Source organism: Rathayibacter sp. AY1C2 (genome assembly GCF_002931195.1).
Taxonomy (GTDB): Bacteria; Actinomycetota; Actinomycetes; order Actinomycetales; family Microbacteriaceae; genus Rathayibacter.
This window is the reverse complement of the sequence record NZ_PSWG01000017.1, coordinates 1-57,671: the sequence shown is the minus strand read 5'-3', so window position 1 is coordinate 57,671 and position 57,671 is coordinate 1. Positions and strand designations below refer to the sequence as shown.

The window sequence follows — 57,671 nt, the reverse complement described above, 5'->3', positions numbered from 1 at the left end:
GGAACTCGCCCGCCCCGTCCATCCGCGCCGCTTCGAGCAGCTCGGTGGGCACCGACTCCACCGCGTAGACCCACACCAGGTACAGGCCGAACGGGCTGATCAGCGAGGGGATGATGATCGCCCACGGGGTGTTGGTCAGGCCGAGCTGGCTGAACATGAGGAACGTCGGGACGGCGAGGGCCGTGCCGGGGACCGCGATCGCTCCGAGCACCACGGCGAAGACCGCCTTGCGGCCCGTGAAGCGGAACTTCGCGAGGCCGTAGCCGGCGAGCGTGGCCAGGAGCGTCGCTCCTCCGGCGCCGACGACGACGTAGAGCAGGGTGTTGCCGAGCCAGCGGAGGAAGATCCCGTCGCGGTAGCTGAGGGTGTCGGCGATGTTCTGGAAGAAGACGAAGTCGCCGTCGAACCAGAGGCCGAAGCTCGAGAGCAGGCCGGCCTGCGTCTTCGTCGCGTTGATGACCAGCCAGGCCAGCGGCACGAGGCTGTAGAGGATGAAGACCGACATCAGCAGGGTGAAGGCGATCGACTTCTTGGGCTGCACCGAGGAGCCGCGGCGGGCGGCCGGGCGCTTCGGGGCGCGGGCGGGCGTCCGGGGAGCGGTCGCGAGGGCCATCAGTTCTCCTTCCGCGCGCCGCGGAGCTGCACGACGTAGGCGATCACCGCGGTGATCACGCCCATGACGATGGCGACCGTGGCCGACGCGTTGTACTGCTGACCGGCGAAGGACAGGTTGTAGGCGTACATGTTCGGGGTGAAGTAGGTGGTGATGATGTTCGGCGCCAGCGTCCGGAGGATGTTCGGCTCGTTGAACAGCTGGAAGCTGCCAATGATCGAGAAGATCGTGGCGATGACGATCGCGCCGCGCAGGGCGGGCAGCTTGATCGAGCGGATGACGCGCATCGGGCCGGCGCCGTCGATCTCGGCCGCCTCGTAGAGCTCGCCGGGGATCGTCTTCAGCGCGGAGTAGAAGATGAGCATGTTGTAGCCCACGAACTCCCACGTGACGATGTTGCCGATCGAGGCGAGGATCCAGTCGCGCGAGAAGGGCTGGACGACGTCGGAGCCGAGCAGGTCGTTGACGTTCGCGGCCAGGCCGAAGTTGTCGCCGTAGATGAAGCCCCACATCAGCACCGCGACGACCGCGGGGACGGCGTAGGGGAGGAAGACCACGATGCGGAAGAAGCCGGTGCCGTGGAGGCGCCCGCTGTCGATCGCGAGGGCCGCGACGAGGGCCAGCACGAGCATCACGGGGACCTGCACGACGAGGAACAGCAGGACGCGGCCGAAGCCCTCCCAGAAGTTCGGGTCGGTGAAGATCGCGGCGTAGTTCGCGAAGCCGACGAAGGAGTTGCCGCCCACCAGCTGCTCGCGGAAGAGGCTGAGGTAGATCGAGTAGACGACCGGGGCGATGAAGACCAGGAGGAAGACGACGAGGAAGGGGGCGACGAACGCCAGGCCCTTCCACTCGCTCTTCGCCCGCGACTTCGGGGCCGCGAGGGGGGACGCCGGAGGGGCGACCTCGCTCAGCGGGACGGGGGGAGACGTCGTCGTCATGGGATTCCGTTCGGGGAGTAGTGCGGGCCCGTCATGTTCACGTCAACATGGCAGAGCGTCACCGTAGCATGTCCACGTCGCCACCCGCGACTGTTCCTGCGTCACGGTTCGGCGCACGATGCACCACGGCTGACGGGCGGCGCGCTATAAAGGGAAGCCCATGTCACTCGAGACCGACCGCCCGTCCCCGTCCACCCGGCCGCGACGCGGCGTCTCGATGGCCGACGTGGCCCGGCGCGCGAACGTCTCGGGCCAGACGGTCTCGCGGGTGTCGAACGGCAAGCAGAACGTCGACGGCGAGACGCGCGAGCGGGTCCTCGAGGCGATGCGGGCCCTCGGCTACCGGCCCAACAGCGCGGCGCGGGCCCTGCGGACGGGCCGCTTCCACAGCATCGGCGTGATCATGTTCACGCTGTCCTCGTTCGGCAACATGCGCACCCTCGACGCCATCGCGATCGCGGCCGCCGACGCGGGCTACTCGATCACCCTCATCCCCGTCTCCCACCCCACCCAGGGCGAGGTGTCGGTCGCGTTCCACCGGCTGAGCGAGGAGGCGGTCGACGGCGTCATCATCATCGTCGAGGCGCACCTGCTCGACGAGGCCGACATCGTCCTCCCGCCGGACCTGCCCGTGGTGGTCGTCGACTCCGCCGGCGGCGAGAAGTACCCGGTGGTCGACACCGACCAGATGTCGGGCGCCCGCCAGGCCGTCGAGCACCTGCTCGGACTCGGACACCGCACCGTGCACCACATCGCCGGCCCCGACCGCTCCTACTCCGCCGAGCGCCGCCACGAGGCGTGGGAGTCGACCCTGATCGAGCGCGGCGCCCCGGTGCCGGAGGTGCTGGTCGGCGACTGGTCCACCGACTCCGGCTACCGCCTCGGCAAGCAGCTCGCCGCCGATCCGGAGGTCACCGCGATCTTCGCCGCCAACGACCAGATGGCGCTCGGCGTGCTGCGCGCCCTGCACGAGGCCGGACGCGCCGTGCCCGGCGAGGTGAGCGTCGCGGGCTTCGACGACATGCAGGAGTCGGCGAGCTTCTGGCCGCCGCTGACGACGGTGCGCCAGTTCTTCGGGGACACGGGCCGCCGCTCGGTCGACATCCTCCTGCGCGAGCTCGAGTCGGGCGAGCGCACCGGCGTCTCGCTCGTGCCGACCCGCCTCATCGTCCGCGAGAGCACCGGCCCGGCCCCCGCCGCCTGATGCTTCCGCGGAGCCGGCCCGCGGAGCCCGCCCGCCCTTCACGCTGATCGAGGAGCCGGCCCCGCCTCCGTATCGAGATCCCCTGCACCGGACCCCCTCTGCCGCACCCACGCCCCTCCCCGTGCCCGCTCGACCGCGGCGCTCGCGATACTGTGAGCCCTCTCACCCCGGACCTCCAAGGAGACGCACATGTCGGTCGGCCTGCTCGCGGTTGTCGATGACATCCTCACCGCCGCCCTGAAGGCGAGCGCCAAGACGGCGGGCGTCGTGATCGACGACGCGGCCGTCACCCCGCAGTACGTGCAGGGCCTCACGCCCGCGCGGGAGCTGCCGGTGGTCGGGCGGATCGCGCTGGGGAGCCTGTTCAACAAGTTCGTCATCATCATCCCGCTGGCGCTGCTGCTCTCGGCGTTCGCGCCGCAGGTGCTGCCGTACCTGCTCATCCTCGGCGGCGCGTTCCTCTGCTTCGAGGGGGCGGAGAAGGTGCTCGAGTGGTTCGGCGTCTCGCACGGCGGCCACGAGACGGAGGCGCGCGACGAGAAGAAGCTCGTCTTCGGCGCCATCCGCACCGACCTCATCCTGAGCACCGAGATCATGCTGATCGCGCTCGACGGCCTCGACCCCGACTTCGGGATCTGGCCCACGCTCGGCGCGCTCCTGGTCGTCGGGCTCGGGATGACCGTGCTCGTCTACGGCGCCGTCGCGCTGCTCGTGAAGATCGACGACGTGGGCCTGCGCCTGATGAAGAACGCGGCCCGCGGCGTGCGGCGCACCGGGGCGAGGATCGTCGCGTCGATGCCGGTCGTGTTCCGCGCGATCAGCATCATCGGGACGCTCGCCATGCTCTGGGTCGGCGGGCACCTCGTCGTCGCGAACCTCGCCGAGACGGTGTGGCACGGTCCGTACGACCTCGTGCACGTCGTCACCCACGCGGTCGAGGGCGCGGGCCCGGTCGTCGTGTGGCTGGCCGACACCTTCGTCTCGATGATCTTCGGCCTCGTGCTGGGTCTGGTCATCGCGGCCGTCGTGATGGGCGTCTCGCGCCTGCGCTCCCGCGACGAGACGGCCGCGGGGCACTGAGCGGGGTCTCGATACTCCGCGTGCCGCGGCTGGTCGACCGGCATGGGGGTGCGCGGTCGCTCCACCGGCGCGGAGGTGTGCGGCCGCCCGACCGGCACGGATCCATGCTGATCGAGTAGCCCGCGCCGCGGGCGCATCGGGATCCCGCGACGTGCCGCCCCCGCAGCGCCGCTCCCGATGAACGACGGACCGCCCCCGTCCCCGGAGGGGCGGAGGCGGTCCGTGTCAAAGGGGGCGTCAGCAGCTGCGGGCCGCGTACGCTCCCGTCGCCACCGAGGTGACCTGCTTGCCGTCGACCGTGCCCGTCGCGGTGACGGTGGCCTGGCCGGCCGGCACCGAGGCCGCGCGCGTGGTGAACGCGGCGCTGCCGCTCGCGCCGGGCGCGACTCCGGTGACCTGCTTCGACCCGGAGGGCGTCGCGATGGTCATCGAGACCGGCACGCCGGACTCGTTCTTCGCCGCGACGGTGAGCGTCACCTTGCCGGCGATGCAGCGGGTGGTCGCCGTGACCGCGACCGCGAGGGCGGCGGGCGCCTTCAGGGTCACCGTCACCGTCGTGGTCGAGGTGACGGAGCCGTCGGCCGCGCGGACCGCGATGGTCGCGACTCCGCCGTTCGCCGTCGTCGGCTGGGTGATCCGCACGGTGGCCGCCGAGTCGGTCGCCACTGCTCCGATCACCGGCATCGCCGTGCCCTCGACGGTGACCGCGTAGGAGGTGCGGGCCGGGTCGAACCCGGCGATGCCGGCTCCTCCGACGCGCAGGGCGCCCAGGGTGGCGACCGCGGCGGGCGAGGCGACCGACTCGTAGAGCTTGGTCTCGGCCACGATCAGGTGCGTGTTGTCGTAGGCGTTCATCACGACGCGGAAGGCCTTGGCCGTGACGGGCGCGAACGACGCGACCAGGGTCGGAGCCGTTCCGCCGGCCGGCGACGCGAGGGCCACGGCCGACTCGTAGCCGGGGACCGCGGTCCAGGTCGTGCTGTCGGCGGCCTGGTACTGCAGCTGGTAGGTCTGCGCCCAGCTGGTGCCGCCGTCGGCGAGGAACTGCACCGACACCTTCTCGACCTGGTGGGTCGAGGGGAAGGTGTAGGTCAGCGAGCTCTGCGCGGCCTTGGTGCCGTTGGTCCAGTTCGACCAGCCCTTGTCGCCGTCGACGCCGTTGCGGGTGCGCTCCGGTCCGTAGCCCGACTCCGACGACGACGCGGTCGCGACGATGCCGGCGTCCGGGTTGAAGTTGCGGAGCGTGCCCGTGGTGACGAGCACCGTGAGCGTGGCGGGGAGCGTCGCGCCGTCGGCGGTCGCCGTTCCCGAGACCGTCACCTGCCCGGCCCGGGCGAGGGAGGCGGTGGTGAGCGGCGTCCAGTCCCAGACGACCGGCACCGGGAAGGTGCTGGCCGAGGCGCCCACGCGGGCGGGGACCGTCGTCGGGGCCGAGGCCTTCACTCCGGCGACCGAGGCGCCCGCGGCGGCCGTGACCGACACGGGGTCGGTCGCGGTCAGTCCGCCGACGTCGACGAGCGCGGTGACCGTGATCGTCTGGCCGTAGAGGTCGGTCGCGGTGCCGGGCACCTCGACGCGGCCGGTCGCGCCGTACGCCGAGTCGGCGGGGCGCTGCCAGGTGACGGCGAGCGGTGCGCCGGCTCCCCAGGAGTACTGCGGGGTGATGCTCGCGGGCAGGGTCGGAGCGACGCCCGCGGTGGTGCGGACGGCGATCGTCTGGCCGGCGGTCGGCGCGAGGTCGCGGAGGGACCACGACTGGTTCGCTCCGCCGTTGGAGGTGTAGACGCCGACCGACGCGTTGTCGGCACTGGAGCCGCCGTTCACGTCGAGCGACTGGGCGATCGACTCGTTGACGAGCGAGAAGTTCACGCCGTCGGTGGTGTTGACGATCCAGCGGGTCGCGGCGGTCGTCTTCGCCGCGTCGACGGACAGCGAGCGCAGGTCGGTGCCGGCGGTCGTGGCTCCGAGCACGCGTCCGTCGCCGTTGACGAGGACGACGCGGCGGGTGGCCTCGCGCTCGCCGGCGGCGACCTCGCGGACCGTCCAGGTCTGCTTGGCGGCCGTGGCGGAATCGGTGGCGAGGCCGGTGATCGTGGTCGCGGCGCCCGAGGGGTTGCCGGTCAGGGCCTTGCCGCTCTGGGTGCCGACCAGCTGGTAGCGGTGGCCGTCGCGCAGGGCGGGGGCGGAGTCGGCGACTCCCGAGACTCCGTCGATCGAGAAGCTCGTGACCGACTTGGCGGGCACGGTGATCGTGGCGGTGCGCGAGATGCGGTCGACGCTCACCGGCGTCTTGGCGACCAGGGCGTTGCTCGTGGGAGCGGCGGCCGAGGAGGCCTTCGTGGTGACGTACGGGGTGACCGTCGCGGTGTCGGCGATGGTGCCGAAGCGGGAGAGGTCGAGCACGACGGTCTTCTCGGTCGCGGTGCTGTTGGTGTGCACGACGGTCGCGCCCGAGCCGTCGCCGCGGACGGCGGCAGTGGAGGAGCTGTCGTTGGAGGGCATCAGGTGGTCGCCCTCGTGGATGAACTTGGTGAAGTTCCGGATGGTGTTGAACTTCGAGTTCGTCTCGACGCCGCAGACCGGGGCCTTGGTGGAGTCGCCACCGGCGTCGGCGACGCGGCGGACCGACTTCCAGACCTCGGTTCCGTTCTCCTGGTACGGCTTGCAGTCCAGGTCGATGTAGACGGAGCCCCAGTTGAGGTTCTCGCCCTTGGGCTTGGGCTGCTGCATGTTGTAGTAGTCCTCGACGGGCTGCCAGAGCACCCACGCCTTGGGCTCGAGCTCGCGCAGGTCGTCGTTGATGCGGCCGGCGATGCCGAGGCCGTTCTCCATGTTGGTGGGGTCGAAGCCGGTGACCCAGTTGCCCTCGATCTCGCTCATCCACAGGTCGGTGTCGGCCTGCTTCGCGAGGTCGCGGACCTTGAGGCGGCCCGAGGTGCCGTAGGTGTGGACGTTCATCCGGTCGACCTCGGCGCGGATCGCGGCGGAGTAGGCGGCCCAGTTCGTCGCGAAGATGTCGGGGTTGGTCTCGTCCATCGCGGCGATGCCGGCGTCGGTGGTCGAGGCGTCCAGCACGGCGGCGACGTCGGGGATCAGACCCGCTTGGCGCGTCGGTCCGACGTGCATTCCCTCCTGGCGTCCGCCGGTCGGGACGCCGTTGGAGAGCTGCGTGCCCCAGTAGTTCGTGTTCGGCTCGTTGAAGGGGTCGAGCGTGTCGAACTCGATGCCGTACTCGTCCTCCATGTGCTCGGTGACCTTCACGAGGTACTTCGCGAACTGCTCCTCGGCGGCGGGCTTCAGCTGCTCGCTGTTCGCGTCGAAGCCGCCCGAGACGTAGCCGCTCTCGGTCATGAAGTACGGGGCGGAGTTGGAGAACGCCTCCCAGTGCGAGATCTGCTTCTCCTCGGCGAGCCTCTCGACCCACCAGCGCTGCGTCTCGTCGGCGGTCCAGTCGTAGGAGGCGGGGTCGTCCGCGTTCCACTTGGCCAGGAGCGCGTCGCGGTCGGCGAGCTTCGTGGAGGTGCCGCCGTAGGTCGACGCGTCGCCGGCCGGGTTCGGCTTCCACCAGCCCTCGACGGCGCCGCCCGGGCGGAGGTAGTCCTTCACATCGGAGGCGTTGCCGCCGCCGATGTTGTAGCGGGCGATGTTGAGGTCGAGGCCGCTGTCGCCGAAGACCTTCTGGTAGAGGTCCTCGCGGAGGGCCTCGGGATAGCCGCCGGTCGCGTTCGCGAACCAGACGAGGCTGGTGCCCCAGCCCTCGAACGCCTCACCGGCGGCGGCGGGGTTCGGCGTGATGCGGAACGCGTCCGCGGCCTGAGCGGGGGCCGCTGCGGCGGGGATCGCCAGCAGTGCTCCTGTGGCCAGGGCGGCGCTCGTGGCGAGCGCGGCGACCCTTCTGAAGGACATCGACATTGATGCGGTCTCTCTTTCGCCATCGAAATGCGGGCATGTTCACATGAACGCGCCCTGACGGCCGACTGTACATGTTCACGTCAACAATCGGAAGGTGCTCAGGGGTGGGCGAGGCCCGCAGCGTCGAGAAGCCGGGAGTCGTCGCAGTCGACGCCGAGTGCGACGACTCCTGGAGTGTCGTGGGCATGCGGCGGCGTGCGGCCGCGCGCCGCGACACCCCCGCGCTCAGACGCGGTGCGTCGTCTCCGGGAAGGCCTCGGGCTCGCACTGGATGGTCGCGTGGTCGATGCCGTGGCGCTCGCGGAGGACGGCGAGCACCCGCGAGAGCGCGGTGCGGTAGTCGGCGTCGGGGGCGACGACCACGTGGCCGGTGGCGCTCTCCATGCCCGAGGTGATCGTCCACACGTGCAGGTCGTGCAGCGCGAGCACGCCGGGGACGGCGCAGACGTCGCGCTCGAGCGCTGCGAGGTCGACGTGCGCGGGCGCCGACTCCATGAGGATCCCCAGCGCCTGCCGCGTCAGCGACCAGGTGCGGGGAAGGATCAGCAGCCCGATCAGCACGCCGACGATCGGATCCGCCCACGCCCAGCCGGTGGTGAGCAGCACGATCGCCGCGACGATCACGCCGATCGAGCCGAGTGCGTCGCCGAGCACCTCGAGGGAGGCTCCGCGGAGGGTGATGCTCTCCTTCGCCCCGGCCGACAGCAGGCGCAGGCTCACGAGGTTGACCGCCAGGCCCACGACGGCGGTGATCAGGAGGGGGCCGCCGGGCACCGCGGGCGGCTCGGCGAAGCGGCGGACGGCCTCGACGATCACGAACGCGGCGACCGCGAACAGGAGCAGTCCGTTGGCGAGGGCGGCCAGCACTTCGAGGCGGTAGGAGCCGTAGGTGCGGCCCTTCGCAGCGGGGCGGGCGGCGAGCGAGATCGCGGCGATCGACATCCCGAGCGCCAGCACATCGGTGCCCATGTGCGCGGCGTCCGAGAGCAGCGCGAGCGAGCCCGTCGCGACTCCGACCGCGAACTCGACGACCATGAACGCCGCGGTCAGGACGAAGGCGGCCACGAGCGGACGCCGGTGCCGCGCGGCGGCGGAGCCGGCCGGAACGCCGTGAGAGTGGCCCATCGGCTCCTCCGATCCCTGTTCGTATAAACAGTCTTGCATGCGTTTGGAGCCGAGCGCGAGCGTCCTCAGCCGACCAGCGGGTCCAGCGCCTCGCCGAGGTAGGGCGCCAGGGTCCGGGCGTACGACTCGGTGAGGTGCCCGAGGTCGCGGTACACCTTCACTCCGCCGATCACGAGGGGGCAGCCGCGGTCGTCGCAGAACCAGCGGGTGAGGTCGACGGCGGCGGCGCCCGGCCAGCCCTCGGCGGCGGCGGCCATCAGCTCGCGGTCGGCGAAGGCCTCGTCGAGCGGCACGCTGCAGTCGGCCGCGGAGCCCGGCTCCTCGGCGCAGGCCAGCAGGGAGAGCGAGGGCAGCACCGGATTGTCGCGGATCGCGACCACCGTGGATCCGCGGGCGATCAGCGGCGCCCACGACTCGTGGAACCCGTCGATGCCGGCCTGCTCGTCGGGGGTGCCGGACGCGTCGACGAACACGGACTTCTTCGCGGAGTAGGCGGTGACGACGAGCGCATACGGCTCCTGGCCGGCGAGCTCCTCCTGCAGCTTCCTGTTCCAGACGTCGCAGGAGCGGCGGGAGGAGGCGGAGTCGTCGCGCCGCTCCGCGGTCGAGAAGACGCAGCCCGTCTTGTAGTAGGTGTGCAGGTCCCAGCCGCGCTCCTCCGCGACGCCGCGCAGCGCCGGGAAGAAGGACGCCGCATGCGAGTTGCCGATGAGCAGCACACGGAGGCCGGCGGGATCGCCGAAGCGGCACTCCTTGAGCGCGGTGCCGGAGTTGCCCGTGCTGCACTCGTCGGTGTTCAGCGCGGAGCCGTCCTCCGAGGCGTCGACGGCGGGCAGGCTCGTGGTCCAGGAGTCGGGGCAGGCGTTCGCGAGCGCCGCGGCTCCGACGCAGCCCTCGGTCGAGACGGGGAGGGCGTGCGCGCGGGTGAGGTCGGCGGCGATCGCGGCGTTCGTTCCGGTGAGGCCCGTCGCTCCGACCAGGGCGGCGACGGCCAGCAGGGCCGCCGGGGCGAGCGCGCGGAGGCGGTGCGGGCGCTCGGCGGGGGCGCGGCGGTGGAGGGGGTCCTCGAGGAAGCGCTTCGAGGCGGCGGCCAGGAGGATCGCGGCGGCGATGACGCCCAGGCCCGCCGGAGCGGTCGGGTCCTCGCCGGTGCTCTCGCGCCAGAAGACCAGGAGCGGCCAGTGCCAGAGGTAGATCCCGTAGCTCAGGCCGCCGAGCCACACGAGCGGGCGCAGGGCCAGCAGTCGGCCGACTCCGCGCTCCGGGGCGGGGCCGGTCCCGGCGACGAGCACGAGCACCGCCGAGAGGGTCGGCCAGAGCGCGGCGGTGCCGGGGAACGCGCTCGAGACCTGGAGCACGAATCCGCAGGAGACGACTCCGATCAGCCCCAGCCACCCGGCGACCGTCCGCAGGGCCGCCGGGATCGCCAGTCCCGGGAGCACGAGGGCCGCGAGCGAGCCGAGCCCGAACTCCCATGAGCGGGCGAGGGTGCTGTAGTACGCGGTCGGCTGGTCGATCCCGACCAGCACGACGGAGAACGCGAACGAGAGGACGGTGAGCGCCGCGACGAGCGCCAGCAGCAACCGCGGCAGCTGCGCGCGTCGTCGCAGCAGCACGGCGGCGAGGGTCGCGACGAGCACCAGGGCGAGCCAGATCAGGTAGAACTGCCCCTGCACCGACATCGCCCAGAAGTTCTGCACCGGCGAGTGGAAGTCGTCCTGCGCGAGGTAGTCCACTCCGGCCCGCGCGAGCGCGACGTTCTCGACGTAGAAGGTCGAGGCGAGCACCTCGGTGAAGGTCTGCAGCAGCTGCGAGGGGCGCAGGAGGAGCGGAGCGAGCGCCGCGACGACGACCAGCACCACCGCGGCCGCCGGGAAGAGCCGCGAGGCGAGCCTCCGGAGGAAGGCGATCGGACGCACGCGCCCGAACCGGCGGATCTGGCCGAGGAGGGTGAGGGTCGTGAGGAACCCGGCGATCACGAAGAAGACGTCGACGCCTCCGGAGACGCGGCCCAGCCAGATGTGGAACGTCGCGACCAGGAGGGACGCGACGGCGCGCAGTCCCTCGATCTCGGGCCGGTAGCCGGACGCGTCGGCCTTGCGCACCAGCGCGGACCGGCCGGAGGGGGCGGTGCGGGCGGAGTGGCGGGGCAACGGGTTCCTTCCGTGACGGTCGGCGGGCGGTGGGGCGGGAGCCGTCGATCGTCGGTGTTCAGGATCGCGCTCTCCCGCCCCCAGGGGAACCGTGTCCGGGGTGCTGTCCACCTGGTTGGGGGCTGCGGAGGCGAGGTGCGCGACAGGTGTCCGCTTACTCGGCTGTTCCGGGCCTTCTGGGTGACATGAGAACTCGGAGGTCGCCGTCCGCGCGCGCGACCACGGCGACTTCTGCGGAGTCGCCGGCGGGCCGGGCCGAGGGCGCCGAGGGCTCGGTGGCGCGGATCGACTGGCGCGAATGGACGGGGCCAGATGAGGTAAGGCTATGCTTACCTGGGCTCCACGCCGAGACGCGGGTGCCGCCCGCCGACGGACCGGGCCGCCGAGCCCTGCCGGCGAACCGGGCCCATGAACCGGGCCCATGAACCGGGCCGACGACCGACGCCCACGAACCACGGGAGATCCATGTCCACGCACCGACGGCGCCCCGCCGCCCTCGCCCTCGCCGCCCTGACCCTGCTCGCCCTCACCGGCTGCGGCGCCTCCGAGCAGATCGAGCCCGAGAGCACGGCCGCCGCGGGGGAGGGCACGACTTCGTACCCGCTCATGCTGGACAACTGCGGCACCACGACTACCGTCACCGCCCCTCCGCAGCGGGTCGTCTCCCTCGACCAGAACTCGACCGAGATCCTGCTGTCCCTCGGCCTCGAGGACCGGATGGTCGGCACCGCCTCCTGGACCGACCCCGTGCTCGCGACCCTCGCCTCCGCGAACGAGAGCGTGCCGCGCCTGGCCGACAACGCGCCCACCTACGAGGTGCTGCTCGGCGCCGACCCCGACTTCGTCACCGCCTCCTTCGGCCGGCACTACGCGCCCGAGGGCGTCGCCTCGCGCGACCGCCTCGCCGAGACGGGGATCGGCTCCTACCTCGCCCCCTCCGACTGCGACAACGGAGCGAGCGTCAACGGCGGGAGCGGCACGCGCACCGTCCCGCTGACCGTCGACGTCCTCTACCAGGAGATCCACGAGCTGGCCGAGGTCTTCGACGTGCAGCAGCGCGGCGACGCCCTGGTCGCGCAGCTGCAGGAGCGCGCCGCCGCCGCCACCGAGGGGGTCGACCTCGGCGGCCGGAGCGTCGCCTTCTGGTTCGCCGACACCAAGACGCCCTACATGGCCGGCGGCTACAACTTCGCCTCGATGCTCGGCACCACGACCGGCATGACCAACGTCTTCGCCGACCGCACGGAGGACTGGCCCGCCGTCGGCTGGGAGAGCGTCGTCGCGGCCGACCCGGACGTCCTGGTCCTCGGCGACCTGCAGCGCGACCGCTTCCCCGGCGACCGCCTCGACGACAAGACCGCGTTCCTCCGCTCCGACCCGCTGACCAGCAGCCTGCCCGCGGTGCAGGACGGCCGCTTCATCGCGCTCCACGGCGCCGAGTTGAACCCGTCGATCCGCTTCGTCGACGGGCTCGAGAAGATCCGCGCCTGGTGGGACGAGAACGGGGCCTCGCTCTGAGCACGCACACGGGCACGAGCACGGTCCTCGTCCGCCGGGTGCCGCGGGGTCTGGCCGCCGCCGCGCTGGTCGTCGGCGGGCTGCTAGCGCTGGCGCTCTCGGTCGGCGTCGCGGTGACGCTCGGCCCGGCCGACGTCTCGCTCGTGAACGTCCGCGACATCCTCCTCAACCACCTCGGGCTCGCCTCCGTCCCGGTGCGTGCGGCCGAGGACGCGATCGTCTGGCAGGAGCGCCTCCCGCGCGCACTCGTGGCCGCGGCCTGCGGGGCGGGGCTCGGCGTGTGCGGAGTGATCCTGCAGTCGCTGCTGCGCAATCCGCTCGCCGACCCGTTCGTGCTGGGCGTCTCCTCCGGAGCGTCCACGGGCGCGGTGCTCGTCGGCGTGCTCGGGGTCGGCGGAGGAGTGGTCGGGCTCTCCGGAGGCGCCTTCGTCGGCGCGCTGGTCGCCTTCGGCTTCGTGCTGCTGCTCACGCGGTTCTCGGCGGGCGGCACCTCGGGCGTGATCCTGGCGGGGGTGGCGAGCACCCAGCTGTTCTCGGCGCTGACCTCGCTGATCGTGTTCGCTCTCGCCGACTCGGACGAGACGCGCGGCGTGATGTTCTGGCTGCTCGGCTCCCTCGAGGGCATGCGCTGGGACGACGTGGCGCTGAGCGGAGGAGTCGTGCTGCTCGGCTCCGTGGTCTGCCTCGCCGCGGCGCGCACGCTCGACGCGTTCGCCTTCGGGGAGGACGTGGCCGCGTCGCTCGGCGTGCACGTGGGCCGCACCCGCCTCCTCCTGCTGGTGGTGACGGCCCTGCTGACGGCGACCCTGGTGAGCATCGCCGGCGCGATCGGCTTCGTGGGGCTGGTGCTGCCGCACGCCGCGCGACTCGTGTTCGGCCAGCGGCACTCGCGGGTGATCCCCGCGACGATCCTGCTCGGCGCGGTGTTCCTGGTGTGGGTCGACGCCGGATCGCGGGTGGCGTTCGCGCCGACTCCGCTGCCGGTGGGGGTCGGCACGGCACTCGTCGGCGTGCCGGTGTTCATGCTGCTGCTCCTGCGGCGGAGGGGCCGCTCGTGACGCTCGAGGCCGACCGGGTCTCGTGGCGCCGGGGCGGCCGCCTGGTGGTGGACGGGGTCTCGCTCCTCCCCCATCCCGGCTCGACCGTCGGACTGCTCGGGCCCAACGGCTCGGGCAAGTCGTCACTGCTGCGGCTGCTGCAGGGCACCGCGGCTCCGGACGCCGGCGTCGTCACCCTCGACGGCGCGCCGCTCCGCTCGCTCCGCCGCCGCGAGGTCGCCCGGGCCGTGGCCACGGTGACGCAGCAGGCCGAGACGGAGGCGGACCTCCCCGTCCGCGACGTCGTCCGGCTGGGGCGGACACCGCACCGCTCCCTTCTGGGCGGAGACTCGGCCGAGGACCTGCGCGCGATCGAGCGCGCCCTCGAGCAGGTGGATCTCGAGGCGAAGGCCGACCACCTCTGGCACACCCTCTCGGGCGGCGAGCGGCAGCGCGCGCACATCGCCCGGGCGCTGGCGCAGGAGCCGCGCGAGCTGCTGCTGGACGAGCCGACCAACCACCTCGACATCCGCCATCAGCTGGAGCTGCTAGCCCTGGTGCGGGCGCTGCCGGTGACCACGGTCGTCGCGCTGCACGACCTCAACCTCGCGGCCCTGTTCTGCGACGCGCTGCTGGTGCTGCGCGAGGGGCGCGTGGTCGCGGGCGGCACCCCGGAGGAGGTGCTCACTCCGGCGCTGATCGCGGACGTCTACGGGGTGCGCGCCCGCGTGATCGTCGACGCCGGACGGCCGCACGTGCTGTTCGACTCCTGATTCCGCTGCCGCATCCTGACCCCACTGCCAGACGATCGTCGATCAGTCAACGGCCTCGTCCACTTCTGGCAGCGCGTTCTACCGTCGGTGAACCGGCTTCGAGACCTCACAGGAGAGGTCCTCCTCGCGCTGGGCGAGGTGAACTCCTGACGGAGGTCGATGGACGTGCCGGTGACGGCGAAGGGGAGTCGAGAGATGTCCAGAGACGACGTGGCACCGGGGCGGTTCGCGCGGTTCGTGAAGTGGGTCAACAAGGCCGACGGCTGGGAGCCGCAGTACCTGCGCGGGCGGGTCGTGGCCAAGAAGGACGGCGAGTGGATCGTCGCGGTCGACGGCGAGGAGCGCCGGATCGTGAAGAAGGAGTGGAGCGTCTACCGCTGACCCTCGGGGAGGACTCGTGATGCTGCCCGACCGGCGCACGCCCGAGATCAGAGAGGCGCGTCCCGGAGTCTTCGTGCTCGAGCTGCGCCGCACCCGCCGCCGGCCCGCCGAGGAGCTGGGCGTCCTGATCCGCACGGGCACGACCTGGACGGTGCTGGGCCCCGAGGGCGTGCTCTCCGACGTGCCGAGCTTCCACGACGCCGTGGCGGCCCTGCGCGAGTAGCGAGGCATCACCGAGGTACCCGCGGCCCCGCTGAGTCGCCCGAGACGGTCGCCCTCTCCGGCGTGTCGACGGCCGTCCCGGGCACCTCAGCGCGGAAGGGGGCGGCGCGGCGGTGGTGCCGCCGAGGCGTGGGCCCGCCGCGCCTACAGCTGGCGGCCCGGACGCTGCACGCCGAAGAAGGTGACGGTGAGGGTCGCCGAGGTGCTCTGCGCGGCGGACGGCGCGGACTCCGACAGGCGCACGGTCAGGCGGAGGTGGTCGGTCGCTCCGACGGCCAGAGCTGGGGAGCCGGGCAGGTCGAGGCGGGAGGCGGCGGGGCGGTCGGCCGACACGGTGGTGACGGTGCCGGGGCAGGTCGCGGCATCGGCCGACCAGGACTGCGAGCAGCGCTCGATCGCGAGCTGCAGGCCGTCCGAGAGGTCGGTGCCGGTGGCCGTCTGCAGCTGGAGGGCCGACATCGGCAGGGTCCCGGCGTTCGTCAGGTCGAGGAGGCGCCGGGCCGTGCCGCCGGGGACGAGTCCCGCGACGGGGACCGGCACGGTCGTCGCTCCGGTGCCGGTGAACGTCGCGATGACGGTGCCGGAGGCGATCCGTGCGCTCACGGAGCCCCGGTCCAGGAGCACGGCGGTGGCGGTGGCGGCGGCGCCGAGGACGAGCGCGCCGGCGACGAGTCCCGCCAGGCCGGCGCGGGAGACCACGCGGCGGCGGACCTCGGGGGAGTGGCGCGGGGCTCCGCGGTCGCGGGAGGACGGCCGGGCGCTGTGCCGTCCGTGCTCAGCGGGCGGACGCAGGGGCTCCGGGGGCGGCGTGCCGTCCGACGAGCGGTGCGCGCCGCTCACGGGGCAACCTCCGCGGGGTGGCGCCAGATGGCGATCAGGAGCGCGCCCACGATGACCGCGCCGCCCGCGGCGAAGAGCGCGAACCGCGCCTCCGGGTGGGCGAGGCCGATGCTCGGCCAGCCCAGCAGCGGCACCACCGAGCTCTCGCGCCAGATCCGCTCGTCCGCGATCGTCACGATCCACGGGTCGGCCGACTCGTTGTTGTCGCCCTTGGTGGTGAGCGCCAGCTGGCCGGGCTCGCGGCCGCGGAGTGCTGCCGCCTCCTCCTCGGAGTAGACGAGGGTGACGCGGTGGATGACGCGGCGGCCCGGATCGTCCGGGTCGGTGAAGACGATCACGTCACCGGCGCGGATCGCGGCCTGGTCGACGGGCAGGGTGACGGCGAGGGAGCCGACGGGCATCCCGGGCGCCATCGAGTTCGACAGCACCGGCACGAGCCGCACGAGACCGAGCGCGGAGAGGACGAAGACGGCGATGCCGGCGACGGCCACGATCGTGACCAGGCCGCCGAGGAGAGCGCGGAGGGCCTTCACGCCTGCTCCCTCCGGTGACGACGGCGCGCCGCCGCGGCGAGCAGGGCGCCCGAGCCGAGGGCGAGCATCCCGCCCAGGAGCGCAGCGCCCAGGTCGCGGCCGGTGACGGCCAGCCCGCCGCCCGCCGCTCCGGGGAAGGAGCCGGGGCCGGGCGTCGCGGAGGGATCCTCCTCCGTCGTGCCCACGAGCACCCGCAGCGACGCCGCCGCGAGCTCGGTCCCGTTGCCGGCCGACTCCGGGAACAGGACGCGGACGCGCACGCCCACGGTGGCCCCGCGCTCGAGCGGACGGACACCGTCGAGCCGGCCGAGCGTCGCCGCGGGCCCGGATCCGAGCGGCACAGCGTCGTCGGGGCAGAGGTAGCGCTCGACCGTGCGCCCCCCGTCGACGACCTCGGCGACGGTGAATGCCGAGCCGCAGAGCTCGACGGACAGCTGGAGGCCGTCGCGCGGGTCCTGCGCCAGCGTCCCTCCGTCGACCGCGAAGGCCACGGAGACCCCCTGCGGCGACAGGCCGGTGCTGGTCACCTCGACCGCCCACTCGGCGCGGTCGCCCGGAGCGAGGTCGGTGAGGGATCCGGGCGCCGAGAGCTCGCGCACGTCGAGCACGCCGACGGGCTCGGCGCTCGCCGCGGGCGCGAGGAGCACCGCCGCGAGGACGGCGACGAGCGCACGGGCGTGGGGCATGGGGACGACTCCGGGAGGAAAGGGGGATGCCTCCGCCCCGCGCCGGTGGCGGCCGGGCAGGACGGAGGCGGTGGGGGACGGTCTACTTCTGGATGCCGGCGCGCTGGATCGCGGCGGCGGTGAAGGTGACCGTGGCGGAGGCGTTCTCGTACGCGTTGTCGGCCGCGGTCGGCAGGACGAGCTCGATCAGCGTGTTCAGCGTCACATCACCGGCGTCCGAGGGGAAGGTCCCGGTCGTGGTGGGGGTGATGCCGAAGTTCGCCGGGGTGAAGTCGACCGCGCCGGCCTGGCCGCCGATGGACGACAGCTTGCCGGATCCGGTGACCGTGGTGGTCCCGCTGCAGGAGTACGGGCCCGCCGGAGTCGTGGTGGGGGCGGTCGTCCAGGCGGTGGAGCAGGTCAGCAGGCGGTAGTCGAGGCCGTTCGGGCCGGAGACGAGAGACTGGCCGACACGGTTCTGGTCGGTGGTGTCGGATCCCACGACGTCGTTGGTGACGGCCTGCGAGAAGCGCACCGACGAGACGAGGTCGCCGTCGTTGGTGGCGTTCGGCAGGACGATCGTCACCGGGCGCTGGATGGTGTCTCCGGGCGCGATGTCCGTCACGATGAAGGTGCCGTCGAGGTTGATGTCGAGCTGTCCGGCGTCCGCGGTGACGCTGGCGCTCCCGGAGTCGGTGAACACGGCGAAGGCGCCGGCGCCGGCGAGGGCTCCCGCGGCGAGGAGGACGCCGCCGGTGAGGGCGATCTTCTTCCAGGGGCTGCGACGGGTGGGTGCTGTGGTGGTCATGGCGACCGTTCCTTTCTGGTGGGTGGTGCCCGGTGCGGGCGTGGTCTCCCTCACGAGGACACGTGCAGGACGAGAGGGGTGTCGGCGGGGAGGCATCAGCAGCCTCCGGCGGTGGTGACGGCCGGCTGGGCGACGGCGGTCGAGGCGGCGGACGCGACTCCGAGCCAGCGCTGCAGGTCCGGGCGGACCCGCCACTGGTAGCTGCGGCCCTCACCGACCCGGTCGTCGGTGAAGCTCGTCGCGGAGGCGGCGGGTGCCGCGATCACGGTCCAGGGGCCGGGCGTCGTCCCCGCGAGGCGGCGCTCGAGGGTCCAGCCGGTCGCTCCAGCGGCGGCCGACCAGCTCACGAGGGTGCTCGGCCGACCGGCCGTGCAGCTCGCGACAGGCGTGGCGACCACGGAGGAGCTGGTCCAGGCGCCGAGCCCGACCGCTCCGCTCGTGCTGCCGGTGCCGGAGAAGCCGCGCCGGACGAGGGGAGCGGGATCGACCCACACCGTGATCGTGCCGCCCGCCGTGAGCGCGCCGTCCGTGACCGTGTACGCGATCGTCGCGCTCCCGGTCCAGCCGTCGGTCGCGGGCGTGTAGGTGCACGTGGATCCGGAGCAGGAGAAGGTGCCGCGCAGCCCGGCCGGGACGCTCGTGCCGGCCAGGGCGAGGGTCGTGCCCGGGTCCTCGTCGGTGTCGTTCGCGAGCGGAGCGACGGTGACGGCGGGGCCGCCGGTGGTCGCGACCACGCGGTCGGGTCGGGCGACCGGCGCGCGGTTCAGCGCGGTGACGGTGACCGTGACCCGCACGTTCCAGGTGCCGTACTGGCCCGAGAGGGAGTAGTCGAAGACGTCGGTGCCGACGAAGGCGGCGATCGGGCGGTAGGTGCACTGGCCGCGGGTCGCTCCGCTCGCGACGCAGGAGACGGACCCCTGCAGGGGAGTGGCGGGGGCTGGGGTCGCCGCGCCTCCGATCGCCTTCGGGGTCGCCGAGAGCTGCGCGCGCGAGAAGGTCGCTCCGGTCGCGGCGGGCCCGTCGTTCGCGAGCACGTCGATCACGACCGATCCGCCCTGCACGACCGTCGCGGCGTCGGCCGCCGGATCGGGGATCACTGAGATGCTCACCGAGGCCGTGCGGGTGAATGCCCCGCCGGTCGGGCCGGTCGCCGTCGCCGTGGCGGTGTTGGCGATCGTGCCGGCGGTGACGTCGGCGGCTGTGGTCGTGTAGGCGGCGGTCGCGGTGACGACCTGGCCGGGCAGCAGTCGTCCGGAAGTGCCCGGCCAGGAGTAGGTGAGAGCGGAGAGCCCGCTCTTGGGGTCGCTGATCGCGACCGCGGTGAGGGTGGTGGTGCCGGTGTTGGTCGCGCGGAAGGTGTAGGTCACCACGGTGCCGGCGGCGCTGATGAAGGCGGGGTTCGCGGTCTTGGCGAGCGCGAGGTCGTTCGTGCGGGTGATCGTCACCGTCCGCGAGGCGGTGGCCGTGACGGCGGCGCCCGTCGGAGGGGTGCCGGTCGCGGTCGCGGTGTTGAGGACCTGGCCCGCGTCGACGTCGGCCTGCGTGAGCGTGTACGACGCGGTCGCGGTGACCGACTGGCCGATCTCGAGGCGCCCGGCGGTCCCCGGCCAGGAGTAGGCGAGCGCGGAGAGCCCGCTCTTGGGGTCGGTGACCGCGACGGCGCTCAGCCCGGTGTTGCCGGTGTTGGTGGCGGAGAAGCTGTAGGAGACGGTCGAGCCCACGGCGGCCCCGGTCGGGATCGTGCCGTTCTTCGTCAGCGAGATCGAGGGCGCGTAGCGGATCGGCGTGGTGGCCGTGGAGGTCGCGGTGACCGTCACGGGCGAGGCGGCCAGGGTGCGGCCGGAGACGGTCGCCGTGTTGACGAGCGACGTGTTCTTGTCGATGTCGGTCTGAAGGACCGTGTACGGCGCCGACGTGAAGGTGGCGCTCGCTCCGGGGGCGAGCTGCGTCGAGGCGGGCGTGATGCCGGTGACCTTCGGGTCGGCGACGGCGACCGTCTGCAGTGTGACGTTGCCGGAGTTGAGGGCGAGGAAGGAGTAGCGGATCTGCTCTCCGGCGTCGGCCTGGGCGTTGCCGTTCGTGTCGGTGAGCAGGGCGGTCTTGGTGAGGGTCAGAGCGGGAGCCGGGGTGGCGATGGGGGCGGTGGCGGTGGCGGTCCTGCTCGTGACGGGGGTCGTCGTCACGACGTTCGAGATCGTCTCCGTCTTCGTCGCTGCAGCGGTCGCCGTGTTGACGAACGAGCCGGCCACCGCTTCGGCGGCCGTGACCGTATGGGATCCCGTGCAGATGGTGGAGGCGAGCGGGAGCAGGGTCGTCGTCGGACAGGAGATGCTCGCGGCCTTCGGGTCCGTGACGACGATGCCGGTGAGCGTGCCCCGGATGGACCCGTTCGTGACGACGAACTGGTAAGGGATGACGGATCCCTCGGCGTAGGCGACGGGCTGCGTGGTGGTGCGGTCGATCTGCTTGACCAGAGTGATGTCGTCGAGAGTGTTGATGGACGAGACGGAGACGTTGCGGACGAGGTGGGTGTCGTTCGATCCACCGGTGGACGCCGTGAAGCCGAGCTTGTAGGTCGAGGGCGCTGCGGTCGGCATCGTGAACTGCATCAGCTGATCGAGCTGCCCGGCGGGCAGACCCGCTGTCCCTCCCCAGTAGACCGTGACGACGGGAGTGGCGGCAGCCGAGACCATGATCCGTATCGTGCGCCCGTAGGACGCGGGCGGAGCGCCCGTCGATGTCGTGGCCGTCGTGCGGACCGACGTCAGCAGGGGAGGCGAGGCCGACTGGAGGAAGCAGTATCCGCTCTTGGCCTGCCCGGGTCCGCGCGCCACGATCTTGTTCGCCGTGAGGAGCGCCGACCCGGAGTTCGAGGGGCAGTCGGAGCCGAGGCCGAGGGTAGGCGCGGCGGGGGGCCTGGCCGAGAAGTTCCCGAAGGCGTCGATTCCGATCCCGAGGTAGCCGCCGTTCACCCCGTCGACGGTCGCCGACTGGCCGTAGCCGAGCGATCCGCCCGGAGCTCCCGCCGCGGTGAGGGACCTCGAGCCGTCGGTGAGGAAGAAGCCGATGCCGTCGGCCCCGGTCAGCGAGCTTCCGTACTGGTACTGGTCGAACTGGACGTCGATGCCGCCCGCGGCAGGAATCGGCCGGTTGAAGACCGCGCCGCCCTTGGCGTTGTTCCGGGCGTCGGTGAGCTGCAGGAAGCCCGGACTCGTCGCGGCGGCGGGGGCCTGAGTCCGGTTGGCGCAGACGCCGAGATTCGAGGAGCCGGTCGGCGGAGCAGTGGTCGCCGCCGTGATGCAGGCGCCGTCGAGCGCCTGCCACGCCGAGTCCGCGACGCTGGTGCCGCCGAAGCCCTCCTGGAGCAGGACCGTGGCCGCCGCAGCTCTCGTCGCCGGCAGAACCACGAGGACGGCGGCGAGCAGGAGCAGGACGAGGCCGAGGGCGATCGAGCGGTCGTGGCTCGGCCGGGCATGCGCGTTCGACACGGATCGACCTCCCCCCGGGGCGCCTCGCCGGGCCTTCCGGATGGAGCGGGATCACGATAGGTCGCGGCTCGGAGGCGCCCTGTCCCCCTGAGACGGGACGTGGGCGGCGGACGACGGGCCCCCGATCCGGTGGGCACGCAGAAGGGGGAGAGCGAGCGCTGAACCAGCGCTCAGGTGGTGTCCAGAAAACGCGACCTCTCCGGGGGTCCCCCGCGAGAGTGTTGACGTGCGCACGGCCCTCGCGCCGGGCTCAGGGCGGCCTGGTTCCGTGCCGGCCCCGCGGGACCCCGGAGTTCCGGCACCGACACGATGCGGTTCCGCTCCCGTGGCGGGCATCTCCAGAGCAGTGGCGCGAGATAGCGCCTTCACCAGGACCTTCTCGCATCCCTCCGCCGCTCCACGCCAGGTGGGAGCGCCGCCGCGGGTGTCCCTGAAGCGGGTCTGGTGGTCGCGCGGCGGACGCGGGAGGATGCATTCGCGCCTGCCCGCCCGCACGGTCCCCCGAAGGACCGCCCCGCGCCCCCTCCACGGTGGTCCGATCCGGACCGCAGCACCCCCCTCACACCTTCCGGTCAGGCTCCGCCGACCGAGCAGCCCTCTCCACGTCGGGATCCCATGTCCTCTCCTGCGCGCCACAGCCGCCGTCTCGTCCTCACCGGAGCCGCCCTCGGCGTCGGATCCGCCTTCGCCTACGCGATGACCGCGTCCGCGGCGCCCGACTACAGCGTGATCCCGCCGCTGCCCAACGAGCTCGGGCGCAGCGACACGGCGATCTCGCGCGTGGGGAAGAAGCCGTACCAGATCATCGACGTGATGATCGGCACCGACCGCGCGCGGCTCTTCGTCCCGCACACCGCGGTCCCCTCGCAGCGGATCGGCCGGGTCGTCTACTGGTACTACCACGCCAACGGGAGCACCTACGCGGCCCTGTCCGGCGCCTACCAGTACAGCGCTGACCAGGCCGTCGACAAGGGCGTCATCTCGATCTGCCCCAACTACGGCGGCAGCATCTACACGAACAAGCGGGCCGTCGCCATGCAGGTGGACGCGGTCGCCTGGTTCCAGAAGACGTGGCGGATCGGCGCGAGCTTCCTCCGCTCGAACTCCGGCGGCGGAGCGCTGCTCTGCTGGGCGTACGGCAACAAGCTGGTCCCCGAGATCCGCGGCGCGTACCACGCGGCCGGCGTCTACGACATGGCCGACATGGCCCGCCGCGATCCGGGGCGCGTCCTGCCGGACTACGACAACGACCCCTCGACGATCCCGGCGACCGACCCCGCGCTGCTGCCGCAGGCCTCGTGGGCGGGGGCGCGGATCCGCACGACCGGCTCGACGGAGGACGTCCTCGTCCCGATCGCCGTGCACGGAGGGGCCTGGGTCGCGCTCGCGAAGCCCGTCGCGAAGGAGGCTGTGGTCCTCTACACGCCGACCGACGGCGCTCCGAACGGCCACAACGTGCCGAGCCTGACGAACAAGGACATGCTCGACACGTTCGACCGCTGGCTCGCGGAGCAGCCGGTCGTTCCGCTGCCCGACGAGCCCGCCTCGTCGATCCCCGGCGAGGGCACGTACCAGAACTACTCGCCGCTCATCACGACGGCGGGCACCTGGAGCACGATCTCCTCCTCCGCCGACAGCGGCGGGAGCATCAGCTACTCCAGCTCGGCCGGAGCGTCCGCGAGCTTCCGCTTCTCGGGCACGGGCGTCAGCTGGGTGAGCCGGATGACGGCGACCTCCGGCATCAACGAGGTGCTGCTCGACGGCGTCCTCGTCGCCACCGTCGACCGCTACAGCCCCACGACCCGCTCGGGTCAGACGGTGTGGACGAGCGGACCGATCGCCGCCGGCACCCACACGGTCACGATCCGCCGCGGGACGACGCGCAACCCGGCGTCCACCGGGTCCACCCTGATCCTCGACGCCTTCGTCGTGACCGCGGGGACCGTCTCCACGTCGACCCCCACCCCCACCGCGACGGCGTCTCCGACCAGCACGCCGACGCCGACGCCGACGGACACGCCGACCCCCACCGACACGCCGACTCCGACCGAGACCCCGACGGCCACGTCCACGCCCACCCCGACCTCGACGCTGCCGGCGGCGGGGACGTACCAGAACGGAGCCGCCGTCATCGCGACGGTCGGCACCTGGGCGACGCTCTCGAGCACCGCCGACAGCGGCGGCAGCATCTCGTACTCCAGCACCTCCACGGCCTCGGCGACCCTCCGCTTCCGGGGCACGAAGGTCAGCTGGGTGAGCCGGATCACCCCGACCTCCGGCATCAACGAGGTCCTGATCGACGGCGTGCTCGTCGCCTCCGTCGACCGCTACAGCGCCACGAACCGCTCGGCCCGCACCGTGTTCACCAGCAGCACCCTCAGCGCCGGCGAGCACACCATCACCATCCGCCGCGGCAGCAAGCGCAACGCCGCCTCCACGGGCAACTCGCTGATCCTGGACGCCTTCGTCGTCGTGTGAGCCGCTCGGGCGCCCGAGCCGCCCGCGTGATTCCGGACAGAGGACGCGGGCGGGCTCGGGTGGCCGGGTGTGCGGGGGCTCGTGGAGGGGGCCTTTGTCGCTGAGTCGCTCGCTCGGCGCCCACTGCGTCGAGTCGCCCGTGTCGAGTCGCCCGAGAATGCAGTTGTTTCAACGTTCTCGGGACCAATTCGGGCACCTCAGCGGGCTTCGCGCGAGGCGGCCCGTGCGAGCATGCGGGGACGAGAACGCTGATCCTCGGAGGAACGGGCTGGCTCGGCGGGCACCTCGCGGCGGAGGCGCTGCGGCGCGGCCACGACGTGACCTGCCTCGCGCGGGGGACGGCCGTGCCCGCGGGGGTGTCCCTCGTCCGGGCCGACCGCGACCGCGAGGACGCCCTCGACGCCGTGGCTGCGGCATCGTGGGACGCGGTGATCGACGTCTCCTCGACCCCGCAGCACGTCCGCCGATCCGTCCGCGACCTGCGCTGCAGCGCCTACGTCCTCGTCTCGACCACGAGCGTCTACGCCGAGAACGCGGTCGTCGGCGCGGACGAGGACGCCGAGCTGCTGACTCCCTCCGACGATCCCGCCTCGTACGGCGCCGCGAAGGCCGCCTGCGAGCAGGCCGTGCTGGCCGGATCCGCGCCGTCCCTGATCGCGCGCGCCGGCCTGATCGGCGGCCCCGGCGACCCGACGAGCCGCTCCTCCTACTGGCCCTGGCGCTTCAGCGCGCGGTCCGGGCCCGTGCTGGTGCCGGATGCGCCCGAGCTGCCGACGTCCGTGGTCGACGTGCGGGACCTCGCCGCATGGCTGGTGGCGTCCGCCGAGGCGCGGGTGGCGGGCGTGATGAACGTCTGCGGGACCCCCGTGCCGTTCGGCGAGCACCTCGCCGCGGCGCGGAGCGGATCGTCGGCCGAGCCGGTCGCCGTGCCGCAGGAGTGGCTGCTCGAGCGTGGCGTCGGCCAGTGGGCGGGCGCCGGCTCGCTCCCGCTGTGGATCGCGGACCCGGACTGGCGCGGCATGAACGCACGCTCGACGGCACGGGCGGAGGCCGCGGGCTTCGAGCGCCGCGAGCTCGCCGAGACGCTGCGGGACGCGGCGGCCGCGCACGTGCCGGGACGCGGCGCCGGACTGGGGGAGGAGCGGGAGCGGGAGCTGCTGGGGGAGTGGGGTGCGGGGCGGGATTGAGGCGGCGGGCCGTCTCGGCTGAGTCGTCCGATGGAGCAGGCGGCCCTACGACGAGGCGCGGAGTTCAGAGGCCGGAAGAAGTATTGATCCCTGCCCGCCTGGCAGCCGCTCGACCGATGTCGTCCAGCTGAGCGAGCATCTCGGCGGGCGGCCTCGTGACGTCGATCCGCACCGTCCGAACCACGACACCGGAGCCTTTCACCGTCGCTGTCCGATCACTCGGGTCTCCGGCGCTCGAGACGTAGACGAGCGTCCCTTCAGCCAGCCCGAGCACTGTGCAGTAGGCCAGCATCTGGTAGAGGTCCTCGACCCTCGGTGGCCCGAGTTTGTACTTGGCATCGATGACGACCACTGGTCGGCCGCCGGCGACGTGGACGAAGTCGGGTCGGATCGGCTGGCGTCGTTCGAGATCGAGATGAGCGGGGAACTGACCGATACTGACGCCACGCGAGACCCCTGAGAGAGCGCTGCTCAGAGTCGTGGTCACGAATGCCTCGAACGCCTCCGCCATATTGACGACGAAGGAGGCGACGGTGTGGCCGCCGTTCGTCGTGGTGGGCGTGATGCGTGCGAGCACGAGTTCGGCGAAGCGCAGGGCGGGCTGATAGCGCTGGTTCAGCCGCGACGGCTGCCACGACGGTGTCATCGTCCCTGGCCGCAGGAGGGCTGCCTCCGACAGTCTCGAGTCGAGGTGCGCCAGGCGCCGCCGGACGTCCGGCGACACGCGGGGCACGGCGAGCAGCAGCCGGCCGGCCGCACGCAGGATCCGGTTCTCGACGATGTCGGCCGAGTAGTCGTCGACCGTCAGCTCGATCGGGAGGAGTCGTCCGCCGCGGCGCGACATCTGGTCGGAGAACCGGACCCGCCCGCGCACCGTCATGGCGCTCTCGTCGTACCGTCGGTACCCCTGCAGGAGGCCGTGCCCGAGTGCACGTTCCGCGATGCGCGCGTACGTCTCGGCGACCGCGGGGAAGATCTCCCTGCCGTCGCCGGAGACCTCTTCCGGTCGGAAGCCCGGGTCCGCCGCGTACCCCAGCATGAAGAGCACCGAGGAGAAGGCGGCCTTCGGACGGACGACGACCTCGTCGCCATCGATCCGAATCGCCCCGATCCTGTTGAGCTGAGGCTTCACCTCGGCGCCTGACGCTGTCATGCGGGATTCGAGCAGCCCTGCGCTGCATACGCGACCGATGACCTCAGGGTCGAACGAGACCGCCGTCCAGCCGCCGTTCTCGTCGAACTCGACGCGGGTCATCCGGCCGGAGCGTCGTCGACCGCTTCGTCCGGATCCGCGACAGCACCGGGCTCGAGAGCGCTGAGACCGAACGTCGCCCGGACCTCCGCGCGAGACAAGCGTCCGTAGTAGTGCTCGTCGAGCAGCGGAAGGATGTCGTACTCCCAGATCCTCGCCAATCCGGAGTCCGTGCGGGCAGAAGCGCCCATGAGGTAGGACGGGCCGATCTGGAAATCGCGGTCGAGGTCGCCGATCCGCTCGTTGAGCTGCCTCAGCAGAGCACTTCGGCTGATCTCATGGTGCTGCGCCTTCGACCATCGCTCGATCAGGCCGAGTACCGGCTCCTCTGCGGGGTGCAGCTCGACGAACGAGAACCGCCTCCTGATCGCCGCGTCCACCAGGGAGATCGAGCGGTCTGCCGTGTTCATCGTTCCGATGACGAAGAGATTCTCGGGCAGACGGAAGTCCTCCTCCGGCGAGTACTGCAATGAGACCCCGGCGTCGCGGTATTCGAGGAGCAGGTAGAGCTCGCCGAACACCTTCGCGATGTTCGCCCGGTTGATCTCGTCGATGATCAGCACATGCGGCACTGTCGGGTTCGCCGCCGCCGCAGCAGCGAGAAGACGTACCGGCCCCGGTGCGAGTCGGAAACTCGCGGACCCCTTCTCATCGACCGTCGGCCGGAACCCCTCGAAGAAGTCCTCATAGGAGTAGGAGGGGTGGAACTGGACGATGCGGACCGCGCCCTTCGGCGCGATGAAGTCGGCGAGAGCACGGGCGAGATAGGTCTTGCCCGTTCCGGGAGGCCCGAAGAAGATCGCTTGGCGACGCTCCTCGAGGAGACCCAGCACCTCGTTCAGCCACAGTGAGTCGTAATGCAGGCGACCCGCGAGTTCGGGCGTGCTGCGGGGGAGGCGGAGGGGGCCGGACAGCGGAGGTGCGGGCGTCGGTGCGATCGGCGGCGATATCAGGAAGCCGACGTCGGTGATCGGAGCGCTGCCGGACAGGACGTCGAGGACGGCGTTCGGTATCTCCGACCTCGAGACCGGCGTTCGCCAGTCGACGCCGCGTCGTCCTCGGGAATCGAGTTCTCCGATGACGCCCCAGTGCACGTCGTCGGAGCCGTCGACGAAGACCTGGTCGCCGGCCGCCATCGTCACGAGGAACTGCGCAGCCGAATCCACCTCGGTGAGGAGATCGGTGATGGGCGGTCGCGGACCGGCCCCGGACGTCGGCCAGTCTCTCCATGAACGGAGCGCTTCGTCGCGGATGCCGCTTCGACCGCCATCCGGCGGGAGCGTGACGTGGAGGCCTGGGAGGGCGAGTGGCGCGCCGGGAGCGGCCGAGGGTACGGCCCAGCCGCGATGCTCGGTCTGCGGTGCCGCAAGCCACCATTCCGCGTCCCACGGTGGCGAGTACCAGGCGATGTCGAGCTCGCCGCTCGGGTCGAGGCTGTCCCGCAGAGCGAGCAGATCGCGGTCGACGTCGTCCGTCACCGTCGGGAGCGCTCCCGCGAAGGCGTCGCGGATCGCGTGCTTCTGCGCGACGGAGACGATTGCTTCGAAGCAGCTCGGCCAGGCCAGAGCGAGCAGAGAGCTCCGGATCGGTGGAGCATCACCCTGTACGTCGAGCGTGCGGTCGCGGAAGAGCCAGGGATCGCCGAGCGCGGCTTCGCGATGATCGGACGCGAGGGCGTCCCACTGCCGGACGAAATCGCACAACCAGAGGAGATGCTGTGCGATCTGCTGGTTGAACCCCTGACCGCCGTTGAAGACGCCGCGAGTGTCGAGGGCGTCGACGATCACATCAGGGACCCGGGGGCGATCGGGCAGCACGTCGAGGATCTCCTGCAGAAGAGCGAGCTTCGTCTGCGCCCGGATGTTGATGAGGGGGAGGCGCTGCAGGAAGCAGAGCTCAGCGGCGAGCAGGACGACCGCCCTCGGCTGATCCGTCATCTGCTCGGCGATCCGCTCACGGAAAGTGCCGGTCGACCCGGGTGTCTCGATCGCTCGCCGGAGTGCCGCCGCAGTATCAGCGGTCCAGGTCACCGTCCGGCCGTCGAACGCGGAGGCCTGGCGTCGGAGACCACCGTCGAGGACGACCCGGGCGGCCTGCGCGATCGCCGTCCGCTCCGCCCGGCCCGTCCGTCCGGACGTCTCCGGTTGCTCCGCTGGAACGCCGGGGTCGGTCGTTCCTCTTATGGCCGCGCAGTCCGAGCACCATCCCGGTCGCGTCAGCGTCCTGAGATCGACATCCGGCGCAGCACCCCAGGCCTTCAGCACTTCGTCCTGAGCCCAGATGCGGATCGGAGTCGTCACGCCGTGAGCACATCCTGGGAGATGCAGCTTGCCCGAGGACGCTTCCTCGTAACCGTGCTCGGATGCGGCGAGCCCCCACTCGACGCCGTCGAAGGACCGCGTGGAACCGGAGATGCGCCCTCGAGCTCCCGGAGCAGTGCTGAGCACCAGGAATCCGAGCCCTGTGAGGACCCGCTGTGCCTGGCCGGAGGTGAACTCGCTCCTCTGCAGACCGGTGACCTCGGAGATCACCTGTTTCACGGGGAAGCGGCTGCCGCTCACCTCGACGGAGTACGTGCTCACCTCGGCCGGCGCGGTACGGGCGAGGGTGCTCTCGACTTGTTCCCGTGTGAGTTCGTAGGTGGCGCCGTTGATCGTGAACTGCACTTCGTCCCCTTCGTCGTTCCGGTGAGTCTGTCGGACGGTACCGACTTTCACCGCATCGGCTCCCTTTTCGCGCCGGGAGAAGAGGGGGTGTCACTGACCGTCTTCGAGTCCGTCTGCTCCGGTCTTGGTATGGGGGAGAGTCCGACGCGATGAGCGCGGAGAATCCGACGGGACGGCGACCGATCGAGAAGGAAGCGACAGCCCTTCCGCAGCGAACCGGACCTCGACCGGTATGGCACGATCAACCCATGCCCGGCTCACTGCACGCCTATGTCGTCGAAGGAACCCGTCTCCGAGTGGATGTGGTCTCGGATCAGGGGGCGACTCTCTCCCTTGCGGGGGAGTTTACCGATCTCGAGCCGGTGACGGAGAGCGGTGGCGTTCTCGAGAGCAATCCTGCACTGCGCAGCAACATGTGGGCGTACGCCAAGACCTGGTACCGCGCCCGGATGACGTCCAATGCCGAGGCTCTCGCGCATTCGGATCCGGCCGAGCAGAAGGCAGCTCTCCAGCAGGTGGAGCAGGAGCGGCGGACCGCACAGAAGGTGGCCGAGACGTACGCGAAGACGGCGCAGTGGATCGCGGACGTCGCAGACGACGTCTCGCTGCTGGACGTCCAGCACGGATGGTGCTCGTCGTGCTTCTTCAACACCGAGCACCGGAAGTCGAACCGTCCCGCGGGGCAGCTTCCCGTCTACGTCTGCCAGGGCTGCGGATCCGCGACGCTCCCGTGCGTGGCTGTGGGCTGCGGCAACATGGCGGTGCGCGAGCGCGGCGCTCTGCGCGTCCCCCAGTTCTGCGCCGAGCACAAGCACGAGATCCCGGGCTTCGAGAAGGCCCAGGGGAGCTTCGGCGAGCTGCACGACTACGAGGCCTTCCTCGAGTACGAGAAGCCCGACCTCGACGCGACCTCGAAGATCATCGTGGGCGGCATCGCTGTCCTCGCGATGGCGGCGCCGGTCGCTCTCCTCGCCGCTCCCGCCATCGGCGGCGCGATCGGCTCGCTCGGCGTCTTCGGCGGATTCACCGGCGCAGCGGCGAGCTCACACGGACTCGCGCTGCTCGGCGGCGGCACCCTCGCAGCGGGCGGGCTCGGCATGGCCGGCGGCACGGCGGTCGTGACGGCCGTCGGAGCGGCGGTGGGAGGTGTCCTCGGGGCATCGGTCGCGAACGCCTACCTGAGCGAGGACAAGTCGTTCCAGATCGAGCTGCTCCGTCCGGGAACGGGCGGCGTCCCCGTGGTCGTCGCTAACGGGTTCCTCACCGACGGTGAGGGAGAGCGGTGGGGCAAGTGGAAGTCGATCGTCGACTCCCGCTACCCGGACTCGCCCGTCTACCGCGTCCGATGGGGGTCGAAGGAGTTGCGGGATCTGGGGGAGCTCGCCGTCGGCGCAGCAGGCAAGGGCGTCGCCATGGGGCTGCTCAGAGGAGCGGCGGCGCTCGGGCACAAGGCGGGGGCGAAGCTTCTCGGAGGCGTCGCCGGGCCGGCGATGATCGCCTCGGACCTCGCGAGGAACCCCTGGCACGTCGCGAAGAATCGCGCCGACAAGACGGGCGTGATCATCGGTGATCTGCTTGCACGCACGAACGCGGAGTCGTACGTGCTCATCGGTCACAGTCTGGGAGCGAGGGCGATGGTCGTCGCCGCGCAGTCCATGGGCACGAAGCCCGGAGGGCCGCGGATCCAGGCCGCACATCTCCTCGGCACCGCGATCGGAGCGAAGAGCAACTGGGACTCGTTGACTGCCTCGGTCGACGAGGCGGTCTACGGCTACTACTCCCGCAACGACGCGATCCTCAAGTTCGTCTACCGGACGGCTCAGGCCGGTGAGACGGCAGCTGGTCTGGTGGGCTTCATCCCCGCGTCCAGCAAGATGCAGAACATCGACGTCTCGGATCGTGTCCAGACGCACTTCGAGTATCAGGACAACGTCGAGCTCCACGACGCCGTCTGAGCGGTGCCGGGCGGGAGGTCGGTGACCTCTCGCCCGCGATCAGTCGATCCGCTGGTCCTTCGTCCATTCGCGCAGGACTCGCCGACGACCGCCGGCTCGGCCGTTCGGCCCTCGAGCGACGAGCGCTGTCCGAGCTAGCGCCCTTCCCCACCCAACCGCACACTCATCCCCGCGACCTCCTGCCACGCCCCGGTCGCCCGTTCCTCCGCCGTCGCCTCCCGGAGCAGCCCGGTCAACCGCTCCCGCAGCCGCAGCTCTGCGGCCGTCATCGCGCTCTCGTGCCCTCGCGCGAGGAGGTATGAGTGGGCGTCCGTCGCGAAGGCGGCCAGGGCGTCGAGGAAGATCTCGAGGACACGGGCGGCCTCGCCGACGCGGGACGGATCGCGGGGCACCGGCAGCATCGGCACGAGCCGCAGCCTCCCCTGCCAGAGGCGCTCGTCGAGCGGATCCGCGAAGAGGGTGAGCGCGGTCGCGAGCGTTCCCGAGGCGGAGGAGGGGAACGCGCGGCGGACGTCGTGGACGATCTCGTGGAAGTGGTCGTCGGTGAGGCCGAAGCCGACGAAGAGCAGGTGCCGGGTCGCGAGGGTGGCCTTCACGATCGAGGAGAGGGCGCGGCGGGAGGAATCGAAGCCGAGGTAGTCGTCGCGGGTGAGGACGATCGAGGACGGGTCGTCGACGGTGCCGTGGAGCTTGAGCAGCCAGCGCTCGTGGTCGCCCTCGTGGTCGCCGGGGATGACGGCGCGGGGGACGCCCGCGTCCTCGGACGCCGTCTCGAAGAGGCGGTCGTAGTTGAGCGTGATGGCCTGCTCGGAGTCGATCGCGGTGAGGAGCGCCGGAGCGAGACCGTACCGCTCGAGGGAGCCGATCTCACGGGCGACGGATTCGGCGAACCGTCCGGGCTGCTCCTCGTCGAAGAGCGTCGCGAGGTAGGACGCCTGGTCGAGCACGTTCTTCCCGCTGAGGACCGCGGACGTCTCGGAGTCGAGTCCGATCTCGCGGCCGAGCTCCTCGAGCAGTCCGTCCCAGGAGGGGCCGCCGGCGCTGACGCTGGTCCCGGCGCCGAGGAAGGGCACGAGCCGGCGGCGACGGGCGCGCTCGGCGAGGCTCTGCGCCTCCTCGAGGGCCGGAGCCTCCAGCTCGGGCCAGGACGTCGCGGGATCGAGTCGTCGCCTGGACTGGGCGAAGGCGTGGACGTCGGCGCGGAGGGTGACGATCGCGATGTCGACCTCGAACGCCTCGGCGGCCTCCCGCAGCACGCGGAGCTGCTGGGCGAGCACGGCGTCGCGGAGGGTCCCTGATCCGCCTCCCGCCGTCGCGAAGAGCGGCACGGCCAGGAGCGGCAGCGGCCGCCTCGTGCGCCGATCCCTCGTCACCGTCCGCGCGGCGACCTCGACGAAGGCCCGGAGGCGGCGGGCGATGTCGGCGAGTCCTTCGCTGTCCTCGGCGTCGTGCACGGCGCGATCGGGGACGGCGGTGAGGACGGGAGTGGGCTCGCCGTCGCGCGGCGCGAGCGGCAGTGCCGCCTGTCGGCCGTCCGAGAACTCCGGAGTCAGCGCGGCGCGTGCGCGATCCTCCAGCTGCGGCACCCCGCGCCAGAAGTCCGTGAACGAGAGGAAGCGGTCCGTCGGCAGGAGCCACGCGTCGCAGGCGAAGTGGAGGAGGCTTCCGCGGGTGACGAAGAGATGAGGTCGAGGCACGGCCTCTTCCTATCAGCATCGCTCAGTCGCCCGGGAGGGCTCGTTCTCCGCGTCGAGAACGAGCCCTCCCGGGCGACTCGGTGAAGAGGGCCGGGAGTCACGCGCGCATCCGATGCCGACGTGACACCGGCGTCAGCGCCCCAGCACTCCCGCGTACACCGCCAGGTACTCGTCGACCATCCGGTCCACGGCGAAGCGGCGGCGCGCGGTCGCCCGCACGGCCGCGCGGTCGAGGAGTCCGACCCGCTCGACCGCGGCGACCGCCTCCGACAGGGAGCCCACCGCGTACCCGGTGACGCCCTCGTCGATGATCTCGGCCATGGATCCGCGGCGGTTCGCGATCACCGGCGTCCCGCACGCCATCGCCTCGACGACGGAGAGGCCGAACGGCTCGTCGAAGCCGATCGGGTGCAGGAGTGCGAGCGCCCCGCCGAGGACGAGGGCGCGCTCCTCCGGCCCGACCGAGCCGCGGTAGACGACGCGCGTCCCGTCGACGAGCGGCTCGACCTCCTCGCGCCAGTAGCGCTCGTCCTGGACGATGCCGCAGATCAGGAGTCGGCGCCCCGCCGCGGCGGCGATCCGGACCGCCTCCGCCGTGCCCTTGTCGGGGTGGATCCGGCCGAGGATCACGAGGTCCTCTCCTCCGGATCCGGCGGGGAAGCCCTCCACGTCGATCCCGTGGTGCACCGTCGCCGCGTAGTCGAGCTCGGGGGAGCGGTCGCTGTCCGAGATCGACACCAGGTGCGCGGTGCGCGTGTGCCGCAGCGCCTCGCGGTAGGCGGGCAGGATCTCGGGCCCCGAGAAGCCGTGCACCGTCGTCACCAGGAATACGGCCGCGGCGGCGTCGACGTCGACGCAGCGGCGGATCAGGAGGCCGGCGCCGCGAGTGGCGTCCTCGCGGCCGTGCCCGGCGGGGAGGACCTACTCGAGGAGGAAGGCGCGCCCGTTGATCAGCAGCGTGTCGCCGTCGGTCGCGGCGAGAACGCCGAACTCGTCGACGGAGCGGGTGGAGTCCCCGGCGGTGTCCGAGGTCGCGGCGACAGCGGGAGTGGCTGCGGCGGCGGTGAGGAGGAGCCCGCAGGCGAGTGCGGTGATCACGGTCGTGCGGTTCATCGGCGTCGTCCTTGGCGTCGTGGTGGGCCGCTTCTCGTGGAGGCGGCGGGAACTGGTTCGAGCCTAGGGCGCCGAGCCCGTCAACGCCCTGGGTCGTTCCTTGGGTTCAGCTATGAAGTACCGTGCAGCCATGCCCTGGGGACGCCTCTACTTCGCCGTGCAGGCCCTCGGCGGCGCGGCCTGGTGGGTCGCCATGGCGCTCGTCTCCGCCGTGCGGATCGCGACGCTCGGCAGCCTCGATCCCGTCCCTGTCGCGGCTCTCGACCTCCCGCTGTTCGTCGGCGCCTCCGCTCTGGCCGCGGCCGGGATCCGCTGGGCGGCCGTCACCGCGACGGCCTGGACGCTCCTCGTCGCGGTCGCCCTGGCCGTCTGGGCCACCCTGACGGGGGAGGCGGGCTGGGGCGTCGTCGCGATGCTCGCCGCGGCGGGCGGCTCCGTCGTCGCGGCGTGCCTGCTCCTGCTCGGCCGGGTGCCCACGCGCTGGATCGCCTCCGGTCCCTTCACCTTCCGCGTCGCGACCGCCGGCCGACGGCCCGGATCGCACCTCGCCGCGACCCTCGGGCAGATCGCGGTGTTCTGGGGAGGCGCGCTGGTCGTCATCCCGCTGGTGATCGCTGGGCTGGAGTCGCGCTGGGGCGTGGGCCTCGGAGCGGCGCCGCCCGCGGTCGTCGGCGTCGGCGTCCTGCTGCTGGTCGCGGCGAGCGCGCTCGGGATCTGGTCGGGGCTCACGATGTCGCTCCTCGGCGACGGCACGCCGCTGCCGATCGCGATGACCAACCGGCTGGTGATCGCCGGCCCCTACCGCTGGGTCCGCAATCCGATGGCGGTCGCCGGCATCGTGCAGGGAGCGGCGGTCGGGCTGCTGCTCTCGTCGTGGCTGGTCGTGCTGTACGCGCTCCTCGGCGCCGTCGTCTGGAACCAGGCCGTGCGCCCGCTGGAGGAGGCGGACCTCGCCGCCCGCTTCGGAGCCGACTTCGAGCGCTACCGCTCGCGCGTCCGCTGCTGGGTGCCCCGCCGCCCGGAGCCGCTGCCGCGCCGGGGGTAGCCGCTGCCGCGGTGCGCTCGCCGAGGCTTTCCGCCCCCGCCGGGACACCGCCGCCAGGCCGGCGTCTCGTCGACGAGGGCTGTGTCTCGAGGCGCGGTCCGCTCCTCCGCCCCCACAACGCGCCTCTCGGGACGGCGACGCGCCTCGCCCGCCGACGCCGTCACTCCGCGGTGCGCCCGCGCCCCACCACCGCGGCGACCAGCCCCGCCGAGACCGCGGCCAGCGCGACCAGCACCCCGCCCACGCCGAGCGTCCCCGCCACGAGCGGAGTCGCGAGCGCCAGCGCGACACCGGGGAGAGCCAGGCGCGCGGGCATCGGCTGGTGCTCGCCGAGCGGCGCGTGCACCGCCCACAGGGTCAGGACGAAGACCGCGACCGGCACCGCGACGGCCGCGCCGATCACCGTGTCGGACGCCTCGAGGTGGCCCGCGGTCGCGGCGACGGCCGCCTCCAGCCCGGATCCCAGCGCCGCGAGGGCCGCGAACGCCGCGAAGTGCGCGTAGCCCCAGCGGTAGGAGAGGCCGCGCCGCCGCTCCAGCAGCTCGCCGGAGGGATGCGAGAACGACAGCCACCACAGCGCGAACACGATCACCAGCCCGCAGGCCGCGACCAGCACGAGCGAGGTGCTGACGCCCGCCTCCGTCACCGCCCGCTGCACGCCCATCACCGCCGCGAGGACGCCCTCGCCGAGCAGGATGATCGTGAACAGCCCGTACCGCTCGGCGACGTGGTGCGGATGCCAGTTCGCGTCGCCCGCCCGCTGCGCCCAGAGGGGCACCGCCAGCTCGCAGGCGACCAGGAGCAGGAAGCTCACCACCCCGACCTCCTCGGGCAGGAGCAGCCGCATCAGCCAGCCGACCTGCACGATCGAGAAGCCGACGGCGTTGCGCACGGCGGAGGTGCGGTGCTCCGGAGTGGACACGGCGACGCGGATCCACTGGCTCACCAGCGCGAACCGCATGATCGCGTAGCCGATGGTGATCGCCCGGTAGTCGCCCTCCTCGAAGCCGGCCGGCACTCCCGCCGCGAGCACCAGGACGCCGCCCATCTGGGCGAGGGTCAGCAGCCGGTAGGGCACATCGTCGGTGTCGTACCCGGAGGCGAACCAGGTGAAGTTCATCCACGCCCACCAGATCGCGAAGAACACCATGCCGAAGGGGAGGAGCCCCTCGGCGAGGTGCCCCTCCTCGGTCGCGTGGGCAAGCTGCTGGGCGATCTGCGCGATCGCGACGACGAAGGTCAGGTCGACGAGCAGCTCGAGCGGACTCGAGACGCGGTGCGCCTCGTCGATCGCGCGCGGCTGCATCCGCACGCGGAGGGGGTGCGCGGGGGAGGCGGGCATGCGCTCATCCTGCACCCGGAGGGCCGCTGCGCGAGTGCCGCGCCCGCCTCCCGCGACCCTCGGCGCCCGCCCTCGCACCGAGTGTCCAGACGTCGTCGCACTCGAGCGCGAGTGCGACGACCATCGGACACTCGCGGGCGGCCGGATCTCGTGCGGCCGGGCTCACACTCGCCGGGTACGTCGCAGCCGCGCCCCGCCCCGGCTTGCGCAGGGCCCCCGCCTACGATGGGTCGGGATGTCCCCCGAATCCGCGCTCGCCGCCCCGACCCGCGCGTCCCCGGGCGCCCGGCGGTCGCGGCGCGGGCCGCTCCTCGGGCTCGCCCTGGTCGCTGTCCTCGTGGCGACGCGCCTGCTCGCCCCGGACGTGGCGGGCGACGCCCTCTCGGACGCGGTGCGCGACTTCCTCACCCTCTCGATCAGCGTCGTCATCGAGTCGCTGCCGTTCGTGTTCCTCGGCATCGTCCTCTCGATCGCGGTGCAGCTGTGGGTGCCCGAGGCCGTGCTGCTGAGGATCCTGCCCAAGCGGGCGCTCCCGCGGCGCCTCGTGATCTCGCTGCTCGGCGTGCTCCTCCCGGTCTGCGAGTGCGGCAACGTGCCGCTCGCGCGCGGGCTGATCGTCAAGGGCCTCTCGGTGTCGGAGTCGATGACGTTCCTCCTGGCCGCGCCGATCGTGAATCCGATCACCATCGTCACGACCTACCAGGCCTTCGGCTGGGCCGACGGGATCCTCGTCTGGCGCATCGTCGGCGGCTTCGCGATCGCGAACCTCGTCGGCTGGATCTTCAGCCGCCACTCCGAGCCGATGAGCCTGCTCACCGACCGCTTCCGCGCTGCCTGCGAGGCGGGCGAGCGGCCCTCCCGCTCCCTCCGCGACCGCTCCCGGCGCAGCGTGCTGCTGTTCGCCGAGGAGACCGGGGCGATGATGCCGGCGCTGTTCGTCGGCGCCGCCATCGCGGGGCTGATCCAGGTCGGCGTCTCGCGCGACGTTCTGACCACTCTCGGCGGCGACCCGCTCTGGTCGGTGCTGGCGCTGATGGTGCTCGCGTTCGTCATCTCGATCTGCTCGAACGTCGACGCGTTCTTCGTGCTCTCGTTCGGCTCCACGTTCCTGCCGGGAGGCATCATCGCGTTCCTCGTCTTCGGTCCGATGATCGACGTCAAGATGCTCGCGCTGCTGCGCACCACGTTCTCGGCCGCGACGCTGGTTCGCGTCACCGTGCTGGTCGCCCTCGCCGCGGCCGTGCTGGGACTGGCGGTGAACTATGCGCTCTGAGCGCCTCCTCGCTCGCTGGAAGGGCGTCGTCCTCAGCCTGATCGGCGTCGTCTCGACCCTGTGGCTCGCGGCGACCGGCCGGCTCGGCCTCTACATCCACCCCCGCTACTTCGAGTTCTCGGTGGTGCTCGCCGTGATCGCCGGAGTGCTGCTGATCGCGGCGTTCGCGGTGGTGCCGGGAGCGGAGGAGGACGAGCACGAGCACGAGGACGACGTCGAGCACCTCCACGCCCCCGCGCCCGCCCGCCCCTGGCGCCGGGTGGTCGCGGTAGCAGCCGGAGTCGCGGTGATCGCCTCCGCCGCCGTCGCCCTGCTCGTGCTCCCGCCGGCCGCCCTCACCGCCTCGACCGCGACGCAGCGCGAGGTCAACACCAGCGCCGTCGACGCCTCCGTGACCGCCGCTGCGCCCACCGGCGACACCGCCTCGTTCAGCGTGCGCGACTGGGCGACCCTGCTGCGCCAGGGCGCGAGCGAGCAGTTCCTCGCCGGCCGCACGGCGACGGTGAGCGGATTCGTGACCCCCGACGCCTCCGACCCCGAGAACGTCTTCTACATCGCCCGCTTCGTCGTCACCTGCTGCGCGGTGGACGCGCAGCCGGTGGGCGTGCCGGTCTACCAGGCCGGCTGGGCCGACACCTGGTCGGAGGGGCAGTGGCTGGAGGCGAGCGGCGGCTTCGGCGCGAACCCGAGCGTCACCAGCGCCGAGGCGGTCGTGCTGGAGCCGGAGGCGCTCACTCCGATCGACGAGCCGGCGATGCCGTATGTCTACTGAGCGCGGCGCGACTCCCGAGCGCGGCGCGTCTCCGGAGCGCCGCACGTCGGCGCAGAGCGGGCGACGGTCCGAAGGCGGCGCGCGGCGGGCTCCCGGCCTCGACTCCGCAGGCGCCTCCCGCTTCCCACGGCTCTTCTGGGCGGTCGTCGCGGTGCTCGTCCTCGCGGTCGGAGGCCTGACCGCCGCCACCGTCGCGAAGGGGCCCCGGGTCGCCTCCCTCGAGGTCAGCACCGACGGCGTGGTCGAGCGCGACGGCTCCCGAGCCCGCCTGCACCTCGACCAGGCGCTCGAGCCCGACGCGCGCGACCGCGTCCGCGTCGCCCCGGACGCCCCGCACACCACCGAGCTCGACGGCGGCGTGCTCACCGTCACCTTCACCGACACCCTCCGCTACGCCACCCGCTACGAGATCGGGATCGACGACGCCCGCAGCGCCGCGACCGGCTCGGCCGCCGACGTCTCCGCCTCCTTCACCACGAAGGACCCCGACCTCTTCACCCTCGACCGCACCGCCGACGACCCCTCGCAGCCCGACGCCGTCCGCGTCCGCCCGCTCTCCGGAGGCGACGCCCGGGTCCTCGTCGCGGCCGACCGGATCCAGGACTACGCCGTCGTCGGCCCGGTGCTGGTCGTCGTGACCATCGAGCCGGACGACACGAACCTCCTCCGCACGGTCACGCTCGACACCGGCTCCGAGGGCGTGATCCCGCTCCCCGGCCCCGGGACCGTGCGCGAGCTGCACTCCTCGCCCGAGAAGGGCGTGCTCGGCTGGACCTTCACCGGGCAGGCGCCGTCGGGCCCGCTCGACCGCGCCCTCTACTCCTACGACCTCACCGACCAGAAGGCCGAGGCGGTCCCCGTGCTCGGGATCGACGGCGGGCCGCTGCGGGCGCGCGACTGGATGTTCGTGCCCGGCACCACCTCCGTCGTCACCCACTCGCTCGACGACACGGTGCTCCTGCTCGACCTGCTGACGCCCGGCTCGATCAGCCCGCTCGGGCAGCACGCGGAGCTGCGCGGATTCGTGCCCGGCGCGAACCGGCTCGTGGTCGCCGATCCGGAGTCGGGCTCGCTGATCGACCTGGCCGACGGCTCGGTCGAGACGCTCGCCCTCCCCCCGGCCGACGTGAGCGCGACCGCGTCGCCCGTGCAGATCCTGCTCCTCGACTCCGGGAGCTACGTCGAGCTCGAGGCCGAGTACGCGCCGGAGACGGGGGCGACCCAGTACTCCGTCGTCCGCGTCGACGCGTCCGGCACCTCGGAGGTGTTCCGCACCTCGCCGACGGGGCGCATCCGCGGCGTCTGCCTCTCGCCGAACGGGCAGTACCTCGCCGTCGAGACCGTCTCGGTCGAGGGTCGGCCGGACGACTACCCGGGCGAGCCGGGCTTCAGCGCGACCTCGACCGTGCTCGTCGACCTCGGCACCGGCGACACCGCGCGCAGCGTCAACGGTCGCTCGCGCGACTGGTGCGCGTAGGGGGCCGGCCTGACGACCGGCTCGTCGACCTGACTGATTGCTGGCGGCCCGGAAGTACCGGATCGTTCAGCAGATCATCGAGAACGACCAGCGCGCCGAGCTGAGCGTCGCGGACCGTACCGCCGCGTGGGCGCAGCTCGCGTTCGAGGGCGTGTCCGCCGCAGCGATCGCCAAGCGCACCGGCACCAAGACCGACGCGGTGAAGAAGGGGCTCGCGGTCGCGGAGTCCGCGACCGTCACGTCCGTTCTGCACGAGCACGAGCTGACCCTGGACCAGGCGGCGGTGCTGTTGGAGTTCGAGGACGACGCCGACGCCCGCGCGACCCTGATCGAGGTCGCCACCCACGACCCGGCCCAGTTCGAGCACACCGCGCAGACCCTCCGCGACGAGGCCGCGCACCAGGCGCTCCTCGCGGCGACCGCCGCCGAGTACACCGGCAACGGCTTCCAGATCCTCACCCGCTCCGACGCCTACGGCGACCAGGCGACGTGGACGCCGATCCGGCAGCTGCGCGGCGAGGACGGGAAGAGCGTCACCCCCGAGCAGGTCGCCGCCGCTCCCGGCCGCGGAGTGCTCATCGACACCAGCTGGCGCGGCGAGGTCGAGGTCACCCTCCTCGTCCAGGACCCCACCGCCGCCGGATTCACCTACGCCTACGGAGCCCCCGAGCAGCCGCAGACCGAGGAGGAAACCGAGGAGGAGGCCGCCGAGAAGTCCGCGGAGCGGAAGGTGCTCATCGCCAACAACAAGGCGTGGAACGCGGCCGAGAAGGTGCGCCGCGAGTGGATCGCGACGTTCCTCGCCCGCAAGACCCTCCCCAAGGACGCGGATCGCATCATCGCTCTCGGCCTCACCACCCACCGGTTCGCGGTGTCCTCCGGGATGACGGGCGGCAGCGATCTCGCGCACACGCTGCTGCGCATCGAGCGCCCCTCCGGCTACCGCGCGGACGCTCTCGCGGCGCTGATCGAGGGGAACCCCGCGAAGGCCCGCCTGGTCGCGCTGGCCGTCGTGCTCGAAGGTCAGGAGGCGCACACGAGCAAGGAGTCCTGGCGCCGCGGCGACGAGCGCACGGCCGAGCACTTCCGCCAGCTCGCGGCCTGGGGATACGCGCTCCCCCCGGTCGAGCAGGTCGTCACCGGCGACAGCACCCCCGCCGACGCCGCAGGACTCAGCTAGCCCACCCAGCGGGGACCGGCTCGCACCGGTCCCCGCCCCTCCTCTTCTCCCACTGCTGCACAGGAAGGCCCCACCATGACCACCACGACCACCGCACCCCGCCCCGCCCACCGCTTCGACCCGTACCAGGAGTGATCGACCTCGAAATCGGATCGCGCCGCTCCCAACTCGGCGCCCGCGGTCAGCCGAAGCACCGGCATCGCCTGCACGATCCACCTCACCCGGAAAGGGGACTTAGTTAGACCGTCTAGAAAATCTAGGCTGTGACCGCTCGATCGGCGATCCCTGGCTGCTGGTCGTTCGAGGTTGGCGCGCGTTCGGCCAACCGGCAGCGAGGGGTGCACCGACCCGAACGGTTGCACCCCTCGCTGTAATTGTGAAGCCACCAGAGCCCGTTGACGAGAGGGCCCGGAGGCGCCGAGACATTTTCGAGGGTCGATGCCGGTGAGGGTCAGGCGAAAGCGCTGCCCGCCAGCGGATGCGCGAGCAGGATCCCCGCGATGAGGACGAGTGCGGCGCTCGGCAGCACGAACTCGACGGGGCGTTTTCCGTGGCGGCTCAGCGCGGAGGGCGCCAGATGGATGAGCACGCCGACCGTGAGCAGGGCGGCGCACGTGAGAAGACCCCACCCGCCGATGAAGAGCAGACTGACTCCCGGGCCACCCGACTCGGGGATCCCGTACCAGACGGCGTCCGCGATCCAGAGTGTCGCGGCGGCGACGCCGGTTGACGCGAGAGCGACCCAGGACACAACGGAGCTAGAGCCGGTCGAGGTCGATCTCCTGGTGTCCACCTGCCGAACGCTAGGGCAGCCGACGGCGCTGGACAACGAAGCCGGAATGAACAAGAGGTGGACGTGAATCCGTCCGGCGACGGACGGCCGTGCCCCTTCAAGGAGTTGCCGGTGGACTCCCGAGCGCAGCGTCGTCGTGTCTCGTTGCCCTGCGGCAGGGAACGAGGAGCGGGGAGGGGGAGGCGCCGGCTGGTGGACCGACAGGTCGGCTTCGCTTGCAGTTCCCGCAGCGGAGGATCGCCATGCTCACCGGCGGTGCCGACTCGCTGCCCGTGAGGGGAGCTCTCGCTGAGCTGGCGGATGAGCCGATCGGCGATCGGGTTCAGCCGGTGAGCCGGCGGACCTGTTCAGCGGAGAGCTGGCGGTCGGCGAAGAGCACGACTCGTGCGGTCGGGTCTGGGCTGTGCGCGTCCGGACCCTCCCATCTGAGCGCGAGGCCGAGTCGCTCGATGGTGCGGCGGGAGCGTGCGTTGCGTTCTGCGACGACCGCGGTGACGGGCAGCTCCGGTCGGAGGCGGTGGGCGAGTTCGATGCCGGCGAGGGCGACCTCCTGCGCGTAGCCCTTGCTCCAGTGGTCGGGGTGGAGGGTGAACGCCACATTCCAGGCTGCATCGGAGAGCAGAGTGCATCCACCCATTCCGATCAGATCACGGCTGTCGATGGGGGAGTCGCGCCGGCGGATCACCCAGCTGCTGAGTCCGTCCCGTGTCCACTGGGTCCTTCGATACGCGATCACGGCCCGGGTCTGATCGGCGGAGAGATGGAGGAGGAGCGGATCCTCTTCCGCGATCCGCGGATCGGTGTACAGGCGGAACAGCTCGTCCAGGTCGGTCTCGGCGGGCCGGCACAGTCGGAGCCGGTCGGTGAGCACGTCGAGGTCCCGTGGGGCACAGGCCTGTCCGTCGCTCACGCTCATGGGATGAGGTTGCCATGACCCGACCGCTCGACCAGCGTTGAGTGCGCATGTGATCCGGTCGCGCGGAGTGGCCCGTACGCGGATCGGTGGCCGGAGGTCCTCAGTTGCTGACGTGAGTCAGAGTCCGCGCGTACTCGATCATCGGATGACCACCGAGCGGATGCGGCGCGGGATCCCCGTGAGGCTCGAAGCCGGACGCCTTGTAAAGCCCTTCCGCCCGATCGTTTCCGGCGCGGACGTGCAGCTTCAGGACGAGGTAGCCGAGCTGAGAGGCGGACTGGACCGCGTCGTCGAGCAGTGTCCGGCCGAGCCCGCGCCCTGTCTCGCTCGGTGCGACGGCGAGCAGTTCGAGCAGCGCACTGTGTCGGCCCGGACCATCGCCCGTGTCGACGGTGAGAGCGAACCCGAGGGGATCCGAGCCGATGACGGCGAACCGAACGAGAGGCCGGTGGAACTTCGCTCGAGCCCTCTCGGCGACCGCGTCGTCCTGACTGCATCCGTCTCGTGCTCTGAGTGCCTCCAGCCAGAGGTCGATGCAGGGCCCGCGATCGTCAGGCGAACCGGCTCGGATCTTCATGCGCTGAGGCTATCGAGGCAGCCATCGGACATGTTCCGAATCCGAGTCGCGTCCTCGTTGTGGACGCCGGCTCGCCGGCTGACGCTGGACAGCAGCTCGCCGAGGCGTGGTCGTGTCACCGAACGAGACGTCGGGCGAAGGACCGGCACATGCTCCGAGGGGCGGGCGTGCGCGAGGAGCGATTCGTACAGTGGAGGTATGAGTGTGATGAAGGAGACGGGTACCGCGCGGCGGAGCGGACGAGGGTGGACGCGGGCTGCGTTCGTGCTGGGCGTTCTCGCCGTCGTGTCCTACGCCGTCGGATACCTGGCGGTGGCCCACCTGTGGGTGGGCGATCCCCTGGTCATCGGAGTCGCGACCACGCTGCAGTACCTTCTCCCGCTGGCCGGCGTCCTCGTCGGTCATCAGGCGCGACGACACGTCGGTCCTCGCTGGGAGTCGACGGTGGGACTCGTGCTCTCCTACCTCTTCCTGGCCTTTGCCGTGGTGCCGGACGTCATCGGCTTGGCCGGACTGCTGCTGGCACGCTGATCGATCGACGACCCGGATCATTCAGCGGTTCACGCGATTCGCCGCCGTCTGAACGATCGGCAGCTTCTTCGCACGAAGGGTGGCGGCGAGGAGCCAACCGAGGAGGGAAGCGATTCCTGCCGTGACTGCGTATTCCGTGATGAGGCCCGCGGAGGAGGGCCAGGTCGCGTTTCCCGACGCGAGTACCAGCGCGGTGGAGGCGGCGGCGCCGATCACGAGTCCCAGACCCAGGAACGCGGCCGCCCGCCCGACGCGCGGGGTGCGGCGTGTCCGCCGGTCGAGCCAGAGACTCGAGGGAAGCCATAGGAGTGCGCCCGCGACAGTGAACGCAGCTGCTGTGCCCGCGAGGATCCCTGCTGCGGACCCGCCCGATACATCCCAGCTGCCCACAGTTCGCAGCAGCGCAAGGACCGCAACGGCAGGCCACGCCAGAATGCCCCATGCCAGTTCTCGTGTTTCCATGAGCATCATGGTCCGGCACGTCGGTGAACACGCCATGAATCAGAACGTTCAGCACTCCACGATCATGTGTTCCGTAAGGGGATGGTTGAGCGGGCCATCTTCGTCGTCCGCGTGGACTCATCCCTCCACAGGACCGAGGCACGTCTCGGGGCTGAAATCGGAGGTTGCGGTGGTTGCGTCCGGGCAGAGGCCGGTGGTCCAACCGTGATCATCCGCGTAGGAGTTGTATTCGTTTGTCAGAGAGAAGACGATCCCTGCGTTCCAGGGTGCCGTGTAGGCGAAAGAGACGACGGGATCCCCTTCATCCGTGAGAGAACTCCAGGCGAGCTCCGCCTCCTCGCCCGCTGCTGCTGCCGTGTCGAGGCATGCGACCGCGTTGATGGGCACGAGCTCGGTGTGATCAAGCACGAACTCTCCGCAGGTGTCGGCAGCGTTGCCTTCCTGCACGATCAGCGGCGCGTCGCGCAACGCGCGAGCTGCCCGGATCGGATCACCCTCCGGAGCTGGTGAACCTGAGCACGCGGCGAGCATCAGTGCGCCAGCAGCAATGAGCGCCGTAGCGGCGCAATGCCGTCCCGCCATTCCCTCGCCTGTTCGTTTCACGGCGCCACCGTACTCAAGACCGCGCCTTTGTCTACTTGCAACCGGCAGGCGGGGCCGGCACCGTCCCGTATCGGGATGGTTCACCGGGCCGATCTGGTGCCCGGCCGTGGAAGACTCGTTGGGCCGACGACAGCGGAGCGTGACGCCAGTGACTTCAGTAGTGAGCCTCATCCGCTCCAACAGCCTCTCCGGCGCAGCGCAGTATGCGTACGCCGCGACAGTTCCCGCCGGCTCGCGCATGATCTTCCTCGCCGGAGATGTTGCACTGGACGCGGTAGATCCCCTGCCCCGGAGTTGCCGTCACGTCGTCCCTAGTCTTTTCCTATGAACGCATCGAGCTCATTGCCCTCTCTTGACGGTTACCGCTTCGCGGCTGTCCGCGACACAGTCGGCGGCGAAGTAGGACCTGAGACTGTCTTCGACTACCACGAAGCGGACGGCGAGGTGTGGGCCACCTACGCCGGCGGCGCAGTCCGGCGGGGATTCCTTGTCGGCACTCGAACCGGTGACACGGTGGCGTTCCGCTACTGCCAGCTCAACGAGGACGGCGAGACCTCGACGGGATCCTGCGTCTCCGAGATTGTTCTCGACCCAACCGGGCTGCTTCGAATGAAGGAGACGTGGGCCTGGGAATCAAAACCCGGTAATGGCACCAGCGAAGTCACGGAGATCATCGTCCCTCGCCTAGCATCGGTCGTCACAGAACCCCGAACCCGACCCTTTCACGAGTCGTAGAATGAGTGACAAGTTATAGGACAACACTGCTCGGCGCGCCGCGTTTGTGGAGTTGATCGCTAAGTGGCGGCGTCTCTTGATCGTTGCGTGGCGCTAGTTGCCGATGACGAGGATGCTGGCAGCGGCTTCGATGACGTCGTCGGTGATGGTTTCGAGGTCGTTGATCTTGAGCACGCGGGCTATCTGCGGAAAGAGTCGTTCGAGTAGGCGGAAGTTGCCGCGGGTGATGCGTTCGATGGAGGCGATGGCTTGGGCGTCGGTGAAGTCGTCGGGGTCGAGGGTGCGGCCGAGGCGCTTCCAGTGGCGGTCGAGGACGAAGAGGAGTTCGTCGCGACCGAGGGCGCGGTAATGGTCGGAGAAGCCGAGGCGGCTGTAGAGCTGCGGGTAGTGGCGGAAGCGTTGGTCGATGCCGGGCATGCCGATCAGAATTATGGAGAGGTGTTCGCGGTCGTGTCGGTCGCGGAGCAGCTCGAGTGCGGTGGGTGTGAGTCGTTCGGCTTCGTCGATGATGAGTAGCTCGACGAGGTGAGCCACTGGTCGTGCTTTGAAAGGCGGGTCAGGTTCGAGGGAGCGCAGATGTTCGTCGGCGCAGAGGCCGACTTTGATTTGCCAATGGTCGATGTCGTGCATGAGGTCTTTGGGTCGGCAGAGTACTTCGGGTGTGTAGAACACGGTGCGGGATCGGTTGGCGAGGGCGTAGTGCTTGGCGTCGTGATCTCCTCGCGGGCCCCATTCGTTGATGTAGGGCTCGAGAGCGTCCCAGTTCGCATAGCGGCGGGCGGAGTTGGTCTTGCCGACACCAGCATCACCGTGACAGATGCCGATGGTTCGTTCCTTGCGGACGGCGTTGGCGAACTCGGTGAAGCGTCGGTGCTCTTTGGTCACGATGAAGGCCTGGTTCATCACTCGTCCTCTTCATAGGTGCGTAGCCGGCGCCGATGGGGAACGGGCGCGACGCTGTGCGGCTCCTCCCGGACGGTGGCGGTGGGAATGCGGTCGTTGATGACGTGCCGGAGTCGTCGTCGGCGGGCGCGGCGGGCGGCTTCGATGTCGCGGAGGCTGAGTCGGAGGTTGGGGTGAGCTTCGTCGACGGCAACACAGACGAAGGTGTCGCGGTCGTAGACCCGGATCTCTGAGACGTCACGTGGGTCATATCGAATCGTGACGGTGTGCCCGACGAAGGGTGCAAGCGTCGGGGCGAGGTAGCGCTGGCCCTGGAAGTGAATGCCATCGCGCTACACGACGCGATTCTTCGGAACAGTGAGAAGAGGCCCATCGAGCTGTTCGAGGCCGTCAGGCATACGCGGGAGCCAGCCGTCAGCAACCCATGCGTCTCGCGGAGAGGCTTCGAGCTCGCGATGCGGGCGCTCGTTGTAGGTCCTGACGAAGGCGCCGATCGCCTGGTCGAGGGCCGCCAGATCAAGTACTGGGTGGGGGCTTCTGCTGCCGGGCCCGAGGTGCCCCGGGAGGGTAGCGAGGAGTTCGGTGTTGATGGTGCGGAAGAAGCGTTCGATCTTGCCGCGGCCCTGGGGTCTGCCGACGATGGAATGGATGATGCGGATGCGCAGCTCGATGGCGGTGCGCTCGAGGTGGTGGCTGGTGAAGTCGGAGCCGTGGTCGACGTGGAGAACGTCAGGTATCCCGCACATAGCCCACGTCGGGTCGGGCTTTCTCCAGATCGCCTGACGGAGAGCAAGTGCTGTGTTCATCGCGGACGGTGCCCCGGCGAAGACGATGTAGCCGCAGATCGCGCGCGAATAGTCGTCCATCACGATCGTCAGCCACGGCCGATCGGGCGCGCCCCCGGTGCCCATGATGAGGATGTCGAGTTCGGTGTGATCCGCCTGCCACATGTGGTTGGGACGTTCGGCGCGTCGGCGAAACACCAGCTCGTGCTTGTCTCGATAGGCGGCCGGTCCTTCCAACGCGAGTGTTACGAGCGCCGGGTCTAGAGCTTGCACGATTTCCCTGACGGTGGCGTAGCTCGGCGCCGACAGGCCATGATGATCTGCTTCAGCGCTTGCTAGGCGGTGCAGCGTGGTCAGCGCTGGTCGCGGCCTGCTCAAAGCCAGTCGTTCGATGAACGCCACGAGCTCAGGCGGCGTTCGACGTACACCAGCGTCCGACCGCTGGTGCGGATCGAGAGCAGTGACGCCGCTTTCTCGGTAGAGCTGATGCCAGCGCTGTAGTGTGCGGAGGCCGATGCCGATGTCTCGTGCGAGGGCGGCGAGGGGTATCTGATCTTCGACGTGAAGTCGGAGAATTCGCCACCGCTCGTCACCGTCCATGGCATTTGCTACATGGCGGTGCTCTCGCGGCCGGCGAGGGCTTGCTGGTGACGGTAGAGGGTGGCGCGACTCCAGCCAACGAGTCGTGCTGCGTCTTCGGCGGTGCGGCCCATCGCTCGAGCATCGGAGGCGATGGCGAGCTTGTCGGCGATTACTGCAGGATCGGACAGTGGGCGGCCGAAGCGTGTGCCGTTCTGCCGCGCCGCTGCGATCCCCGCATTCACCCGCTCGACGATCAGTTCGCGCTCGTACTCGGCGAGGGTGGCCAGCATGTCGAGCATCAGCCGGCCCGTCGACGTCGCCGGATCGATGCCATCAGAGATAGACCGGACGTGGATGCCGCGGTCACGCAGCAGGTTCACCGTGTTCAGGACGTCCATCAAGGAGCGGCCAAGCCGATCAACTCGCCACACGACCACGGTGTCACCGGACTCTGCATGCTCGAGGAGCTTCTTCATCCCTCGGCGCTCGATCGCGGTCTTGCTCCCGGAGGTGACATCAGCGAACACGTCGCGCTTTTGAACGCCGACAGCCACCAGCGCGTCGAGCTGCAACTGCGCATCCTGACTCGATGTGCTCACGCGGGTGTATCCAAGAAGTCTCACTCGACCAGTGTGACTCACAAACCCCTCGCAGTCATGACCCTGAGACGGTTTCTGTTGAGACGCATTTTCGAGACATCTGCGACCTCGGAATCGCGCGGAGCCGACACCGCGACAGCGATGCCGACCGGGCGTCTCAGAAAGCTGTTGTTTTCCGAGATGCAGTTGATGTTGCAGGTACGGTGTCTCCGTGCCGAATAGTTTCGCTCCCGTGGACCCCGTCGCGCTCGCGCAGTCTTTGATCCGATGTGCTTCGGTCACCCCGAGCGACGACGGAGCCCTCGATGTCGTGGCAGGCGTACTTGAGAGCCTTGGCTTCATCGTTCATCGGCTGGACTTCGATGGCACCCCGAATCTCTACGCCCGCCGAGGAATCGACGGACCGCACCTGTGCTTCGCCGGTCACACCGATGTCGTTCCCCCAGGCTCTAACGAGTGGAGCTCCGACCCCTTCGATGCGACACTCCGCGACGGGACGATCATCGGTCGAGGTGCCAGCGATATGAAGGGCGCCATCGCCGCTTTCCTCGCAGCGGTCTCGCAGACGCAGCCCGAAGTGCTCGACCTTGGGTCGGTCAGCCTCCTGATCACCGGAGACGAAGAGGGGCCGGCCACGGGTGGCACCGTGCGTGTGCTCGAGTGGCTCGCCGATCGCGGCGACATGCCGGACTTCACCCTTGTCGGCGAAGCGACGAACCCGGAGCGGATCGGCGACGTGATCAAGATCGGACGGCGCGGAAGCCTTAACGCCAACCTGACGGTGCGCGGGTTCCAGGGGCACGTTGCCTACCCCCACCTCGTCGACAACCCGGTGCACCGCCTCATCCGCGTTCTCAACCGACTCGCCACAACACCACTCGACGAGGGGTCCGAGTGCTTCGAGCCGTCGAGTCTCCAGATCACCACGATCGACGTCGGCAATGCGGCGAACAACATGGTGCCCGCCGAAGCAACCGCGCATCTGAACATTCGCTTTAACGACCTTCATTCAGCCGAGAGCCTCGAGGGCTTGATCCGCCGGGCGGCAGAAGAGTTCGCAACCGACTTCACCCTCTTAGTCGAGGTAAGTGGCGACCCCTTCATCACTGCTGGATCGAGCCACGTCGCGCTGTTATCCGAGGCGGTAACATCCGTGACCGGGCGAACTCCCTCGTTGGATACCGGCGGAGGAACTTCCGATGCGCGATTCATCGCCCACTATGGCGAGGTCGCCGAATTCGGCCTCATCAGCAGCACAATCCATCAGATCGACGAACACGTCGTGGTAAGCGATCTGCAGCAGCTCACAGTGATTTACCGCACGTTTCTCGCGAAATTCCTGACTCGCTGAAATCCTCGGTGATCCGACGCACGCGTAGCGCGACGTCAAGGAGCGATCAAAGACTGCCGCCACAAAGCGATCAACTCCACACCCATGTGCTCATTGCTTCATTTACTCATTTGAGTTGCGGTCGGCGCCGTGCCGAAGGGGTGGTTGCACTCAGTCTACGGACGGGGCCGCCCCCGCCCTCCGATCCATTGAAGGATGCCGATCGTGACGACCGAAACCACGGCGACCAGAAGGAGGAAGGGAAGGGCACCTAGAACCAGGAACAGCACGAAGCTGTCTCCACCCTCGAGCCCGTCCATGACCGCAGCCGCGACTCTAGAAGAGTCAGGACGCCGGCGTGAGCGGCCCGGTCGTGAAGTCACTCCGACCGTCCCCGCCACAGACCTGGAAATCGGAGGGCGTGTCGATTCCCGGTCCGGCGCCGTCCGAGGTGACGAGCACCCGGACAGTCGTCGCGGTCGTCGGCGTGCAGTCGTATGCGCCGACCGCCGAGAGCTGGCCCTCCGCCTGCGCCGACTCACCCGGAGCGAGAGCCCCCGGGAACGCTTCCGCACCCGACGTGCCGGCGGTGGCGAGCTGCGTCCCATCGGCACCGAGCATCAGAACGCCCGGCCACCCGAAGTACGAGCACGCCTGATCCGAGGCGTTCGTGAGCACGATCGCGAACCCTTCCTGGCCCGCCCCGGAAAGCTCGGGCCGGTCCTCCACCGTGACCGTGAGCTGCGTGTCCCGGCACGGGTCCGCCGGCCACACCGGACCAGCCGCCGCCGCACCCGCAGTCGCGGTCGCCGCCGGAGTAGCGGGGGCGGACGACGGGGCGGCGGTCGCGGTCGACGCCGGCGCGGCGGCCGACGTCGATGCCGGAGCCCCCGCCGTCGAACCGGCGCAACCGACGAGCGCGAACACCGGAACGGCGAGCAGCAGGGCGAGAGTCGAGTGGGAGGTCCGAGTCGTCGTCATCCGGCGAATCTACCTTTGACTGCTCACTCCCAGTGCGAGACGACGGGCGGCGGGACTTCCCGCTCGTGGTTGAGCACTCGAAAAGCGATCGCGAGGACGACGCAGACGCCGGCACCGATCAATGCGGCAGCGCCAGCCACCGTCATCCACAGCGGTTGGACAGCCGAACCGTCCACGCACAGCGGATTCCACAGGAAGCTCTCGGAGCTGGAGTAGCTTCCACGAACCTCGCACGCCTCTGCCGGATCCCACATGTAGAGAGAGGACATCAACCCGAGAGCGGCGGCGAAAACTGTGAAGATCACGGCGAAAACGAGGGGGATCGCGTGATCCGGCCGAGGAGACTGTCTAACGCTCATCGGGAGGGTGCCCCCCCCCCCGGAGTTGCCATCTCTCACCACTCATCGCCCAGCTTGCGGAGCCCGTTGTCCTCCGGCAGGGTTTGGCGCGAGTAGTCGTGCAGAACGTCGGGCGACGCAATTTCCTGTCCGTCACGTTCAACTTGACGGCTGGCCGCAATGACGACGCATGTCACGGCCACGATCAACGCCGCAGCAGTCGACAACGTCATCCATATCGGCTGAACGGTTGAACCATCTGAGCACAGCGGGTTCCAGAGGAACCCCTCTCCCGTCAGGCTGCCTCCGCCGCGGGTCCTGCACGTCTCGCTCGGGTCCCACATGTAAATGGAGGCTACGGCTCCCAGGGCGGCTGCAAGACCGCCGAAGACCAAGGCGAGAACGATGGGCGTCGCTGCACTCGGTTGCGGGGGCTCTCCAACGTTCATCGGGACATCATGCACTGCACTCCGAAGGATTGATCAAGAGCCGGAACGCCAGGCCCGGTATCGAGTACCCGCGGGGGGAGGTCATCGCGCCGCGACAGTGAGGTTCAGCTCTTCACCGACGCGCAGAATCTCGTCCGAAGGGAAGCGGAACGGGTTGAGGTAGAACAGGTCATCGGCCGTCATGCCGAATCGTGCCGCGACGTCCTCCGCGAGGTCGTTGCGAGCGACCGTGTACGACGTCGGCATTCCGTCCGTCGATGTCGTTTCGCCACGCGCTGCTGCACGCGGCCCGGCGTCCTGGGCGACGAGATCACTGCGTTGAGGCTTCACGCTCCATTGGACGTCAGCGACAGCAATGATCCTCATCGAGCAGTCGGGGTCGTTCTGGGGCTTGGTGGTGATGACGAGCTGATCGATCGCTGTCGGGTCGCCGTGGAACTCTGCGAGGTTCCGCCAGGCCTTGTAGGGCTTCCCTGGCTCCGCATCCGCGAGACCCATTGGGAAAGCAATGTCGAAACAGGTGGCGCCCTCATCGATCGGGTCCAGCGCTGCCATGACCGCAACGGAACCTGAGGAAGATGCGGTCGCGGCGGGAATGTCGAGCTCGTCTGATGCCAGAGCCAGCCGGCCATCAGCCGCACTCAAACGGATGCTGCCGGCCGTCCCATCGCTCCCCGTGAACGTTGCCACGCCAAGGTCACCGGTCAGTGCGGCGTCGGAGCTGCTGTCTGTGGACACCGGAGGCGGAGCCGGCGGTTCAGGCTGTGGCGTGCATCCCGTGACGACGATCAGGCATGCTGCGATCGCGACCGTTTTTCGCGCCTTCGAGAATGTCCCCACTGGCTCAGGGTAAGCGACGTCCTCGCTCTTCCCTTGGTCGTGCGGTTGGGGCGACTGGATGGAGTGGTCGCGGTTCCCTCCGCTGAGGCCAGCTAGGGGCTACAGCGCCTTGCTAGGGTCCGGACTTATGGATGAGCCCCGAAAGCGCGGACACCCGCTCGTCGTCGCGGGAGCGACGATCGCGGCTGCAGCCGTCCTCTGCGCTTTCGTGTACTACGCCGATCTGGCCGTCTTCCGGACCGAGGGGGACGTGCCGGCGGCCTCGGCCATCGACTTTCCGGCCGGAAGCGAGCTCGTCAGCGAGACCGTCGAGTGCGCCTCCGGTGGATGCTGGCGGCTGTTCTCGGTGCGCCCGCCCGACGCGATGACTCCCGAGCAGCTGTCGAGCGAGCTCGGAACGACGCCGCAAGCGCGCATCGCAGGAACGCTTTGGGACCCGCGCACCATCACGGTCAGTTCCGCCATCGAGGGACCTCTCCTGAAGGTGCGGGCCGATTACTGGTCCCAAGAGTTCATCCCCTAACCACGCGCGCGAAGCGCGGTGCACCGCCGGCGTGACACGGACCAAGGAACGGGCGCTGCATCCGTTCCGTATGGGGATGGTTGGCCGGGCGCCTAGACGTCTGCGGACAGCGGTATCGTCCCGCGAAGCCTGTGGCGGTGAAGCTCGCACCGTCGATCATTACTCCGACGTTCGGGCCGGAGGACATCAGCGCGGGATGTTCCTACTGCGCTCGGAACTGGCGCTGGTCGCTGCAGTAGCAGTGATGGCCGCGAGCGGCTGTCCTGCGGAACGCTGCCGCCCGCGCCCGCGCGCGGAGCGTCCCGCGCACCGGGCTGGTGCGGGGAACGGCCCTCCCGCAGACGCCAACTTGCAGCTCGCTGCCACGAACACTGTCCCACTGATGATCTTCGAAGGGCATGTGTGTCCCGCTGCCAAGCCCGGGTGTCGGCAACACCCAGGGTTGTATTGCCGAGCTATGCGGAGTAGACCTAGACGTGCACGACGACCGCTCACAAGCGGTGAGCGCGGGGACTTGGATGAAGGTCGTAATAGTCATGCACACCTCACGAAATCGGTCCGCTGGCAAAATCGCCACGGTGTTCGTTGCGCTCGTCCTGGGTACGGTTGTCGCACCTGCCGCTCAGGCTGACGTACCAGGACTGAACACTCATTCCTGCGACGGACAGACGTACGACCACTCGCTCGGCAGCTACAGCAACGACCAGGGGGACTTGCCGCTGCGTTGCGGAAATTCCCGGTTCGGACTGAATCACATCATCGCTCGCGGCCACTTTGACGCGGACACCAACTTCGATATTCAGCAGACACTCAGCTACGGCCTCTACGCACCCGGGAGCTCAGGCGTCTAAGACGCTCTACGACGCAAACTGCACACCCGTCTACTTCGTTCTCTTCGGATATAACGCCTACAACGGCTCCGATCCCCTCGCTAACCCCATCGGCATCGTCAACGCCTACAAAATCGACAGCACCATAAACACCCGATCTACCAGCATCACCACCGCCGCACCCATCATCCAACCGCCCTACGGGACCGGATGCCCCGTCTACACCCCGATCGAGAACGATTGAACGACACCCGCGACCTCGCCGACGTCGTGGGGTGGATGCGCCGCCACTACCCCACCCCGTACGACGTCATCGCGGCTACCGCAACCCACAGCTCAAACGGATGGAGCGTTGACACAACCATTCGAGCTACACCCACCTCCACTGACGAGGTAGTGAATCTCGACCAGTGGGACCCTGCCGCAATCGATTCCCTGACCACCGGAGGCGACCTTGCAGTCGAAGCCTTCGCGCTAATCTTGCACGCCAACCTCATCGAATGGTGGGATACGGAACGACCGAAAACGTCGACGCGATACTGAACCACTAAACAATGTGACGAATCAAGCATAAGATCCGAGCAGACACCCCCTGCGAGGCGACGGACGGAAAGCAGCTGATTGCTCCGTTGAGCGGCTCTTCACCGGCACGCCGACAGCATCACGGGCCGCCGACCGACTCGACCCTTCCCTCGGCAGCTCCCAGAACCGCGCCACCCCGGGCACGCTGCTTCAACTTCGATCCCATCGCCAACACTCCGACTCACGGTGGTATTGCAACGACCGGCTGAACCCAAGTCCCCCTAACGGACACCTCCGGAGTAGATGAGGACAGCCGCTCCGGCGTCGAGGAGCCTCTCCGGCCCCTGTTCGATGCGCGAGGATTTGGACATGCGTACCGATAGGGAATCGCTCTCCGCGTCGAGCGGGAGCCTCGCGCCCGCAGCGCGAGGCTCCTCTGACCCGGCCCGGCTCGAACGGGCTGCCACCCTCACCGTGCTGCGGGCAGGACACCCCCTTACTGGATTAGGGGTGCCTTGGGCGGGCGCATTCGACGGTAGTGCGGCGCGAGCCTCGGAGGGCTAGTGCGTCGATGCGTCCGGCGTCCGATGAGGGGTCGTCATCCGGCCGCCCAGGATGGCCGCGCATGAGACCGGAATCTCGCGGCGCTGTTTGTCGCAATAGACCCGCCCGATGAGATGCCCGATGGTGGGGCGTCAACTGACACACTGAGCGCACGGTCGCTCGTGGGATACGCCCGCGTCTCAACCGACAAGCAGGATGCGACCGCTTAGCGGGACGCGCTCCGGGCGGCCGGCGTCCCATCCGATCGGATCTACGCCGACTTGGGTCTGACCGGCCGGAACCGCGAGCGTCCCGCGCTACGAGAGGCGCTGCCTGCGTGCGACGCCGGATCGACTCTGCTCGTGACGAAGCTCGACCGGCTCGCGCGGTCCATCACAGACCCTCGCGACATCGTTGATGAGCTGACCCGCCGCGGCGTGAAGCTCAGCATCGGGGGGTCGGTCCACGATCCGGAGGATCCGATCGGCCGGCTGCTGTTCGACGTGCTCGCGATGGTCGCGGAGTTCGAGGGGGATCTGATTCGTGCCCGCACTCGTGAGGGGATGAAGGTCGCGAAGGCCAAGGGGCGTCTGCGTGGCCGTCAGCCGAAGCTGTCGCCGAAGATCGAGGCGCATCTGGTCGCAGAGCATCGTGCCGGGAACTGCACCGTTGCCGAGCTCGCGGCGGAGTTCAAGGTCGCGCGGTCGACGGTCTATCGGGCGGTGCAGCGAGCTGATGCGCGCGCCGCTGGCGCTGTCGCCCTGGCGCCGCCGACGGAGGGCGCATGATGTCGGGGGCGGAGAGGGTACCTGCGCTGGTGCCGGAGAGGGTGGAAGTGCTGCCCGGTTGGTCTGCGCTTACACGTGTTCTCAGCACCGGGTGGGGAACTCTCGCCCAGGCGATCGCCTGTATCTGGCTCTTCGTCGGGTTCGCGGTCCTTCCTCCGGGATCGCGTCTGCCCCTTTTCGTGCAGCTGGTGCTGTTCTTCGCCGCTCTCGCTTGGTCAGTGATCTGTCTCGCGATCGGCACGTCCAGGGTCACCGGTGAGAAGGAAGCCGGTTACACGACCCTGGGGCTCGGGCGCATCACGGTTCCTGCGGTCGATGCGAGAACGGGCGTCGTCCTGCGGGCGGCAGGCGAGCCGCACTGCCGACTCGTCGACCGGGTCCGGCCCCCCACCGCCGAGGCGTCCGCCGCTCAGTCGAACCGCGCGCCCTCCGGCCGCGGCGGCAGCACGAACAGGATCAGCAGGAACACGTAGCCGGCGATCGGCACGAGGATCGCGAGGATCCACAGCCCGCTGCGGTTCACGTCGTGCAGTCGCCGCCAGATCAGCGAGAGCGACGGGAGGAACGTCGCCAGGGCGATCGCGCCCGCGGCGAGCGACACCCAGAAGGTCTGGAACGGCGCGCCGCTCGGGTACGGGGTCAGCATGAAGTCGAGGCGCCACGGACCGCCGTCGGCGAGCTGCAGCAGCCCCGTGAGGACGCTGCCGAGGAGGATGATCCACCAGTACTCGGCCCGGCTCGCCCTCCCGCGGAAGCGGAGGTAGTTGCCGAAGAAGCGGCGGAGCGCCGCCATCGGCGGAGCCCCGTAGTAGGGGAGGGTCAGCGGCGGCTCGAGGGTGCTCGGGCTCATCGGATTCCGTCTCTCATCCCTCGACCGTAACCCCTGCTCCCCGCGGCGCCGCGTCGGCCGTGCGGACGACATCCCGGTGTTCGCGCCGGAGGAACGCCGCCGTGTCCACGAAGCCGGAGGCCGCCGTCTTCACAACGGAGGAAGAACGTTCCAGCTCGAGCGTGAACACGCGGATCGGCGCGCGCCGGAGCACGTTCTACCTCCGTTGTGAACACGATCAGCGTGTAGGAACCGCCTCCGCCCGCACCGCCGCCGTCGCCCGGGCGTCGACGATCAGGCTGACGACGAGCCCCACCGCGACGATGACGATCGCGACCCACGGCAGCACGTCGAGCCCGCTCGCGTCGATCGCCAGTCCGCCGACGACCGCGCCGCCGCCGATGCCGATGTTGAACGCCGTCGTCTGGAGCGCCGCGGCGAGGCTCCGCAGCTGGAAGGAGGAGGTGCGCAGCATCCGGGTCTGCAGCATCGCCGGGATGCCGCCGAACGCGATGTTCCAGACCACGGCGGCGACGACCACGGCCGTGGCGGCGCCGGTGCCCGCGGCGACGGCCAGGCCCGCGAGCGCCAGCACGACCGCGATCGCGGCGACCACGAAGCCCGAGCGGGGGAACCGGTCGGTCGCGAAGCCGGCCAGGACGAGTCCGACCGCCCCTGCGCCGCCGAACGCGAAGAGCACGAGCGGCACCGTGTCGGGGGCGAAGGAGGCGTTCTCGAGCCAGGGCGTGATGTAGGTCGAGAGGGTGTTCTGGCCGATCAGCACCAGCAGGATGACGACGCAGACGCCGATGATGCGGGGGAGCGTCCGGTCCTTCCGCGCCGGCAGGCGGATCTCGCCGGTCCGCAGCGGGATGTGGTGGTCGACCGCGGGCAGGAACTTCACCACGATCAGCGCGAGCACGAGCACGACGCCGCCGAGGATCGCGAAGGTGGGCCGCCAGCCGAACGCATGCCCGAGCGCCGTGCCCAGGGGGACGCCGAGGACGAAGGCCGCGGATCCGCCGCCCGCCGTGATCGCGGTCGCGCGGCCGAGCTGCTCCGGAGCGACGAGATGCGCGGAGTAGGCGGCGACGATCGCCCAGAAGAGGCCGTGGGCGAGCCCGCCGAGGATGCGCGCGCCGATGAGCAGCCCGAAGGTGGGGGCGAGCGCGGCGAGGACGTTGGCGACCGCGATGGTGCACAGCGCCACGAGGAGGAGGCTCTTGCGCGAGAAGCGCTGGGTCACCAGGGTCAGCGGAGTCGTCGCGACGACGACGGTCGCGGCGAAGATCGTGACGAGCTGGCCGGTGAGCGAGATGCTCACGCCGAGGTCGCGCGACATGTCGGGGATGAGCCCGGTCGGGAGGAACTCGCTCGTCACGGAGACGAAGACGGCGCCGGCGAGCGTGAGCAGGCCGATCCAGGGGAAGGCGGGGGCTTTCGCGGTGTCCTGAGGGTTCACGGTGTCCTGAGGTCGGGGGC

At 70.4% G+C, this 57,671-nt stretch carries 48 protein-coding genes and 2 pseudogenes (1 of these 50 running past the window's edge); 20 read left to right on the top strand and 30 right to left on the bottom strand.

From position 1 onward, the window contains the following. Together C5C55_RS12165 and C5C55_RS12160 are read right to left on the bottom strand one after the other, a co-directional pair. Window positions 1–505, bottom strand: the 5' portion of a protein-coding gene (locus tag C5C55_RS12165; protein ID WP_258062773.1) for a carbohydrate ABC transporter permease. Its footprint begins 305 nt before the window's first position; only the first 505 of its 810 coding nucleotides appear in the window; the start codon lies at window positions 503–505; the stop codon falls past the left edge of the window. A 107-nt stretch (window positions 506–612) separates the two neighbouring features. Further along, window positions 613–1,554, bottom strand: a complete 942-nt coding sequence (locus C5C55_RS12160) for a carbohydrate ABC transporter permease (RefSeq protein WP_104223405.1) — start codon at window positions 1,552–1,554, stop codon at window positions 613–615. A gap of 160 nt (window positions 1,555–1,714) precedes the next feature. Here C5C55_RS12160 and C5C55_RS12155 point away from each other — a divergent pair, with 160 nt between their 5' ends. Together C5C55_RS12155 and C5C55_RS12150 are read left to right on the top strand one after the other, a co-directional pair. Then, window positions 1,715–2,758: a LacI family DNA-binding transcriptional regulator gene (locus C5C55_RS12155; protein ID WP_146080948.1), complete on the top strand. Its 1,044-nt coding sequence runs from the start codon at window positions 1,715–1,717 to the stop codon at window positions 2,756–2,758. Window positions 2,759–2,947: 189 nt separating this feature from the next. Next, the gene (locus C5C55_RS12150; RefSeq protein WP_104226356.1) at window positions 2,948–3,838 is read left to right on the top strand and encodes a DUF808 domain-containing protein; all 891 of its coding nucleotides are present in this window, start codon (window positions 2,948–2,950) and stop codon (window positions 3,836–3,838) included. A 237-nt stretch (window positions 3,839–4,075) separates the two neighbouring features. Here the strand turns inward: C5C55_RS12150 and C5C55_RS12145 are convergent, their stop codons facing one another. From C5C55_RS12145 to C5C55_RS12135, 3 genes are all read right to left on the bottom strand, one after another. Continuing rightward, window positions 4,076–7,744, bottom strand: a complete 3,669-nt coding sequence (locus C5C55_RS12145; protein ID WP_181067849.1) for a glycoside hydrolase — start codon at window positions 7,742–7,744, stop codon at window positions 4,076–4,078. A 231-nt stretch (window positions 7,745–7,975) separates the two neighbouring features. Continuing rightward, window positions 7,976–8,875 (bottom strand): cation diffusion facilitator family transporter, encoded by a 900-nt coding sequence (locus C5C55_RS12140; protein WP_104226358.1) that lies wholly within the window; start codon window positions 8,873–8,875, stop codon window positions 7,976–7,978. Window positions 8,876–8,940: 65 nt separating this feature from the next. Then, entirely contained in the window at window positions 8,941–11,028 is a 2,088-nt protein-coding gene (locus C5C55_RS12135; protein ID WP_181067848.1) for an acyltransferase family protein, read from the bottom strand. A gap of 465 nt (window positions 11,029–11,493) precedes the next feature. Between C5C55_RS12135 and C5C55_RS12130 the strand changes: the two genes are divergently transcribed. The 5 genes from C5C55_RS12130 to C5C55_RS12110 all read left to right on the top strand — a co-directional run bounded on the left by C5C55_RS12130 (window position 11,494) and on the right by C5C55_RS12110 (window position 14,960). Then, entirely contained in the window at window positions 11,494–12,546 is a 1,053-nt protein-coding gene (locus C5C55_RS12130) for an ABC transporter substrate-binding protein (RefSeq protein WP_104234087.1), read from the top strand. Then, the gene (locus C5C55_RS12125; RefSeq protein WP_104234086.1) at window positions 12,519–13,604 is read left to right on the top strand and encodes an iron ABC transporter permease; all 1,086 of its coding nucleotides are present in this window, start codon (window positions 12,519–12,521) and stop codon (window positions 13,602–13,604) included. The genes C5C55_RS12130 and C5C55_RS12125 overlap by 28 nt, the downstream gene beginning before the upstream one ends. Next, window positions 13,601–14,356: an ABC transporter ATP-binding protein gene (locus C5C55_RS12120; RefSeq protein WP_104234085.1), complete on the top strand. Its 756-nt coding sequence runs from the start codon at window positions 13,601–13,603 to the stop codon at window positions 14,354–14,356. The genes C5C55_RS12125 and C5C55_RS12120 overlap by 4 nt, the downstream gene beginning before the upstream one ends. 195 nt (window positions 14,357–14,551) lie before the next feature. Beyond that, the gene (locus tag C5C55_RS12115; RefSeq protein ID WP_104223398.1) at window positions 14,552–14,737 is read left to right on the top strand and encodes a hypothetical protein; all 186 of its coding nucleotides are present in this window, start codon (window positions 14,552–14,554) and stop codon (window positions 14,735–14,737) included. 19 nt (window positions 14,738–14,756) lie between these two features. Further along, window positions 14,757–14,960, top strand: coding sequence for a hypothetical protein (locus tag C5C55_RS12110; RefSeq protein ID WP_104234084.1), 204 nt, complete (start codon window positions 14,757–14,759; stop codon window positions 14,958–14,960). Window positions 14,961–15,103: 143 nt separating this feature from the next. Here the strand turns inward: C5C55_RS12110 and C5C55_RS12105 are convergent, their stop codons facing one another. The 5 genes from C5C55_RS12105 to C5C55_RS12085 all read right to left on the bottom strand — a co-directional run bounded on the left by C5C55_RS12105 (window position 15,104) and on the right by C5C55_RS12085 (window position 21,293). Next, entirely contained in the window at window positions 15,104–15,799 is a 696-nt protein-coding gene (locus tag C5C55_RS12105) for a peptidase (RefSeq protein ID WP_104234083.1), read from the bottom strand. Further along, complete coding sequence (locus C5C55_RS12100; protein ID WP_104234082.1) at window positions 15,796–16,332, bottom strand: signal peptidase I; 537 nt, start codon at window positions 16,330–16,332, stop codon at window positions 15,796–15,798. Before C5C55_RS12100 ends, C5C55_RS12105 begins: the two co-directional genes overlap by 4 nt. Beyond that, a complete protein-coding gene (locus tag C5C55_RS12095; protein WP_104234081.1) occupies window positions 16,329–17,018 on the bottom strand; it encodes a hypothetical protein in 690 nt (229 codons plus the stop codon). Before C5C55_RS12095 ends, C5C55_RS12100 begins: the two co-directional genes overlap by 4 nt. Before the next feature lie 82 nt (window positions 17,019–17,100). Then, a complete protein-coding gene (locus tag C5C55_RS12090) occupies window positions 17,101–17,805 on the bottom strand; it encodes a TasA family protein (protein WP_104234080.1) in 705 nt (234 codons plus the stop codon). Between the two features lie 95 nt (window positions 17,806–17,900). Next, window positions 17,901–21,293, bottom strand: a complete 3,393-nt coding sequence (locus C5C55_RS12085) for an Ig-like domain-containing protein (protein WP_104234079.1) — start codon at window positions 21,291–21,293, stop codon at window positions 17,901–17,903. Between the two features lie 615 nt (window positions 21,294–21,908). On the opposite strand from C5C55_RS12085, the gene C5C55_RS12080 reads away from it, so the two are divergent. Then, complete coding sequence (locus C5C55_RS12080) at window positions 21,909–23,771, top strand: hypothetical protein (protein ID WP_104234078.1); 1,863 nt, start codon at window positions 21,909–21,911, stop codon at window positions 23,769–23,771. 248 nt (window positions 23,772–24,019) lie between these two features. Beyond that, complete coding sequence (locus C5C55_RS12075) at window positions 24,020–24,958, top strand: NAD-dependent epimerase/dehydratase family protein (RefSeq protein WP_104234077.1); 939 nt, start codon at window positions 24,020–24,022, stop codon at window positions 24,956–24,958. Window positions 24,959–25,022: 64 nt separating this feature from the next. Here the strand turns inward: C5C55_RS12075 and C5C55_RS12070 are convergent, their stop codons facing one another. Beyond that, a complete protein-coding gene (locus tag C5C55_RS12070) occupies window positions 25,023–26,213 on the bottom strand; it encodes an McrC family protein (protein WP_104234076.1) in 1,191 nt (396 codons plus the stop codon). Next, window positions 26,210–28,147, bottom strand: coding sequence for an AAA family ATPase (locus tag C5C55_RS12065; protein WP_146080947.1), 1,938 nt, complete (start codon window positions 28,145–28,147; stop codon window positions 26,210–26,212). The genes C5C55_RS12070 and C5C55_RS12065 overlap by 4 nt, the downstream gene beginning before the upstream one ends. 1,091 nt (window positions 28,148–29,238) lie before the next feature. Between C5C55_RS12065 and C5C55_RS12060 the strand changes: the two genes are divergently transcribed. After that, a complete protein-coding gene (locus C5C55_RS12060) occupies window positions 29,239–30,831 on the top strand; it encodes a DUF726 domain-containing protein (protein ID WP_219812384.1) in 1,593 nt (530 codons plus the stop codon). A gap of 134 nt (window positions 30,832–30,965) precedes the next feature. Here the strand turns inward: C5C55_RS12060 and C5C55_RS12055 are convergent, their stop codons facing one another. The 3 genes from C5C55_RS12055 to C5C55_RS12045 form a co-directional block, all read right to left on the bottom strand. Continuing rightward, window positions 30,966–32,528, bottom strand: a complete 1,563-nt coding sequence (locus tag C5C55_RS12055) for an SIR2 family protein (protein ID WP_104234073.1) — start codon at window positions 32,526–32,528, stop codon at window positions 30,966–30,968. A gap of 132 nt (window positions 32,529–32,660) precedes the next feature. Continuing rightward, entirely contained in the window at window positions 32,661–33,350 is a 690-nt protein-coding gene (locus C5C55_RS12050; RefSeq protein WP_258066129.1) for a glycosyltransferase, read from the bottom strand. Window positions 33,351–33,449: 99 nt separating this feature from the next. After that, the gene (locus C5C55_RS12045; protein WP_104223384.1) at window positions 33,450–33,641 is read right to left on the bottom strand and encodes a hypothetical protein; all 192 of its coding nucleotides are present in this window, start codon (window positions 33,639–33,641) and stop codon (window positions 33,450–33,452) included. Between the two features lie 130 nt (window positions 33,642–33,771). On the opposite strand from C5C55_RS12045, the gene C5C55_RS12040 reads away from it, so the two are divergent. Beyond that, entirely contained in the window at window positions 33,772–34,686 is a 915-nt protein-coding gene (locus tag C5C55_RS12040; RefSeq protein WP_104234071.1) for an isoprenylcysteine carboxylmethyltransferase family protein, read from the top strand. Between the two features lie 160 nt (window positions 34,687–34,846). Here the strand turns inward: C5C55_RS12040 and C5C55_RS12035 are convergent, their stop codons facing one another. Beyond that, window positions 34,847–36,028 carry a low temperature requirement protein A gene (locus C5C55_RS12035; protein ID WP_219813011.1) on the bottom strand — a complete coding sequence of 394 codons (1,182 nt, stop codon included), beginning with the start codon at window positions 36,026–36,028 and terminating at the stop codon, window positions 34,847–34,849. 235 nt (window positions 36,029–36,263) lie between these two features. On the opposite strand from C5C55_RS12035, the gene C5C55_RS12030 reads away from it, so the two are divergent. Genes C5C55_RS12030 through C5C55_RS12015 form a run of 4 tightly spaced genes read left to right on the top strand, consistent with a single transcriptional unit; the run spans window position 36,264 to window position 40,730 of the window. Next, window positions 36,264–37,301, top strand: coding sequence for a permease (locus C5C55_RS12030; RefSeq protein WP_104234070.1), 1,038 nt, complete (start codon window positions 36,264–36,266; stop codon window positions 37,299–37,301). Beyond that, the gene (locus C5C55_RS12025) at window positions 37,291–38,073 is read left to right on the top strand and encodes a TIGR03943 family putative permease subunit (protein WP_104234069.1); all 783 of its coding nucleotides are present in this window, start codon (window positions 37,291–37,293) and stop codon (window positions 38,071–38,073) included. Before C5C55_RS12030 ends, C5C55_RS12025 begins: the two co-directional genes overlap by 11 nt. Next, entirely contained in the window at window positions 38,063–39,550 is a 1,488-nt protein-coding gene (locus C5C55_RS12020) for a hypothetical protein (RefSeq protein ID WP_104234068.1), read from the top strand. The genes C5C55_RS12025 and C5C55_RS12020 overlap by 11 nt, the downstream gene beginning before the upstream one ends. Window positions 39,551–39,587: 37 nt before the next feature. Next, window positions 39,588–40,730 carry a hypothetical protein gene (locus C5C55_RS12015; protein WP_104234067.1) on the top strand — a complete coding sequence of 381 codons (1,143 nt, stop codon included), beginning with the start codon at window positions 39,588–39,590 and terminating at the stop codon, window positions 40,728–40,730. Window positions 40,731–41,181: 451 nt separating this feature from the next. Here C5C55_RS12015 and C5C55_RS12010 read toward each other — a convergent pair whose 3' ends face one another. The 3 genes from C5C55_RS12010 to C5C55_RS12000 all read right to left on the bottom strand — a co-directional run bounded on the left by C5C55_RS12010 (window position 41,182) and on the right by C5C55_RS12000 (window position 43,016). Further along, window positions 41,182–41,481, bottom strand: coding sequence for a hypothetical protein (locus tag C5C55_RS12010; RefSeq protein ID WP_104223378.1), 300 nt, complete (start codon window positions 41,479–41,481; stop codon window positions 41,182–41,184). 364 nt (window positions 41,482–41,845) lie between these two features. Next, window positions 41,846–42,439 (bottom strand): GNAT family N-acetyltransferase, encoded by a 594-nt coding sequence (locus tag C5C55_RS12005; RefSeq protein ID WP_104234066.1) that lies wholly within the window; start codon window positions 42,437–42,439, stop codon window positions 41,846–41,848. Between the two features lie 100 nt (window positions 42,440–42,539). Continuing rightward, a complete protein-coding gene (locus C5C55_RS12000; RefSeq protein WP_104223376.1) occupies window positions 42,540–43,016 on the bottom strand; it encodes a GNAT family N-acetyltransferase in 477 nt (158 codons plus the stop codon). A gap of 198 nt (window positions 43,017–43,214) precedes the next feature. On the opposite strand from C5C55_RS12000, the gene C5C55_RS11995 reads away from it, so the two are divergent. After that, window positions 43,215–43,547 (top strand): hypothetical protein, encoded by a 333-nt coding sequence (locus tag C5C55_RS11995; RefSeq protein WP_104234065.1) that lies wholly within the window; start codon window positions 43,215–43,217, stop codon window positions 43,545–43,547. A gap of 21 nt (window positions 43,548–43,568) precedes the next feature. Here the strand turns inward: C5C55_RS11995 and C5C55_RS16350 are convergent, their stop codons facing one another. After that, on the bottom strand, window positions 43,569–44,018 hold the full coding sequence (locus tag C5C55_RS16350; protein WP_104317404.1) for a hypothetical protein: 450 nt from the start codon (window positions 44,016–44,018) through the stop codon (window positions 43,569–43,571). Window positions 44,019–44,126: 108 nt separating this feature from the next. Then, the gene (locus C5C55_RS11990) at window positions 44,127–44,612 is read right to left on the bottom strand and encodes a hypothetical protein (RefSeq protein ID WP_146080945.1); all 486 of its coding nucleotides are present in this window, start codon (window positions 44,610–44,612) and stop codon (window positions 44,127–44,129) included. A 324-nt stretch (window positions 44,613–44,936) separates the two neighbouring features. Here C5C55_RS11990 and C5C55_RS11980 point away from each other — a divergent pair, with 324 nt between their 5' ends. Then, window positions 44,937–45,347 carry a hypothetical protein gene (locus C5C55_RS11980; RefSeq protein WP_104223373.1) on the top strand — a complete coding sequence of 137 codons (411 nt, stop codon included), beginning with the start codon at window positions 44,937–44,939 and terminating at the stop codon, window positions 45,345–45,347. A gap of 93 nt (window positions 45,348–45,440) precedes the next feature. On the opposite strand, the gene C5C55_RS11975 is transcribed toward C5C55_RS11980, so the two are convergent. The 3 genes and pseudogenes from C5C55_RS11975 to C5C55_RS11965 form a co-directional block, all read right to left on the bottom strand. Continuing rightward, on the bottom strand, window positions 45,441–46,250 hold the full coding sequence (locus C5C55_RS11975; RefSeq protein WP_104234063.1) for an AAA family ATPase: 810 nt from the start codon (window positions 46,248–46,250) through the stop codon (window positions 45,441–45,443). After that, a pseudogene (locus tag C5C55_RS11970) lies at window positions 46,250–47,635 on the bottom strand (Mu transposase C-terminal domain-containing protein). The gene C5C55_RS11975 and the pseudogene C5C55_RS11970 overlap by 1 nt, the downstream one beginning before the upstream one ends. Before the next feature lie 8 nt (window positions 47,636–47,643). Beyond that, window positions 47,644–48,240: a recombinase family protein gene (locus C5C55_RS11965; RefSeq protein ID WP_104234062.1), complete on the bottom strand. Its 597-nt coding sequence runs from the start codon at window positions 48,238–48,240 to the stop codon at window positions 47,644–47,646. 208 nt (window positions 48,241–48,448) lie between these two features. Between C5C55_RS11965 and dapE the strand changes: the two genes are divergently transcribed. Then, a complete protein-coding gene (dapE, locus tag C5C55_RS11960; protein WP_219813010.1) occupies window positions 48,449–49,567 on the top strand; it encodes a succinyl-diaminopimelate desuccinylase in 1,119 nt (372 codons plus the stop codon). A 324-nt stretch (window positions 49,568–49,891) separates the two neighbouring features. On the opposite strand, the gene C5C55_RS11955 is transcribed toward dapE, so the two are convergent. The 4 genes from C5C55_RS11955 to C5C55_RS11940 form a co-directional block, all read right to left on the bottom strand. Beyond that, window positions 49,892–50,527 (bottom strand): DUF4232 domain-containing protein, encoded by a 636-nt coding sequence (locus tag C5C55_RS11955; RefSeq protein WP_104234060.1) that lies wholly within the window; start codon window positions 50,525–50,527, stop codon window positions 49,892–49,894. 23 nt (window positions 50,528–50,550) lie between these two features. Then, window positions 50,551–50,832 carry a hypothetical protein gene (locus tag C5C55_RS11950; RefSeq protein ID WP_104223367.1) on the bottom strand — a complete coding sequence of 94 codons (282 nt, stop codon included), beginning with the start codon at window positions 50,830–50,832 and terminating at the stop codon, window positions 50,551–50,553. A gap of 89 nt (window positions 50,833–50,921) precedes the next feature. After that, window positions 50,922–51,098: a hypothetical protein gene (locus C5C55_RS16650; RefSeq protein ID WP_181027276.1), complete on the bottom strand. Its 177-nt coding sequence runs from the start codon at window positions 51,096–51,098 to the stop codon at window positions 50,922–50,924. Window positions 51,099–51,395: 297 nt separating this feature from the next. Continuing rightward, window positions 51,396–52,154 (bottom strand): LysM domain-containing protein, encoded by a 759-nt coding sequence (locus C5C55_RS11940; protein ID WP_146080944.1) that lies wholly within the window; start codon window positions 52,152–52,154, stop codon window positions 51,396–51,398. A gap of 127 nt (window positions 52,155–52,281) precedes the next feature. Here C5C55_RS11940 and C5C55_RS11935 point away from each other — a divergent pair, with 127 nt between their 5' ends. Then, the gene (locus C5C55_RS11935) at window positions 52,282–52,677 is read left to right on the top strand and encodes a hypothetical protein (protein ID WP_104234057.1); all 396 of its coding nucleotides are present in this window, start codon (window positions 52,282–52,284) and stop codon (window positions 52,675–52,677) included. A gap of 2,029 nt (window positions 52,678–54,706) precedes the next feature. Further along, window positions 54,707–55,360: pseudogene (locus tag C5C55_RS11930) on the top strand (recombinase family protein). Window positions 55,361–55,769: 409 nt separating this feature from the next. Here the strand turns inward: C5C55_RS11930 and C5C55_RS11920 are convergent. Together C5C55_RS11920 and C5C55_RS11915 are read right to left on the bottom strand one after the other, a co-directional pair. Then, a complete protein-coding gene (locus C5C55_RS11920) occupies window positions 55,770–56,210 on the bottom strand; it encodes a DUF805 domain-containing protein (RefSeq protein ID WP_181067847.1) in 441 nt (146 codons plus the stop codon). Between the two features lie 217 nt (window positions 56,211–56,427). Continuing rightward, a partial coding sequence (locus C5C55_RS11915) for an MFS transporter (protein ID WP_219813009.1) occupies window positions 56,428–57,671 on the bottom strand: 1,244 nt, incomplete at its 5' end.

Bases quoted from the DNA above. Each gene is read 5' to 3' on its own strand.
- C5C55_RS12160 (WP_104223405.1), bottom strand. From the start codon at position 1,554: ATGACGACGACGTCTCCCCCCGTCCCGCTGAGCGAGGTCGCCCCTCCG.
- C5C55_RS12155 (WP_146080948.1), top strand. From the start codon at position 1,715: ATGTCACTCGAGACCGACCGCCCGTCCCCGTCCACCCGGCCGCGACGC.
- C5C55_RS12150 (WP_104226356.1), top strand. From the start codon at position 2,948: ATGTCGGTCGGCCTGCTCGCGGTTGTCGATGACATCCTCACCGCCGCC.
- C5C55_RS12145 (WP_181067849.1), bottom strand. From the start codon at position 7,744: ATGTCCTTCAGAAGGGTCGCCGCGCTCGCCACGAGCGCCGCCCTGGCC.
- C5C55_RS12140 (WP_104226358.1), bottom strand. From the start codon at position 8,875: ATGGGCCACTCTCACGGCGTTCCGGCCGGCTCCGCCGCCGCGCGGCAC.
- C5C55_RS12130 (WP_104234087.1), top strand. From the start codon at position 11,494: ATGTCCACGCACCGACGGCGCCCCGCCGCCCTCGCCCTCGCCGCCCTG.
- C5C55_RS12115 (WP_104223398.1), top strand. From the start codon at position 14,552: ATGTCCAGAGACGACGTGGCACCGGGGCGGTTCGCGCGGTTCGTGAAG.
- C5C55_RS12110 (WP_104234084.1), top strand. From the start codon at position 14,757: ATGCTGCCCGACCGGCGCACGCCCGAGATCAGAGAGGCGCGTCCCGGA.
- C5C55_RS12095 (WP_104234081.1), bottom strand. From the start codon at position 17,018: ATGCCCCACGCCCGTGCGCTCGTCGCCGTCCTCGCGGCGGTGCTCCTC.
- C5C55_RS12090 (WP_104234080.1), bottom strand. From the start codon at position 17,805: ATGACCACCACAGCACCCACCCGTCGCAGCCCCTGGAAGAAGATCGCC.
- C5C55_RS12080 (WP_104234078.1), top strand. From the start codon at position 21,909: ATGTCCTCTCCTGCGCGCCACAGCCGCCGTCTCGTCCTCACCGGAGCC.
- C5C55_RS12070 (WP_104234076.1), bottom strand. From the start codon at position 26,213: ATGACCCGCGTCGAGTTCGACGAGAACGGCGGCTGGACGGCGGTCTCG.
- C5C55_RS12065 (WP_146080947.1), bottom strand. From the start codon at position 28,147: ATGACGGATCAGCCGAGGGCGGTCGTCCTGCTCGCCGCTGAGCTCTGC.
- C5C55_RS12045 (WP_104223384.1), bottom strand. From the start codon at position 33,641: ATGAACCGCACGACCGTGATCACCGCACTCGCCTGCGGGCTCCTCCTC.
- C5C55_RS12040 (WP_104234071.1), top strand. From the start codon at position 33,772: ATGCCCTGGGGACGCCTCTACTTCGCCGTGCAGGCCCTCGGCGGCGCG.
- C5C55_RS12035 (WP_219813011.1), bottom strand. From the start codon at position 36,028: ATGCCCGCCTCCCCCGCGCACCCCCTCCGCGTGCGGATGCAGCCGCGC.
- C5C55_RS12030 (WP_104234070.1), top strand. From the start codon at position 36,264: ATGTCCCCCGAATCCGCGCTCGCCGCCCCGACCCGCGCGTCCCCGGGC.
- C5C55_RS12025 (WP_104234069.1), top strand. From the start codon at position 37,291: ATGCGCTCTGAGCGCCTCCTCGCTCGCTGGAAGGGCGTCGTCCTCAGC.
- C5C55_RS12020 (WP_104234068.1), top strand. From the start codon at position 38,063: ATGTCTACTGAGCGCGGCGCGACTCCCGAGCGCGGCGCGTCTCCGGAG.
- C5C55_RS12005 (WP_104234066.1), bottom strand. From the start codon at position 42,439: ATGAGCGTGAGCGACGGACAGGCCTGTGCCCCACGGGACCTCGACGTG.
- C5C55_RS12000 (WP_104223376.1), bottom strand. From the start codon at position 43,016: ATGAAGATCCGAGCCGGTTCGCCTGACGATCGCGGGCCCTGCATCGAC.
- C5C55_RS11995 (WP_104234065.1), top strand. From the start codon at position 43,215: ATGAGTGTGATGAAGGAGACGGGTACCGCGCGGCGGAGCGGACGAGGG.
- C5C55_RS16350 (WP_104317404.1), bottom strand. From the start codon at position 44,018: ATGATGCTCATGGAAACACGAGAACTGGCATGGGGCATTCTGGCGTGG.
- C5C55_RS11980 (WP_104223373.1), top strand. From the start codon at position 44,937: ATGAACGCATCGAGCTCATTGCCCTCTCTTGACGGTTACCGCTTCGCG.
- C5C55_RS11975 (WP_104234063.1), bottom strand. From the start codon at position 46,250: ATGAACCAGGCCTTCATCGTGACCAAAGAGCACCGACGCTTCACCGAG.
- C5C55_RS11955 (WP_104234060.1), bottom strand. From the start codon at position 50,527: ATGACGACGACTCGGACCTCCCACTCGACTCTCGCCCTGCTGCTCGCC.
- C5C55_RS16650 (WP_181027276.1), bottom strand. From the start codon at position 51,098: ATGACGTTGTCGACTGCTGCGGCGTTGATCGTGGCCGTGACATGCGTC.
- C5C55_RS11935 (WP_104234057.1), top strand. From the start codon at position 52,282: ATGGATGAGCCCCGAAAGCGCGGACACCCGCTCGTCGTCGCGGGAGCG.
- C5C55_RS11920 (WP_181067847.1), bottom strand. From the start codon at position 56,210: ATGAGCCCGAGCACCCTCGAGCCGCCGCTGACCCTCCCCTACTACGGG.